Here is a 47,087-nt window from a genome sequence, read left to right as displayed (position 1 = left end):
GTTTGGCGGTAAACCGTTCCAAATGGAAAATTGCATATGCAGATAGTGAAGAGGTTTCGGTAGGAAATTATTCGGCTGAAAAAATATTCGACCAGCAGGAATCTACTTTTTGGTCAACTGCCTGGACGGTTTCAAAAACGCCACATCCGCATCAGCTAGTGGTAAATATGGATGATAATGTAAAAATAAAAGGTTTTAGATATTTACCCCGCACCGATAAAAGCACTAATGGTAATGTAAAATCCTATCGTTTTTATATTAAACCGAATTTGTTTTCTATTAAAAAATAAAATTATAATCTAATGAAAAAATACAGTTACGTCTGTTTACTTTTTGCAATCTTATTCTCTTTAAGCAGTTTTAATGCTAAGCCTAAGGATGAGGTGATTCATTTGGAAGGCAATTGGCATTTTGAAATTGACCGAAAAGATGAAGGAATTGCCCAAAAGTGGTACAATCGTAATCTTTCTGATAAGATTCATTTGCCAGGTTCTATGGCGGAATTCTTAAAGGGAGATGAAATCACTTTGAAAACCAAGTGGACAGGATCTATTTATGACAGTTCTTTTTATTTTATTCCAAGATTCGAAAAATACCGCCAACCGGGAAACATACATATTCCGTTTTGGCTGACTCCAGTCAAGCATTATGTGGGAGCAGCCTGGTATCAGAAAGGAGTGAATATTCCGGCGAATTGGAAAGGCAAGCGAATTTTACTTCATTTGGAAAGAGCACATATTGAAACCAGAGTTTGGGTAAACGACAGGGAAGTGGGTTTGCAAAATTCGTTGGTAGCACCGCATGTTTATGATTTGAGTCCGTATCTTTCTACAGGAAAACAGCGTATTTCTATTCGAATTGATAATAGTATTAAAAAAATAAATGTTGGACCCGATTCACACAGTATCACTGATCATACCCAGGGAAACTGGAATGGAATCATCGGCAAAATTGCGTTGGAAGCTATTTCTCCAGTTTATATAGACGATGTTCAGATTTATCCTGATGTAAAAAACAGAAAAGCCCGTGTGAAGATTACGGTCAATAATAGCACTGCAAATAATTTTAACGGAAAGATTACAATAGCTGCAAAAAGTTTCAACTCTAAGGTTTCAGACCAAACCCAGGAGGTTTCAACTACGCTTTCGGTATCTAAACAGGGAGACAAAACAATTCAACTCGAATTGCCTTTTGGAAAAGGAATGCTGACTTGGGACGAATTTGATCCTGCTTTGTATAATTTAGATGTACAATTGATTTCCAAAGGAATAAATGCTTCTAAAAAAGTTCAGTTTGGAATGCGTGAATTCAAAATAGTAGGAAACCGATTTTTGATCAATGGTAATCCAGTTTTCTTGAGAGGAACAGTTCATAATTGTGAATTTCCGTTAACGGGATATCCGGCAACCACTGTCGAGGCTTGGGAAATTATATTAAAAAAAATAAAGTCTTATGGTTTTAATCACGTACGTTTTCATTCGTGGTGTCCGCCAGAAGCGGCTTTTATTGCAGCCGATAAAGTAGGGCTTTATTTGCAACCCGAAGGTCCTAGCTGGCCTAATCATGGTCCAAAAATAGGATTGGGTCAGCCAGTAGATCAATTTTTGTATGACGAAACTACCCGAATGGCAAAGGAGTACGGTAATTATGCTTCGTTTACGATGTTGTCGGCAGGAAATGAACCGGCAGGAAATCAGGTGAAATACCTTAACGAATTTGTTGATTTCTGGAAAGCAAAGGATAATCGAAGAGTGTATACCGGAATGTCGGTAGGAGGAAGCTGGCCTGTAGTTCCAAATGTAGAATATCAGGCTCGTGGCGGTGTAAGAGGTTTGAAATGGGAAAAAATGCCGGAAACAGAATCTGACTTTAGCTCCGGAATTGAACCTTTTAAAGTTCCTTTTGTGTCTCACGAAATTGGTCAGTATTGTGTTTTTCCAAATTTCGAAGAGATTAAGAAATACAAAGGTGTTTACAGAGCCAAAAATTTTGAAATGTTCCGTCAGGATTTAGCAGATCACAATATGGGTGATCAAAGCAAAGACTTTTTGAATGCTTCCGGAAAATTACAGGTTTTATGCTATAAAAACGAAATCGAAAAAATGTTGAGAACACCCGGTTATGCAGGTTTTCAGGCATTAGGCTTACAGGATTTTCCTGGTCAGGGAACAGCTTTGGTAGGAGTGTTGGATGCTTTCTTTCAGGAAAAAGGATATGTAACATCACAAGAGTATTCTCGTTTTTGTAATTCAACGGTTCCTTTGGCAAAGATTTCAAAGTTTGTATACAATAACGGAGAAACTTTCAAAGCCGAAATAGCGCTGTTCCATTCAGGGAAAACGCCATTACAAAATGCGGTAATCAGTTGGACGATTAAAAACGAAAAAGAAGATGTACTTTCTTCGGGAAATTTTGATCCAAAAACATACGAAAACGGAAATGGCATTTTAGTTGGAAATCTTAGTTTTCCATTAGCTGATATTAAAATTGCTTCAAAATTGAATCTGGAAGTGAAAGTCAATGGTACTGCTTTTGCCAACGATTGGAATTTTTGGGTTTATCCAAATAGAAAACCTGAAATATCGTCTTCTATTTATTACACTACAGTGCTAGATGATAAGGCCAAAGAAGTACTAAATAATGGAGGTAAAGTATTCTTGAACGCTGCAGCGAAAGTGGTGAAAGGAAAAGAAGTAGAAATGCATTTTCTTCCTGTTTTCTGGAATACGTCCTGGTTTAAAATGCGTCCTCCTCATGTTACAGGAATGCTAATTCAGGATAAGAGTCCTGCTTTTGCAGATTTTCCAACGAGTTTTCACAGTGATTTACAGTGGTGGGATATTCAAAACCGTGCCCAGGTAATGAATTTGGAAGATTTCCCGGCTGATTTTCGTCCGCTAATTCAACCTATTGATACCTGGTTTATGAATCGCAGACTGGCTTTAGTATTTGAAGCACAAGTAGGAAAAGGAAAAATTATAGTAAGTAGTGCTAATTTAGGACCGGATGTTCAAGATAAACCTGCTTCGAGAGAATTGTTTTTCTCACTTCAGAATTATATGAATTCAAATCAATTCAATCCTAAAAACCAATTAAGTATTGATGTGATACAGGATATTTTTGTAAGTCCTTCAAAAGAACAATTTAAGACTTATACCAAAGACAGCCCTGATGAATTGAAACCCAATTCAAATCAGAATAAGGTGAAGTAAATAAAATTGTAGCTGTAGAATGAAATTTATTTAATCAAACAGTCTATAATTTTTAAAATAAGAAGGAGTTAAAATATTGTTTTTCGATATTTTAACTCCTTTTGTTTTATTAGCTATCAAATGGTTTCGTTAAGATTAAAGTTGATAATTGAATCTTACCATTTTTAATCGATGGAATAATACTAATTATAATTCAAGAATTTTTATATAATTTTACAACCTATGTATGAAATATTTCAAAAATATCTTGACGAAAAGACGATTCTGACAAAGGCAGAATCAGAACTTATACAATCATTTGCAATTATTAAAAAACTGCGTAAAAGACAATACTTGCTACAGGAGGGTGATATTTGGAAGTATGATGCTTTTATCACAAGCGGTTGCTTACGGACTTATTCTGTTGATGAAAAAGGGAGTGAACATGTGAATAGTTTTAGCATCGAAAAGTGGTGGACAGGGGACAGGGAAAGTTTAATGTTTCAACAGCCATCCCGATTTAATATAGATGCCATTGAAGACAGTGAATTAATATTATTTACACATGATAATTTTGAGTTTTTGTGCAGAGAGATTCCTGCCTTTAATAATATGGTTAATACAATTTTACAAAAAAGCTTTATAGCTGCACAAAACCGAATTCAGGCCTCGCTTAGTTTAACAGCGGAAGAAAAGTACCTTAATTTTATAACTAAATATCCCGGATTTGCTTCAAGAATTCCTCAGACTATGATTGCTTCTTATCTGGGGATGACACCAGAAACACTAAGTCGAATACGGAAACAAACAGCAAAAAAATAATTAATAATATCAAGGAGCTTTTAAGCTCCTTTTTTTATGCCATATTCAAAACACTTGATCTATATCAAGTTTTTACTTATTTCTAATCAATGCCCAGGTTTTGCATTCTGCGCAACTTTGTAATGTTCAAAAGAAACAATATAAACATTATAAAATTAGAAATCATGTCAAAAACAATTTTCATTACAGGTACAAGTACAGGCTTTGGTAAACTTACTGCTATTACATTAGCTAATGCAGGTCATTCGGTAATTGCAGGAATGCGCAATACAAAAGATAAAAATGCTGAAGTAGCCAAAGAACTCTCCCAACTTTCAAACATTGAAGTAGTAGATATTGACATTACAGATGATACTTCAGTTAATCAGGCCTTTGAAAAGGTAATTAGCAAATACGGTAAAATTGACGTATTAATCAATAATGCTGCCGTAAGTGGTTTTGGTTTATTAGAGGGATATTCAATCGATCAGGTTAGTAAAATGTTTGATGTAAATGTTTACGGTGTACTTCGTACTTATCAGGCTGTGCTTCCTTCAATGCGAAAAGAAAAAAATGGTCTTATCATCAACATCACTACTGGTGCAAGTGGTCATACACTTCCTTTTATGATTCCTTACATATCTTCAAAATTGGTAGTGGAAAGTATTACTGAAGGCTTACAAGACGAGCTTGCTGATTACGGAATTGAAAACGTAAGTATACAGCCTGGTGTATATCCTACAGAAATGAACAATGGTTCAAAAGCCGGTATCCATGCTGATAAACAGGAAATCATAGAACAATATGGTAATGCTGCTACAGAAAAATTTAATGCATTAGGAGCTTCACTTTTTGGTAAGATGGCTCAGTATGATATGAATCCTCAAACTATTGCTGATGGAATACTGGAATTGGTTACAATGAAAAAAGGAGAACGACCTCTTCGCTTTCCGCTTGATGCCATTGCTCAGGGAACAGATAAAGAATTTATTGAGGCACGTGCAACTATTAAAGCTAAATGGTTGGCAGCTTATAGTAATTAATTCTTTTTAACAATTTTAAAATAATATACAATATAATTAAGTCATGAAAACAAATAATAAATCAAATCAGAAATTACAAACCTCTGCAATTGCTTTACTGAATTTAGTTTTGTTCTTTTCAACTTCTGAAAAGACAGAGGCACAAAATAGAGCGAATATAGTAGGTATAGACCACATAGGGGTAAATGTCCCGGATATGAATCAGGCTATAGGATTTTTTACAGATGTACTGGGATTTTCTCCAGTGACCACATTAGGACCAATTCCGTTGGATGACAACTGGAAAAAGACAAATCATTTGCAGGCCGGAACAGGTCCGGTTACAATAAAAATGGTAAAAGCGGGTACAGGTGCCAACATTGAATTATTCGAATACAAAGAGAATAAAGGCAGTACTAAACATCCTGGTGGAGATGACATCGGAGCAAGTCATATCGCTTTTTATACTGATAATATTAAGCAAAGTGTTGAATATTTGAAAAGTAAAGGCGTTCAGTTTCTTGGCGAGCCGTTCTTGATGCCATCTGGAGATACAGAAGGCGAAAGTTGGGTGTATTTTTTAACACCTTGGGGCTCTAAAATGGAATTGGTATCCTATCCCAATGGTAAAGGCTACGAAAAAAACAAACCTGCTACACTTTTATGGTCGCCCAAAAATTCTCTTGGTGAATTCAATTTATCGAAAAACAATACGGAAACTATATCTGAATCAGCAATTCGTTCTTTAGTAGAAACACATCTTGCAATCTGGAATGAAAAAGATGTAAAAAAGCGCGAAGCTTTGATGAAAAAAGTCTATGCTGATACTATTGAAATGGTAGATAGTCACTTCATTGCAATAGGTCATACCGACATCAACGGATTTATTGAAGGATTACATAAAAAAAATCCAAATTCCAGATTTTCTCATATCAAGGCAATTGATGTCAATCATAATGTTGCGCGACTTTATTGGCAAAATGGCTCGTTTGAAGAGCCTGATGCTACAACAGGAATGGATCTTTTTATTTTTGAAAATGGAAAAGTTAACCGCTTATATGTTTTTGTTGACGATAAAAGATAAATCAAAACTATTCCTGGAATCTATCGGTTAATTTCCAAGTATGATTAAAGATTGATTAACAATAACAATAAATAGTATGAAAAATTTAATAAAAACAGGGACTTCAACAAATCATGATAAGACTCAAACGACAACTATTACAGTGAGTGCTTATTACCGGGTTCATCCCAATGACAGACAAACTTTTATTGATGCTGTTGTGCCGGAAATGATTGCCGCAAATAAATTAGAAGGCTGTATTTATTATGCCTTTTCACAGGATCTTACTGATGAAAATACTTTCCATCTTTTGGAAGGTTGGGCAGATGAGGAAGCATACGAACGTCACGAAAATTCAGAAACATTTTTAACGGCTTTAACTACAGTTGTAAAAAATGTACAGATACTCGACCGTCAAGGGGTACGTTATGATGTTTCTAAAATTCATATTGATGACCCACGAGGTAAGGTGTCTTAAAAAAGATATTTTGAAAGAAAGGTTTTTAAAGTGACTTGAAAATAGAATTAAGAGATTTTAAATTAATTCCCTTTTATTTCATTAAGTTTTTTAGATAAAAAAGAAAACCGAAAATCATTGATTTTCGGTTTTTGTGTATTTGATGGGATTACAATCGAACATCTTATTTCTTTTTTAGCTTTTTTGATAGTTTATAATTCAGTTAAAATAATCCATTATTTGTAAAATGTCCCCCCATACAATGTGAATTGCCCACGCTGTTGTTTGTTAAAGGTCTTTCTTTTGTAGTTTAATATATGACACGGGTTTCCTACCAAAGCAAATCAAAGTTTACCGTTTTTAGTCTAATTAAATATTTACTCAATTGAGAAAATAATTTAACAGCCATTTTAATGGCTTGAATTATTATAAAAATTATAAAAAACCAATAAATATTACATATGAAAACAATTTACAAATTTATTTTAATAGCAGTTATTGGGAGTTTAACTCCCTTATTAGTTTATGGTAATTCTAAAGACAGAATTGTTGTTGCTCTTGATGGAAGTGGGGATTATATAAGTATTCAAGAGGCTATTAATTCGGTTCCAGCTAATCAGAAAAAGCAAACAGTCATTTATATAAAAAATGGTTTATACAATACAGAGAAAATCTTAGTTCCGACTGATAAAGAAAACATTACTCTAAAAGGAGAGAACCGTGAAAAAACGATTATAAGTTATCATATCTACGATTGTAAAGAAGGATTAAATAATAAATGTCCTGCCGAAGATGTGGCAAAATGGACTGGACAAACAATTAGAACATCTGCAACTATTTCCATTCAAGGGGATGGTTTTAGAGCTGAAAATATAACATTTCAAAATACAGCGGGTGCGGTAGGACAAGCATTAGCAATTTTTGTCACTTCAGATAGAAATGTATTCGTTAGTTGTAATTTTTTAGGATACCAGGACACTATGTTATTAGGTAAAGATGGAACAAGAAGTTATTTTAAAAACTGTCTTGTTTTAGGAAGAACAGATTACATCTATGGTGGAGGAATTGGATATTTTGATTCTTGTGAAATCAAAAGTTTCGGCGGTGGGTGGATTACAGCACCTAGTACTCCCAAAGGGCAGGTTTATGGATTTGTTTTTTATAATTGTAAGCTTAGTTTTTCCACGAATAGTCCTAGAAATAATGACGATAATCAAACAGTTAGCTTAGGGCGTCCCTGGCATAATTACCCTAAAGTAGCATGGATAAATTGTTATATGGGAAAAGAAATAAATCCTTTAGGTTGGCCTACAATTTGGAATATGGATTATGCTTCTACAAGTAAAGATTTGCATTTGTATGAATATAAAAATAGAGGAGAGGGAGCAGATATTTCTAAACGTTCTAAATGGGCAGGTTTGAAAGAGATAACTTCATCTGAAGCAACTTTGTTTTCAGTAGAAAATGTATTAAAAGGAACAGATAATTGGAATCCAAAAGAGGATAAGATTTAGAAATAAGATTTATGAAAAAACAATTCTTAATAATTTTGAGCATTATGATTTTTGGAAATTCTTATGCCCAAAAAGATCTAACTTTATGGTATAATAAACCTTCAAAAGCATGGACAGATGCTATGCCATTGGGAAATGGAAGGCTTGGTGCCATGGTATATGGAGTTCCACAATCAGATACCATTCAAGTTAATGAAGATACTTTTTGGTCAGGAAGTCCGTATCAAAATACAAATCCTAACGCTAAAAAAAGTTTAAAAACCATTCAGGATTTTATTCAGAAAGGCAATTATATTGAAGCTCAAAAATTAGCTTTAAGTGATATTATAGCCGATCGGAAAATTACTTCTCATGGGCAAGTATATCAGTCTATTGGGAATCTGGTTTTAAATGTTCCGGGTCATGAAAAATTTGAAGACTTTTATAGAGAACTGGATTTGAAAACTGCTATTGCCACCACAAAATATAAAGTTGATGGTGTTCGTTTCCAACGAGAAGTGTTTACCTCTTTTCCTGATCAACTTATCATAATTCGTCTTACAGCCGATAAAAAGGGAGCCATTAGTTTTAATACATCATTTGCAGGACCATTAAAGACTAATATGGTAACAGTAACTTCTGTTGTACCTGATAACCAAAGTAAATTGCTTGTCGTAAACGGTAAATGTGCCAGAGATAAAGAAGAAAACATTCCAAATCTGTTAAATTTTAATGCCCAAATTAAGGTAGAAATTAAAGGAGGAATTCAGGAAAAAGAAGGAAACTCAATAACAGTTAAAAATGCTGATGAGGCTATAATTTATATTTCAGTTGCTACTAATTTTAAGAACTATAAAGACATTTCCGGAGATGCCGAAAAACGTGCCAAGGATTATTTATTTAAATTTTCGAAAACGTATCAAAAGGCTAAGGAAGATCATATTGTGGCTTATCAGAAGCAGTTTAATAGAGTACAATTAGATTTGGGAAAATCACCTCAAATGACTAAACCCACAGATCAAAGGATTTCAGAGTTCTCTAAAGCTGATGACCCTAATTTAGTGTCCACATATTTTCAGTTTGGTCGTTATTTATTAATTAGTTCTTCTCAGCCGGGTTCTCAACCAGCTAATTTACAAGGTATATGGAATCCTAATGCAGGGCAATATCCGGCTTGGGATAGTAAATATACAACCAATATTAATGTTGAGATGAATTATTGGCCTGCCGAAGTTACTAACTTAAGCGAATGTCATGATCCTTTTATTAAATTAATTAAGGAGGTAAGTGAAACAGGAAAACAATCAGCTTCAGAAATGTATGGTGCCAGAGGCTGGACATTGCATCATAATACTGATTTGTGGCGTTCTACTGGAGCTGTAGATGCAACTGCAGGTATATGGCCTACATGCAATGCGTGGTTTAGCTCCCATTTATGGGAAAAGTTTCTTTTCTCAGGAGATACAGCTTATTTACAAGAGGTATATCCAATAATGAAAAGTGCCTGCGAATTTTATCAGGATTTTTTAATAAAAGATAAAAAGACAGGATATCTGGTAGTTTCACCTTCAATTTCTCCAGAACATACTCCCGGACTTCAATCGTATGAAATAGTAAAGGCAGATGGAACAAAGGGGAGTGAACGTTGTAATGTGTTTTCGGGAGTTACCATGGATAATCAAATGGTTTTTGATTTACTTTCCAACACTATAGATGCTGCCGAGATTTTAAATACAGATAAGGAATTGGTAAAGGAACTAAAAAAAATCCGTGAACAATTACCTCCTATGCATATTGGGAAATATAGCCAATTACAAGAATGGCTTGAAGATTGGGATCGTAAAAATGATGCTCACCGCCATTTATCACATTTGTGGGGTATTTTTCCGGGAAGAGAGATTTCAGCCTTTAAAACACCTAAGCTTTTTGAAGCTTCGAGGAATTCTCTTATTGACAGAGGAGATGCAAGTCGTGGGTGGTCAATGGGATGGAAAGTTTGTTTATGGGCTCGTTATTTAGATGGAAATCATGCTTATAAATTAATAACCAATCAGCTTAATTTAAAACCGGCCAATACAACCATAAAAGATCCGGATGGTGGGACTTATACAAATATGTTTGATGCTCATCCTCCTTTTCAAATTGATGGAAATTTTGGTTGTACTGCAGGAATTGCCGAAATGTTATTGCAAAGTCATGATGGAGCAGTTAGCTTATTACCGGCATTACCGGATGTTTGGAAGAAAGGAATAGTAAAAGGCTTGAGAGCTCGCGGTGGTTTTGAAATTGAAAGTATGGAATGGAACAAAGGGAAAATTGTTGCCGTTACGATAAAGTCAAATTTAGGGGGAAATCTTCGATTGAGAAGCTATTCGAAATTAAAAGGTGAAGGATTGAATATTGCCAAAGGAGATAACAGCAATCGTTTTTTTAAGTATCAACCTGTTGAAAAACCTGTTATTTCTGATAGTGCTACTTTTTTAGGAACAGGTATTTTAAGTGTATTGGAATATGATGTAAAAACTTCGAAAGGGAGTACGTACACGTTTTATGCGGTTGAATAATTTGGGTTGAATATTTTAATTGTGGTTGGAACAAAAGAGCTATGAATTTAGGTTTATAGCTCTTTTTTTTTTTTTGCGGTATTTCTATCAGTAAAGCTAAAAGTTGATTGTAGCATGAAATTTAGTTTTACAGGAACTTTTTTTCGGTGTGTATTTTGAAAAGTGCCGAAAATAAAGGCTTTGTGTGATATGCCCCCCATCATTTTGTGTTTTGACCCTCTTGTCCGACTTCTTAAGAATTAGTTTTGTTTATCGAATTTGTTGTGATTTTTCTAAAATTATGACAGTTTTTTTATTGAATATAAAATTTTTGTTAAATGTTTTAATCAATGTATTATGCTCAAATAAATTATGAATTTATGATGAACTTTTTTCACAATCCCTCTTTTAGGAGTTGTGGAAAAAACCAAAGATCATTACGATCTAAACTATTATTAACTAACTAAACCAAAAAATGTATGAAAAATTATTTGTCAAGGAAAAACTTTGGCTCTGGCAATGCTTTTATTGAAAAGAAGCATTTTGCCTTATTAGTTATGGTAGCTTTTTCATTTTCACCTATTGTTTATGGGAAAACTACCAGCGAATTGAATAATGCTATTTCGGTAAGTCTTAAGAAAAAGAAAGTTGTTTTAGCTGTTCAGACCCAACAAACAAAAATTTCAGGAAAAGTTACTGATGATAAAGGAATTGGAATTCCGGGGGTGTCTGTTCTTGTTAAGGGCACTAAAAAAGGAACAGTAACTGATTTAGACGGGAATTTTCTACTCCCTGATGTTTCGTCAAATGCCGTTTTAGTCTTTACCTATATCGGAATGGAAACTCAGGAAGTTGAGGTTTCAGGAAAGAAAATAGTAAATGTACTCATGCGTGAAGCCTCTAGTAAACTGGATGAGGTTGTTGTAATTGGATATGGTACAGCCAAACGAAAAGATTTAACGGGCTCGGTAGCTTCAGTAAGTATGAAAGATTTAAAGGATATTCCGGCTACCAATGCTTTACAGGCTATTGCAGGTAGATTAGCCGGAGTGAATGTTACTATTACCGAAGGAGCCCCGGATGCCCGAATTAATGTACGTATAAGAGGTGGAAGTTCAATCACTCAGGATAATAACCCTTTGTTTATAGTCGATGGTTTTCAGGTAAACAATATTAATGATATTCCTCCTGGCGACATTGAAACTTTCGATGTACTTAAGGATGCTTCATCGGCAGCTATCTATGGTTCTCAGGGAGCTAATGGAGTAGTGCTTATAACAACCAAGTCAGGAAAAAAAGGAAAAGTTGAGATTACTGCAAATGCCTATACAGGTTTAAAAAAGACTTATAATCTGACAGATGTTTTATCTCCTTATGAATATGTATATTTTCAAAAAGAGATTGATCCGGGATCAAGTGTTTCCGGAACCAGTTTTTATTCTGCCTATGGTTTGTGGAGTGATGTTGATATTTACAAATCAAAAAAAGGATTCGACTGGCAGGAAAAACTATATGGTAATACAGGTTTTCAAACCCATACTGATTTAGGTTTGTCAGGAGGAGATCAAAAATTGCAGTATAAAGTTAATTATACTCATGATTTTGAAGATTTTATTATGATAAATTCTTCTTATAAAAGAGACTATCTGAGTTTTAAATTGAATAAAGAGATTAGTTCCAAATTTCGTTTAGATTTTAACTCCAGATTTTCAAATACAATCATTTCCGGACCTAGTGTTTCCAGTGGAAGTAAATTAAGAGACGGAATTAAATATGCTCCTGTTAGAAGTTTAACTTATCTGGATCCGGCTGCTCTATTGGGGAACACTGACAATATCACTTCTGCTGAGGCTTTAAGTAGCTTGAATGATCCTATTTATAATATTTCAAACGAGTATAAGGAGCAAAACAATCTTAATCTTACCATGAATGGAGGATTAACTTATAAACCATTTAAAGGAATAACTATTGTTTCTCAGGGTAGTTATGCTGTAAACAGAAATTTTACTGATAATATCTGGTTAAAAAATACAGGTGAAGCCAGTGCTAATGGAGGTCAGCCAGTTGCTAAACGTCAGGATGTGAAAGGTGTGGACTGGTCTATGCAAAATACAATAAGTTACGATGGAAGTTTTAGTAATTCGAATCATCGATTGAATGTTTTATTAGGACAGGAAGCACGTGATTCGCACACTAGTGAAACCTTAATACAGTCAAAATTTTTCCCTGGAGATTTTAATGCAAAAGATGTATTGGCCATGTGGAATTATGGTACTCCTTTACCAACTTATACCACTATCAATGAACCTTCAAGAACAGCCTCTTATTTTGGACGTATCAATTATACTTTATTGAATAAGTATATTTTTAGTGTTACTTCAAGATTAGATGGTAAAAATGTATTTGCTCCAAAAAACAGATGGGGTTTCTTTCCTGGAGCTGCTTTTGCCTGGCGATTATCGGATGAGAAATTTATGAGTAAAACTAAAGACTGGCTATCCAATGCAAAGTTCCGTTTAAGTTATGGAGAAGTTGGGAATGCCCGAGTAGGATCCTACTGGCGACAAGATTATACTTTTGAATCATCTGCTAACCGATTGATTTATATTGGTAATAATGCTCAGAGTACTTTAAAACCTTCGACCACTTTAAAAAATGAAAACCTGACCTGGGAAACTACAGTTTCAACTAACTTAGGTCTTGATTTAGGATTTTTTAATCAAAGATTGAATTTGACCATTGATGCTTATCAGATAGATACTAAGGATTTGATTCTGGCAGTGGCATTACCTGCTAATTCAGGATATACTTCACAATACCAAAATATAGGTAGCACTTCTAATAAAGGGCTTGAGTTTGCTTTGTCAGGAGATATTGTTGACGGTGATCAATTCAAATTGTCAGCTAATTTTAATATAGCATTCAATAAAAATATAGTAAAAAGTCTGGACAGTTCCAGTGAAATGATTGCGGCATCCAACTGGGCTCCAAACGTAGGCCGCGATGATTATAGAGCCAGAGTAGGGCAACCTGTGGGATTAATGTATGGCTATGTTTCGGATGGATTTTACAGTTTTGATGATTTTACCTATGATACTACGCAAAAGAAATGGATTTTAAATCCGGGAGTAGTAGATGCTTCTAAAGTTATTACCACTTCAGGGAATTATTTTGGACCGGGACATATGAAACTTAAAAAATTAAGTGGTACAGGTACAGTTATCAATCCGGATGAAGACCGTAGAGTTATTGGTAGAGCGCAACCAAAACATACAGGAGGGTTTTCAATTAATACTTCGTATAAAGGATTTGATTTGTCGGCAATGTTCAACTGGTCGTATGGCAATGATATTTACAATGCCAATAAAATTGACAATACTACTTTCAGCGGTTCTAAGCGCTATAATAATGCAAGTACGATTATGAGTTTAGAAAATCGTTTTACAACCATTGATCCGGCTACAGGAAACAATATTATGTTTGGTAATGATGCTAATCCGCAGTTGTTACAAGAGATTAATCAGAATGCTACAATATGGCATCCCTTATCTAATTCTACAATAATTACCGATTGGGCGATAGAAGACGGTTCTTTTTTAAGACTTGGGAATTTAACATTGGGTTACACGCTTCCTGAAAGTATTGCTAAGGGCAAATTTGTTCAAAAAATCCGATGCTATGTAACCGGAAATAATTTAAAAGTTTGGACAAAATATTCAGGTCAGGATCCTGAGGTAAGTACAGGCAGTTCTCCATTAACTCCGGGATTGGACTGGTCAGCCTATCCAAAAGCCAGAACATTTTTATTTGGAGCAAACGTAACATTTTAATTAATTAAGATTATGAAAAAAATAATATACTATTCTTTCATTATTGTTGCTTTGGGATTGTTCTCCTGTAGTGATGATTTTTTGGAAACAAGTTCACCTTCCAAATTAAGTTCTGAAACCGTTTTTAAAACACCATCTATGGCTAAAGCCGCCATTATGGGAATTTACGGAAAGATGACCGATACCTATATTTATGGTCAAAAGTTATCGGTAAACTGGCAGGGAGTTTCGGATATTGAAACCAATTCAGGTTTTTCTACCACAGGTTATAATTCGACCAGTAGTGATTCGGGTGCCGGTAATTTTTATGATGATCCTTATAATACGACTACAAAATGGCAAACCTTGTATGAGTTTGCTGAATTAGCCTCAACGGCTGTGGACGGAATCAGGAATTCACCAATATTTGAGACCAGAGCTGCTGAGATGAAACCCTTATTAGGAGAAGCATTGACTCTTAGAGCAATGGCTTATTCTGAATTAGTGAAATTCTGGGGAGATGTACCATTTAAGAGAGAAGCATCTAAATCGGATCTTACAAATGTGTATATGGGAAAAACCAGTAGAGATATTATTTATGCAGGTCTGGTAGAAGATTTGACTGAGGCTATAAATTATTTGCCATGGCTTAAATCGAATGCTGAATATTCAACCTCAGAGCGTATTTCTAAAGCTTTCGCAAAAGGACTTTTGGCAAAAGTTGCTCTTTATGCCGGAGGATGGTCTTTGCGTGACGGTAATTTATTTCCTAATGCTGATGTTGAGCATCATCCGACTATACAGGAAGAAAACGGTTATTATGTGGGTAGAGTTAAAAACTGGAGAGATTATTATCAAATAGCAGCTCAGCAAACAGCTGAAATTTTAGGAAGCTCGGCACATCCGCATGCGCTGGATCCTAGTTATGAAAATATATGGAAAACAGTATGTAATTTACAGCAGAATACTTACAACGAAAATCTTTTTGAAGTTGCCTTTGGTTTAGGGAATAATGGGGATATTGGTTCTCTGATGGGCTATGAAGTGGCAAGTAATACTAAATACGGTTCAAGAGGATTTGGAGGAAGTTATGTGGCTTCTCAGGCTTATTATTTTTATTCGTTTGACCGTGATGATAGTCGTCGTGATGTTACTTTAACCTGGACAAGTTACGGTAGTGCCAATAAAGAAACTATGAAAACAGATGCTTTAAATGTTAGTTTCGCAAAATGGCGTATTTACTGGATGTCACCTTCTTATTTGGCTTTGCATAAAACAGCTAATTCCCGTATAGCTACTGGGGTAAACTGGATTTTGATGCGCTATTCAGATATTTATTTAATGTTTGCCGAAGCTCAAAGTCAGTTGACTAGTCCGGATGCGGTAAATACTACAGCAGGAATGTCTCCTCGTCAGGCTTTAGAAAAAGTAAGAGAACGTGCTTTTGGTGCCGGTTCTGCAAAAATTAAACAATATGATCCTAATTTTTTCAATGCTATTGTTAACGAACGCGCTTGGGAATTTGGTTGCGAATCTATTCGTAAAGGTGATTTGTGCCGTTGGGGATTATTATATGAAAAAATTGAAACGATGAAGAAAACACTTTGTTTAATGCTTGATAATAAAGTGCCTGTAACCATTTTTGATAAAACCTATCAGCCTTCGGATTTCCCACAAACTATTTATTATAAGTTTAAAGATACCGAATATATTGACCAAAAGTCAATCAATTTTTATACTAATCTGGGAGCCAGTCCCGGAACGGAGTATCAGTCAGCTTCCTGGTTTACTAAGAGTATTGTAAAACCAACTAGTGGAACCAGCAGGACTTATTTAGATAATCCTACAAAAGTGTTATTGGCAGCTACCGGAATTAATAAGGCATACGACTATTCTAGTTTTCTTAGCTCTATGGCAAATGGAGGTGAGATTCAAGCTAATCTGGCTCAATATACCATGGGAAATAAGAACTGCAATTACAGACAATTTTTCTCTATCTATTATGAGGATATATTTGAGTCAAAAGGTTTCCTGACTAATTCATATGGCTATTAAACTTTTAAAATTAATTTAAATGAAAAACAGTATAATAATTTTTGTGGTTTCCATACTCTCCTGTTTTATGGTGAGTTGCGAAAAAGACTATAATAATTGGGAGGTTGAGTCAGGAAATGACAGGCTTTTTAGATCATTGATATTTGAAGTGTCAAAACTTCAATCTACTTCGGTTGAACTGAAGTTCACTAAATCCATTTCGGCAACTAAATATGTTTTTGAATTCAGTAAAGACAATTTGGAATTTAAGGAAATCGTAAAAACGGTTGAGCTTTCAGCAAGTAGTTTAGTTCCTTTTGCTCCTTCCTCTAATTTGACTAAGGTTGAATATAGAGAAATGTTCACTGATTTGGACGGAACTACCGGATATTCTGTCAGAATGAAAAGTGTTGATGAAACAACCGGTATGGAATCGGGTTATAGCCAGATTTATTTTGAAACTCCTCCGGAACAGATTTTTACTAATTATTTGCCAACAACAAATACTATAAAACTACAATGGACGGTTAATCCTCGTGTAACCAATATTGTTTTATATAACGCTGATATGCAGTTAATAAAAGATGTTACTTTAACAGATGCGCAAAAAACGTTAGGAGAGATTACTTTCGATAATTTAAGTATCGGAACCAAGTATATAGCTAAGATTTTTAATGGTACAAATAACCGTGGTACTCTGAATATAACAACAACAGGATTTGCAGGTAGCACGGTGTATAAAGTTTTACCAACGGATACTGCAACAAGTATCAATACAGCTTTAACTAATCTGGTGTCAGGTGGAGCTACTGATATTACAGTTGAGTTTGAAGTAGGGAAAACCTATGCAATAGGTGGTGAAATAGTAGTACCTACAGGGGTTAATAATATTGCTTTTACCGGATCTACAGGGGCAAACGGTGAATTGCCAGTTTTGAGTAATGCAAGATTTAATGTTAAAACTCAGGTAAAAGACATTATAATTCAATATTTGTCTACTACATCTTCAGGGAATTTCTTCATTGATCTTGCAGCAAAAATAGTGAACAATATTACTGTTGAAGGTTGTAATGTGTCTAATATCAATTCAATTGTCAGAGTTAGTGGAGCAGCTGTTATAAAGGATATTAATGTAAACAATACCTGGATTTCAAATACCGGAGGTTATGGAGTATTTAATGTGGGAGCAGGAGGTGTGGTTAATTCAATCAATGCTACCAATTGTACTTTTACAGAAATCAGTACCCGATTTGCTGATGTTCGTATCGCTACCAAAGTTAATTTCAAGAATATTACCTGTGTCAATATTACTACGGCAATGGGGCACCTTTGGTTGTTTGATAACGCCAAGCCATCTCAGGTTTCTATCCAAAATCTTATCATTGGAGGACCTAATGGAGGAGCCAAAATAAACGATACAAACGGAACTTACAGTAATATTCCTATTTCTTATGCAGGTAGCTATAAAACTAATGATTTGATTGTAGATGTAAGGCCTTTTGCCAGTATAGCTGTGGTGCCATTAAATATTTATGGTTTATTTGTAGATCCCGCTAATAAAAACTTCCATATTAAAGAAGGTGTTGGATTTGCCGGGACAGGTGTTGCCGGTGATAAAAGATGGTTTTAATTATTAATAATTTAGTCTATAGGAGAGGGGAATTTTTTAAGGATTCCCCTCTTTTTCAAAAATAGAATTAATTCAAAATTAGTATGAGATGTTTAGTATTAATTGTTGTATTTTACTCAGAAATAAATAGTACTAATGATAAATAAAAATAAAATAATGGTTTTAAATTTTTTAATGGCTGCTGTGTTTTTAATGAACAGTTTTTTTGTTGAAGCAGCTAATGATTTCCGAAAAGGTGAAATCCAAATAGAAAAAATTAAATACGATATAGTAGTCGCTCAAGACGGAAGTGGTGACTATAAAACGGTTCAGGAAGCTCTTAATTCGATAGTATCTCTTAAAACAAAGGAGACCAGAATTTTAATAAAGAATGGTGTTTATAAAGAGAAATTGGAAGTAATCAAGGATAAGAATAACATTAGCTTAATTGGAGAAAGTAAAGAAAATGTTATTCTTACTTATGATGATTATGCTTCCAAGAAAAATAGTTCAGGACAGGATATTGGAACATCCGGATCGGCTAGTTTTATTGTGACAGCAGATAATTTTAAAGCTAAAAACATCACTTTCGAAAACTCATCTGGACCCGTAGGTCAGGCAGTAGCTGTAAGGATTGATGGTGATAAGATAATTTTTGATAATTGTAAATTTCTAGGTTTTCAGGATACGCTTTACCCGCGTAGTACCACAAGTAGACAGTATTATAAAAATTGCTATATCGAAGGAGCAGTGGATTTTATTTTTGGAGCTTCAACGGCAGTTTTTGATCAATGTGAAATTTTTGCAAAACAAGGAGGTTCCTATCTAACAGCAGCAAGTACCAATGAAAAAAATCCTTATGGTCTTGTTTTTCTGAATTGTAAATTGACTACAAATTCAGGAAATAGCAGTTATTATTTAGGGCGACCATGGAGAAACGATGCTAAAACAGTTTTTATTCAATGCGAAATGGCTGGGCATATTAAAGCCGAAGGTTGGCATAATTGGGGAAAAGTAGACGCTCAGTCAACAACTTTTTATGGTGAATATTTATCGACAGGGGCAGGTGGAAATACCACCTCCCGTGTAAATTGGTCGCATTTATTGACACTAGAACAATTTACAAATCAGTATACTCTAAGTGCTATTTTTAAAGATTGGACTCCAGTTTTATAATTTAAAAAATAAAAGCATAATCATATAGTATTTATTTGTCTTTTACTTGCTGTGAGTAAAAGGCATTAAATAGAATCATAAATATAAAATTAAGAATGAATAGAATTAAAATTATTGCCAGTTGTTTATTGGTGTCCATAACTGTTTTTCAAGGGAATGCCCAACAGAAGTTAAAATTGCAATACGATAAACCATCAACTAATTGGAATGAAGCTTTGCCACTTGGTAATGGTCGTTTAGGAGCTATGGTTTTTGGGAATCCTCAAAAAGAAGAACTGCAATTAAATGAAGAAACCGTTTGGGCTGGTGAACCAGGGAATAATGTACCCAAAAATGTCTATTCGAATATTGAAGAAATAAGGAAATTACTTTTTGCAGGGAGAAATAAAGAAGCTCAGGATTTAGCCAATAAAACTTTCCCGAGACAGGCTCCAAAAGATTTGAATTACGGAATGCCTTATCAGACAGTTGGGAGTTTATGGATTGAATTTTCGGGGCATGAAAATTATACGGATTACAAAAGAGATTTGGATATAGAAAAAGCGGTTTCGTCTGTGAGTTATAAAGCAAACGGAATAACGTACAAACGAGAATTTTTTGCGTCTTTTTCAGATAATGTTATTATTGTGAAATTAACTGCTGATAAGAAAAAAAGTATTAGTTTTTCATTGTCAGCTACAAGTCCGCAAATAGTTAGCAATTTTAAAACTCAGGATGGTAAATTGTTTTTTGAAGGAACAACGGGAGATACAGATAATAAAACAGGGAAAGTAAAATTTGTTGGAGAAGCAGCCTGTACTTTAAAAGGCGGAAAATTAATAGCTGCAACCGATAAGCTTACCATCAACGATGCCGATGAGGTGATTATCCGTATTTCGATTGCGACTAATTTTAAAAATTATAAGGACCTTTCGGTAAATCCAACTGAAAAAGCCTCTGCAATTTTAGCTAAAGCTTCTAAGAAAAGTTATGCTGATTCATACCAAAATCACGTTGCTGCATACCAAAAGTATTTTAACAGTGTATCATTGTTTTTAGGAGATTCCCCTCAATCGAATAAAACTACTGATGTAAGGATTAAAGAATTTGCTAATTCCTATGATCCGCAATTGGTGGGGCTTTATTTTCAGTTTGGAAGGTATTTATTGATTTCGAGTTCGCAGCCAGGCAATCAGCCGGCGAATCTTCAGGGAATTTGGAATCATAAGTTGAATCCTGCATGGGACAGTAAATACACGGTAAATATTAATACCGAAATGAATTATTGGCCTGCCGAAATAACCAATCTGAGCGAAATGCACCAGCCGTTATTTAGTATGCTAAAAGATTTAGCCGAAACAGGAAAAGAGAGTGCTTCTGAAATGTATCACGCCCGAGGCTGGAATATGCATCATAATACCGATTTATGGCGTATGACAGGAGTGGTTGATGGCGGATTTTACGGACTTTGGCCAATGGGAGGAGCCTGGCTTACCCAACATTTGTGGCAACATTATCTCTACACTGGTGATAAAGCATTTTTAAAGGAATATTACCCGGTTTTAAAAGGTGCAGCCCAATTTTATTTGGATGTACTTCAGGAAGAACTGGAACATAAATGGTTAGTTGTTGCTCCATCAATGTCTCCTGAAAATACTTATGAGAGTAGTGTGGGTGTTTCTGCAGGAACAACAATGGACAATCAGTTGGTTTTTGATGTTTTCAACAACATTATCAATGCGTCTAAAATTTTAGAAACAGATAAAGTCTTTGCAGATTCGGTTGCAGTGGCACTAAAAAGATTGCCGCCAATGCAAGTAGGACAGTATTCGCAATTGCAGGAATGGCTTCATGATTTAGACAAACCAAATGATCATCATAGACATATTTCTCATTTGTACGGCTTGTTTCCATCTGGACAAATTTCACCATTCAGGACACCGCAATTAATTGAAGCTGCTAAAAATACTTTGATATCAAGAGGGGATGTTTCAACTGGATGGTCTATGGGCTGGAAAGTAAATTGGTGGGCTCGATTATTAGACGGAAACAGGGCTTTTAAACTGATAAAAGACCAATTAAGTCCGGCACCGCTGGAAAGTAAAGGAGAATCGGGAGGAACTTATCCAAATCTTTTTGATGCTCATCCACCTTTTCAAATTGATGGGAATTTTGGGTGCACAGCAGGAATTACTGATATGTTATTACAAAGTTATGATGGTGCTATTTATTTGCTTCCTGCTTTGCCGGACGATTTTAAAAGTGGAAAAGTTAGCGGTTTAAAAGCCAGAGGTGGTTTTGAAGTAGGTATGGAATGGGAAAAAGGTAAATTGAAACAATTAACCATAAAATCTGCTTTAGGAGGAAATTGCCGATTGCGTCTGGCATCAGATGTTAAGTTAGCGAGTGAGTTTAAATTGGCTGAAGCCAAAGGAGAAAATACGAATCCTTTTTACAAAGTAGAAAGCATAAAAGAACCGTTAATTTCAGGGAAAGCAGCTTTAAAAGGCTATACACTTCCTGAAACTAAGCTATATGATTTTAATACAGTTGCCGGAAAAACCTATGTTTTTAAAGCAAAATAGCCAAATAAAAAGACAAAAGAGTAACGATTGAGATTTATGAAAAGTAATTCTAAGAATTTTAAAATTATAGTAGCAATTTTGCTGGTTGTTTTATCGGCCAAAACTTCATTTGCCCAAGAACGTATTATACAGGATATATCAAATAATAATTGGCAACTTTGGTTAGATCCAGTGGCAAAATGGCAAAATGATGTTTTATTCACACCTCCTGTTGATGTAAAAAAAACACCAATTAATTTACCTACTGGCGGTTGGCAGGCATTGACAAAAGGAGGTAGTAAGACAGTGCATCTTCCGGCTACGGTGGAAGAATTTCATTGGGGTCTCAATAAAAATACTTTTGGAGTTTCAGGTAATTATCTTGGAGTTTCCTGGTTTTCGACCCAAATGAATGTACCTGCATCAATGAAAGGAAAGCGAATTGTTTTGCATTTCGAAAGTGTTCGTTTCAGGGCAGAAGTATTTGTAAACCAAAAGTTAGCAGGCTATGATTTGATTAACGGAACTCCTTTTGATGTTGATATTACCAATTATGTAACTGTTGGAAAATCAAATTCAATAGCGGTTAGAATTACCGATCCTAATGGAAATTTTGACTGGAGAGATAGTTCCAATTATATGTGGGGAAATTATCGTACTAACCCAACACATGGTTTTGGCGGAATTACCGGAAAAGTGAGTCTTGTGGCAACGGATAATGTTTTTGTAAATGATGTTTTTATCAAAAACAAACCATCTCTTAATGAAGTTGATGCTGATATTTCGTTGACTAACAATACATCGGCAACTTTTAAAGGGATTGTTTTGTTGGAAATAAGCGAAAGAAAAACGGGTACATCAGTTTGGTCAAAAAGCTATCCAATTGAAGCAGTTCGTGGAGATAATGCCTCGCAATCTTTTACTGTTAAAATCGATAATGCAAAACTTTGGGATGTTGATAATCCTAATCTGTATGTGCTGAAAGCTTCGCTTAAAAAGGATAATGTCGTAAAAGATGTAGTTGAGAAAAAGTTTGGTTTCCGTTGGTTTGAAGTCAAAGATATTGATGGGGACAAGCAGTTTTATCTAAACAACAAACGCATTGTTGTTAGAACAGCAATATCCTGGGGTTTCTGGCCGGTAAACGGAATTGCACCAAGCGATGAACTGGCCAAAAAACAAATCGCAGATGCCAAAGCTATTGGTCTGAATATGCTGAATTTCCACCGTACCATTGGTCAAACTAATGTTTTGGATTATGCTGACGAAATGGGTTTACTTTATTTTCAGGAGCCCGGAGGAAATCAGTTTCCTGCTAACCAATTCAATCCTAAAAATGAATTGGAAAAGAAACAGGCTGATTTTTATTTTGCAGCACGCGATGAAAAGTTCTTTAGAATGATAAAGCGTGACCGAAGCCATCCTTCATTGGTAATTTACAATATGCACAATGAAAGAGGGGCGGAGCCTCAACAAAAAGACAGCGTGCAAATGCAGACAGGACACAAACTAGATCCAACAAGGATAATGACTTACAATTCCAGTAACGGACCAATAAAAATGGGTGCAGATCCCCGTTTTAAACTACATCTGTTACCATATAACAATCAGTTTTATAGTTATGGTTGGTTTGATCAGCATCATGCCGGAGGGCCGGGTGTGTATCACGATAATTTATATAATAGTCCTAAAAGTTATGCGAAGTTGTTCACAGATCATAAAGATGAAATCATTTATTATGGAGAAGAGGGAGCAATAGGTACACCACCAAGATTGCAGTTAATAAGAGATGAGATTCTGAAAAGAGGCAAAGATATTGGATGGGAAAGTGACGATTATTTAAAATGGTATGATGCTTATGATAATTTCCTGAAGAAAAATGATTTCGAGAAATCATTTCCTAACGTAGATAGTCTGACGAGACAAATGGGCAACGTAGCTTTTTATTATCAGGGAAGAACCATTGAAAACGTACGAATCAGTAATACAATTGATGGTTATGCTGTAAATGGCTGGGAAAGCATGAAGCTGGAAAACCATTCCGGTATTGTGGATAATTATCGAAATCTAAAAGGCGATGCCGATTTGATTGCGCGTTATAACAAGCCTTTGTATGTGGCCGTAAAATTGAATCATAAGGTTTTGTCTGTAAAAGATACGACTACGATAGATTTTTTTATTGTGAACGAAAAAGACATTAAAGGAGTCTACAATTTAAAGGTTAAAGCAACAAATAATAAGAAACAAACGGTTTGGACAAAAACAATTCCTGTAACAGTAAGTGGTGGAATTAAGTATGGTGAATTGTTGTCTGCCGGAAATAATTTTTCGCCAGAAACGGAAGGTTATACAAAGATTTCTGCCGAATTAGTCTCGAAAGACAATACTGTTATTGCAACAGGAAGTGACGAATTGTTTGCGGTAAAATTGAACAAAGAAAAATTGGCTTCTAATATTATGGTGGCTGATACTACAGGTGTTATTGGTAAATATTTTGATTCTGAAAAAATTAATTTCAAAAATTATAAAAGTGGAACTCCATCAGGGAATTGTCTGGTAATTGGAGCTTTTAAACCGCAGCAAACAGGAAATCCATTGGTTACAGACCTTTTAGAATGGGTTAATAACGGAAATACAATTGTAGTTGTTAATGATACAGATACCTGGGCAACATATTTTGCTAAAAAAGAAGCTGCTGATTACAGAGGTTTCAAAGCATTAGGAACTTCCTGGTATGGTGGGAATTATTTTGTCAAAGAGACTAAATGGTTCGATAGTTTGCCGCAATCTTGCGTTTTCAATTGGGAATACCAATGTTTTGCAACTTATAACAAAAATAGATTAGGGCTTAGAATGTTTAATGGAGAGACAATTGTTGGATGTGTTTCTGATCACAAACAAGAGGTTTATTCTGCTCTAAGTGTAATCCCGCATGGAAGAGGGAAAATCATTCTTTGTGCGCTGGATATTTTTAGTTGTATAAAAGAAAATGAAGTAGTTAAAAAAGCTGAAGGAGATGGTGAAAATGCTTCTATGAAAACCTTTAACGTGTCGGCTAAGAATAAAGCAAATGTTGTAGGGCAACAGTTATTATTGAATTTATTGAAGTAATATGTTGCGTCTGAGTTTGATTATGGGAAAAAATTTTATAAAGAATCAGAATAAAAATTAAAATAGTATAAAAGTGAGAAAAATAAAAATTACATCCTTATTGATTATTTCCATTATTGGAAGTTTATATGCTCAAAACGATAAAAAAAATGTTTCAGAGGTTTGGGTTTCTGATTTAGGAAATGGGAATTATAAAAATCCTGTTCTGTATGCGGATTATTCAGATCCAGATGTTTGCAGAGTAGGTAAGGATTATTATATGACTGCTTCGTCTTTTAATTGTATTCCTGGTCTACCCATTTTACATTCTAATGATTTGGTGAATTGGTCATTGGTCAATTACGCTTTACCCAAACAACCTCCATTTGAAGTTTATGATAAAATCCAACATGGTAATGGTGTTTGGGCACCTTGTATTCGTTACCATAAAGGAGAATTTTATATATTTTATCCGGATCCGGATTTTGGGATTTACATGACAAAAACTAAAAATCCTCGAGGAAAATGGAGTGAGCCTGTTTTGGTTAAATCAAACAAAGGAATTATAGACCCGGCTCCATTTTGGGATGAAGATGGCAAAGCCTATTTGGGTTACGCACTAGCCGGTAGTAGGGCGGGTACAAAAAGTGTTCTGATGTTATGTTCTATGAATGCAGTAGCTACACAGGCAAATGATGATGATATTATACTATTTGATGGTCATGAAAAACATACAACAGTAGAAGGACCAAAATTTTATAAGCGAAATGGTTATTATTATGTGTTTGCACCTGCAGGTGGAGTATCAACTGGCTGGCAATTGATTTTGCGTTCCAAAAATATTTTGGGTCCCTATGAAGAAAAAGTGGTTTTAGAACAAGGTTCAACTTCCATTAACGGACCACATCAGGGGGCTTGGGTAGATACGGTAACAGGAGAAGACTGGTTTTTGCATTTTCAGGATCAGGGAGCGTACGGTCGTGTGGTGCATTTGAATCCAATGTCATGGAAAGAAAACTGGCCGGTTATGGGTGTAGATAATGATCATAATGGTATTGGTGAACCTGTTTCTGAATATAAAAAGCCCAATGTAGGAGCTACTTATTCAATAGCAACTCCTCCAGATTCAGATGAGTTTAATACACCTATTCAAGGACTACAGTGGCAATGGCATGCCAACAAGCAATTGGTATGGGGCTATCCTTCAGCAGGAATGGGATATTATAGATTTAATTGTATTCCTAAGCCTAATGATTTTAAAAGTTTATGGCAAGTGCCAAATATATTGGCTCAAAAATTTCCGGCAGAAGAGTTTACTGCGACAACTAAATTTGAATTTAAACCCAATTTTGATAATGAAGAATTTGGTTTTGTAGTTATGGGAAGAAGCTATAGCTCTTTAGCTGTTAAACAAATTAAAGGACAATTGAAGTTGCTACAGTTATCAGGGAATAAAGCTGATAAAGAAAATGCTGAAACAAGTACTGAATTAGCCGACTTGAAAAGTGGTACTCTTTATTTCAGGGTTAAAGTTCAAAAAGGAGGGAAGTGCCAGTTTTATTACAGTTATGATGATAAAACATACGTAAAAGCAGGTGTTGAGTTTACGGCTTCAGAAGGAACCTGGATTGGTTCAAAAATAGGTTATGTTGCTTTAAGGGAAGGTACTATTAATAATGCAGGTTATGTAAATGTAGATTGGTTTAGAATGACTAAAAATTAAATAAATATACTCTCAGAGTAAATACAAAAAAAGAAGTCATTTGACTTCTTTTTTTGTATAGTAAAACTAGGTTTTGCTTAGTTTTTATTCTTTTGACGGTATTCAGTTGGGGTTAAGTTATATTTGTTTTTAAAGGATTTTGTAAAATATTTGATATCCGAAAATCCGGTCATATAGGCGATTTCTTTAATTAATAATTGACTGCTTATTAATAATTGTGCTGCCCTTTTAATTCGTACATCACGAATAAATTCAACAGGAGAAAGTCCGGTGAGACTTTTTATTTTGTAAAAGAAGGTGGTGCGATTAAGTCCTGCAACAGCTCCTAAATCTTCAACAGAGAAATCATTGTTATCCATATTTTCCTCGATGCTAAGCATAATTTTTTGCATGATTTCTTCGTCTTGGTCAGTAATTAAATAAGGTTTAGGATCGTATTCTTTTGAATCGTTTTCCACGGCATTATTTTTTTGATACGAATCAAAAATGTTTTGCAATCTTTTTCGTTGCTCCAGAAGGTTTGTAATTCTTACTTTTAAGTAGGAAACACTAAACGGTTTGGTTATATAATCGTCAGCACCATATGAAAGTCCTTCCAGTTTACTTTCTATAGTGGTTTTAGCTGTTAATAATATTACTGGTACGTGACTTGTTTCGATATTATTTCTGATTTTTTTTAGAAGGTCGACACCATTGAGTTTAGGCATCATAATATCACTAATAATAAAGTCAGGAGTATTTTCCAGTATTTTTTGATAACCTATTTCTCCATCTTCGGCCTCGATTACTTTATATTCATCTTCCAGAACATTTTTGAGGAATGTTCGCAGCTTAAGATCATCTTCAACTACTAATACTTTTATCTTTTCGTCATTATTATTTAATTCTTCATTAGCTAAAGTATCAACTGGAGTTTTTATTGGTTTGTATTCGTTAGTTTCTGTAGTCTCATTTTTCACTATTTCTACATCGTTACCAAAATGACTATTGCCTAATTTAAAATAGATAGAAAAAGTACTGCCAACATTGGTTTTACTTATGAAATTAATTTCTCCATGATGTTTCTCAACAAGCTCTTTTACCATGGATAATCCAATTCCGGTACTGGGATTGTTATTGTTTTTGTTGAAAGAGGCAAAACGGTTAAATATACTGTTTTGATAATCTTCAGAGATTCCAATTCCTTCGTCAATTACCTGTAAAATAATTTGTTTATTGTTTTTAGTTACCCGAACCGTAATAGATTTTTCATCGGGAGTGTATTTAAAAGCATTGGATAAAAGGTTCATGATAATTTTTTCTAATGCATTTTTGTCTGCCCATAGTTTGATGTCTTCACGTATAATTTCTAAGTTATAGTTGATATTTCTTTCTTGTGAAGTATCAATAAAATTATTAAAAATATCACTGGTGAATTCCGTCAGATTGAGTTCAGATATTTGCAGTTTTTGATCCTGTATTTTTCTAAAGTCTAAAATCTGATTTACTAGTCTTTGTAAACGGGAGGTACTTTGGGATACATAGGACAGTTGTTTTTTTACAACTTCAGGAGTTCTGTTATCGTTTAATAAATATTCGATGGGGCCAGTTATTAAAGTCAATGGAGTACGTAATTCATGTGAAATATCAATAAAAAACTTTTGTTTCATATTGAAAATGTCTTTTTCTAATTGGGCATTTGTTTTTAGTCTGTAAATAGTAATTACGGCATAATTAATCAGCATTATGCAGCCTATAATTAACAGTGCGTAAAAGATATAGGCCAGAGTTGTATTCCATATTGAAGGATTGACCGTTATATTTAAAGTTCTTTCGTTTTCAACCCAATTTCCCTGACTGTTAGTCGATTTTACTTTAAAGGTGTAGCTTCCCTTTGGCACATTGGTATAAAAAGCAGTCCTTTGATTGTTTACGTAATTCCAATTTTCATCGAATCCATCTAATTTATAAGCATATTTAATATTCTCAGGACTTATATAATCTAAGGCTGCAAATTCTATATTAAAAAAGTTTTGATTATGATCTAATTCGAGAGTGTTATTGCTGTCAATAGATAAAGGAAATAACTTATGGTTGTTGTCGTTTTGATTAAAGAGTTGGAAATTTGTAAATGCAAGATAAGGTTTGAAATTGTTAGATTTGATTTGATCCGGGGAAAAATGTAAAAGTCCTTCTGAATAACCAAAAAATAATTCTCCGCTATCTAATTTTATTTTAGTGGCTTCTGTAAAATTACCATATGACATTACAGGTTTAACTTCTGAATATATTTCAAAATGTTCGTCATTTGGATTAAAACGGGTCAATATGTAATCTGTGGTAATCCAGATATTATTATCATTGTCTTCTACGATAGAAAGTATATTATTGGATGCTAATCCTTCTTTTGGGGTATAATTTTTAAAGGTTTCCGGAAATCCATTTTTATCTTTTGTGAGAACTTTACTTATTCCGCCGTCTGCAGTTGCAATAAAAACACCTCTGTTTTTAGTTATGCAAAAATCAATGATATCATTACTATTTAAGCAATTAGGATTTTGATTAGTTATTTCATAAATCCTGGAGTTCTCAAGATTTTTTTTTGGATTAAAAACTACCAGACCAGAAGTGGTTCCTATGTACATTAATCCATTTGAATCCTGATTAATGCACCTTATTTTATTGTGTTTTTTTATAAGTAATTTTTTCCATTTATTATTATGATTAATAAATTTCAAATTTTGGTTTTGACTCGAAATTAAGTTTAAACCATTTAGGGTTCCTATCCATATTTTATTGAATTGATCTTCAAAAATGGAGTATATATTATTGTCACTGATACTGTAAGGATTAGAAACTTCATTTTTGTAATGAGTTACACTGTAAGTGTATGGCTGGGTTTGTGGTACGAATTTATAAAGACCATCCCCACGGGTTCCTATCCAAATATTAGATTGTGAATCCTGAATAATGCTGTAGACAGGTTTATTCCATGTAGCATTGTTTTGTAATTGTCCGTTTGGAGACAAATAACCAATCTTATTTAGATTTTTATCCAGGATTGTAATTTGGTTTTGTTTGTTGGCTACCCAAATGTTTTTGCGACTATCTTGGAAGATGGACCTTACGTCTTTAGTTTCTGAAGAAAATGAGGGGTTGTTTACTTTTAATAATTTGAAATTATTTTTATTAAAAACTACTTTTACAATTCCTGATGTTTGAACATTATACCACAAGTTTCCTTGTTTATCAAACATTGCAGTGTGAAAATTATTACTGAAATTTCCTTTTGGAAATAATGAAGTAGTATTAAAAGGAATTAATCGATTATTAATTTCATCGTATTTTGAGAAGCCACCTCCATTTGGTTGTACCCAAATTTCACCTTTTGCATCAGTTAAAACAATAGGTTTTACAAAAAATTGTGAAGATGATGCTTTAGTATTAGATGCCGGGAAATATTTTAATTTTTGGGTTTTAAAATTAAATAAATTAATTCCTGAATCATTATCATTAACAAACCAAAGCATATTTTTTTTAATCAGGCTTAATACATTTAAACCTTTAGTTTTTAGACCAGGTAAATTAGATGAGTCATATTTTGTAATCTGTCCTGTAAAAATATTAATAGTACAAAATCCTTTTTGTTCGGTTACTACAAGTACCAATTCATTATCCAATTTTTCAATTTTTACAATGTTGGCGTCAAGTTCCAGTTTTTGAGTTCTGTAATTTTTAGTTCCCTTGGTATATTTAATCAGAGTTCCGTTTGATCCCCCAAACCAAATTTCATCTTTAAATTCTATTGCCGAATAAAAGGAAGTTGTTTTTTCGTTTTGTCTTGTCAAATATTGTGGTTTTTGATTGATTTTATTTAGGGGTACACATGCAACGCCTTTATCAGTCAATAACCATGAGTTTTTTTGTGTATCTTCAAAAACGTTATTGACAACATTTGTGTTTAAATTACGATTTTTAGTATTGTAAATTTTACTTGAATAAGCACTATTGGTTATAACAATACAGCCATCTTTATTAGAAAGTAACCAAACTAATCCTGATTTATGGGGTTTGATTTGGGTAATATCAAAATTGTTTTCAGAAAAATTTGGAATTAATTCAGTTCCCCAAAAAGATTCTGTTATAGGATCAAAACAATAGGCTTTGTTATTATAAGCAAGAGCTTTCATCCATATTCTTCCACGGCTATCTTCTGTAATCCAATCTATTCGGTTGTTTTTCATTAACACCTTATCGGTTAGCTGTGTTTTGTAATTTTGAAAACTATAACCGTTGTATTTACTTAGACCGTTGGTTGTAGCAAACCATATAAAACCTTTTTTATCTTGTATGATATGGTTAATAATATTGTGAGGAAGCCCATTTTCAACCAAAAAATGTTCGAACTTATAATTTTCCTGACTACAGCAAATAAAATAACAGAACAGTCCTAAAATAGAGTATAATATAGTTTGATAATTTTGTTTCATAAAAGTTTATAAATTACGTAAAAAGAGCTTTTTAGCCTTTTTTAAAGTTTTACGAAAATATGAAATACTATTAGAATGAGGTGCTTTAAAAAGAGTTTAAAAATGATTGGAAGTTAATATTTTCAAAGAGAGCTATTTGAAATTGATTGAAGATGAAAATAGGAGATTCTAACTCAATTTTCTTTTATTTCATTGAGTTTTTTTAGATAAAAAAGCCTGTAAATATTGATTTTATAGGCTTTTCTGTGGAGTGGAAGGGATTACAATCGAACATCGTCATTTTTATGTATAATTGTTTCTAAGTTGGTATGATATCGAAAGAATAGTTTTTGAGAAAGAGGGAATTGGAGAATAGGGAGTGCTGTTGAATAGGGAGATCACCTTCTTGAAATTGTGAATGGATATTTGGTTACATCGCAGTTGGTTTAGATTTGAAAAACTAAAACAGAGTAGTCTCAAAGGTTGCAAAATTTCATTCATTTTAAAGCATTTTATAAAAAACAGTAACTCTATAGTTTTAGTATATAATTAATCTTTATATTTGATGATTAAATTAATAAAATGAGCGAAAAAACTAAACCGTTTGCCTTAATTACCGGCGCCAGCAAAGGCATTGGAAAATCTATTGCTTATGAATTGGCTAAACAGGGTTATCCACTATTGCTTGTTGCAAGAAGTGATGAGGAATTAAAAGCACTATCTGATGATATTCAGGTTAAATACGGCATCAGTGCTGCTATTTTATCGATTGATCTTTCGACAAATGGAGCATCGCTAAAAGTAATAGATTGGATAAAAATGAATAACTATCCAGTTGGCTTTTTAGTTAACAATGCTGGTTATGGTGTGTGGGGCGATTTTAGTCAGTCTTCTCTAACCGATCAGCTTGGCATGATGCAACTTAACATGAATGTAGTGGTTGAACTTTCCCATTTATTAGTACCCATACTTTCACAAGAAAAACAAGCCTACATTTTAAACATATCCAGTACTGCTGCATATCAGGCTGTACCTACCCTGGCTGTTTATTCAGCTACGAAAGCTTTTGTTTTATTGTTTACGCGTGCCTTGCGTTTCGAACTTGCCCAAACTTCAATTTCAGTAAGCTGTTTTAGTCCAGGCCCGGTTGATACTGGTTTTGCTGCAAGAGCTGGTTTAAATGCTTTTAGCAAAATGGCTGAAAAGTTTAATATGCAGCCTGATGAAGTTGCAAAAATGGCAGTGAAAGCCATGTTTAGCAAAAAATCAGAAGTTATTCCAGGTTTTACAAATATCATTTCGGTTTATGCCAACCGTATATTACCAAAGGCATTTATCGAAAAAACTGCAGCTGGGATTTATAAAATTTAATTTTTTCAAAAAAAAAAATAAAAAAAATATTCTTTGCAAAAGAGAAATTATATTACATTTGTATAAATATCTACTAATTCTATAGAATATGTCTAATAAAAGAAATATGTTTAATTTTCCTAAAGGTCGAATGCACGCAAACATGCTAATGTGTTGTTGCTGTTGTTGCTGTCTTTTAGATAAAATTACAAACTCTATTATTTCATTTATTAAATATATATTATCATGGTATCTTCTTATAAAACCTTTACCCTTACTGAGCAATTAACTGCTGAGCAAATTGACTTTTTTAACGAATATGGCTTTATCCATTTCAAAAAATTTATAAATCCGGAAACTGTTTCATCCATCATTGATGCCTCGAAACAAGTACAGCAAAAATGGATTGACAATGACCTTCAAAAAGTAAACGGTGTTCCAATTAAATATGGAAAAGATTTAGATGGCTCTTCCATTGTACAACGTTTTGCTTTTATCAATCAACATCATCAAACCTTAAGCGGTCTTCTGCTTGATCCAAGATTTAATGGTTTATTACCATTGGCAGGCGATGGCGCAAGATTAGGCACTGAAGAAAAAGATGGAATGGTTTTCAATCATTATATCAATGGGCCTGAAAGTAAGTTTACTAAAATGGGCTGGCACACAGATGGTTTAAGAGATATTTTTTATGGTGCAAAATTAAATCCGATGCTAAATGTGGGTATCCACTTAAGTACTTTAAAACCCGAAAACGGCGGGCTTAAAATCATTCCGGGTACTCACAAGCAAAGTATTTATCAAATGCTTTTCCGTAAAAAGTACTTTTTAGATAATAAACCCGATCCGGAGGAAGTTTCCATCATTCCAGAAGCTGGAGATTTAACCGTTCACGATGGCCGTTTGTGGCACAGAGTTGCAGAATCATCTATTCGTGGCGAAGAAAGCAGAAGGAGAGTTATTTATATTCCAATTATAGCAGGAAAATATGCTCCTAAAGATGAGAATAGTCCAACGGTTTTCTATCAGCGTTTTGCTGGAATTGTTAAGTAATCATGCTGTTTATCATCGCATATAGTTATCTGGTTAGATCAGGTAAACTAAAAAGTACCACAGATTTTCTTAAAAATATTCGAAGAAAAATAAAGTTGAAAATTATAAAACTAGAATTGGGCTATTAATGGGAACAGAAACACAGACAGCAGGTTATAGTGCAATTGTACAAAGGACATTTTCAGATCGTAAGCGAACTAATATTTTAAAAAGAGCAGAACAGTTAACGATTGTATTTTTGCTTCCAAAAGTGCCTAAATTCATTTCGCCAAACTTACTTACTTTAATTGGTACACTTGGTTCGGGATTAGTTTTTTTTGCTTTTTTTTTAGGTACTTATTTAACAAATTGGTATTTGCTTTTGGGTATTATCGGATTGGCTATAAATTGGTTAGGCGATTCGTTAGATGGAAGACTGGCTTATTATAGAAATATTCCACGCCGTTGGTATGGTTTTGCACTCGATATTATTGCTGATTGGATTGGTATTGTACTTATAGGCTTTGGCTACTACATTTATGCTAAAAATGGCACACAAATAGTAGCCTTTGCTTTTGTCGCATTGTATGGCTGGTCTATTATTATCAGTCAGCTGCGCTACAAAATTACAAATGAATACAGTATAGATTCTGGATTTGTTGGTCCAACAGAACTTCGATTTATTATTGCTTTAATTTTAATTTTAGAAGTTTTATTTCATGGATCAATTACCTATTTGGCTGGCTTAATCACTATCGTGTTATTTATAATCAATATTATAGATAGCTTAAAACTTTTAAAGTTAGGCGATTTAAAAGATAAAAGCCAAGAATGATATGTTCAAAAAGAAATCTATTTTCACTTTTCTACAAGCACAAGTTGCAGCATTTTTAGGAGGCATTACCGATTATGGCTTAATGATTCTATTGACAGAAGTATTTAAATTGCATTTTACCTTTTCTATTCTAATCTCTGGAACCGTTGGGGCTATTATCAATTTCAGTATCAATAGATTTTGGGTATTTAAAAATCAATCGGATTATAGCAGCCACATCAATAGTCAGCTTTTTAAATTTGCGTTGGTAGTACTAGGAAGTATTTCCTTAAAATCATCTGGTACGCTTATTTTTCAAAAATTCTTTCAAATTGATTATAGAATCGGAAGATTAATCACAGACTTGTTTGTTTCTTATGGATTTAATTATCCATTGATTAAATATTGGGTTTTTAGAGTAAACAAAAAACCAGATGTAATCGAATCAAATTAGTCTATAAAATATTTAGTTATGAATAAATTACTATTTAAAAATTTTACAAGATCACTAATTTTTACAACGATCTTAGTAAATATAATTTCACAAAATTTATTGGCGCAATCTAAAAATCCATCGCCATTACATTTTCCAACGCCTAAAAATGTAGATAATATGCTGTTTTACATTCAGCGTGACCCAAATACAAACACGGCTATTTATGCCATAAACTACCAGGAAAATGGAAAAATAAACAAAAGCAATCCTATAAAAGCCTATTGGATTCGATATGCTGAGAAAGGAGAAAAAAAAGATTTTAGTTATGTACAACGCAAATTTGCATACGGAATAGAAAGTAAAACGGTAAATAATGAGGAGTTTGAGCTTCAATTTGTATCGTATAAAAAGTTACCCTTAACCTTGAAAAAGATAGATTCAGATCAAAAATATCATGTTTTTGTAAATGTAAATCAGAAAAAAATCCAGGTAGAAAAAATATTTGTGCGCATTGAAGGAGGTTCTTTTTGGTTACCAAATGTAAAGTATGCTGAAGTTACCGGAATTGAAACTTCCTCAAATAAAACAATTACTGAAAGAATGTTATTGTAATAAGATGCCTATATACTTAGATGTACCAAAGGTTGACCTTTCAAATTTAATACTTTTACAAACCGGCAGAGTAAAATCAGCTGGTTTTTATTTGTAAAAACTTTCTTTTATAAATAATGTTTTATAAGCATTTTTCATAGTTTTGAACGTAATTCAAAACTATGAAAAATGCTTATCTCATTGCAAAAGGATCTGCTTAAAAGTGTGTTAATAAAAAACGCGATAAATAAACGACTTAATCACCGCATTTTTTTAACCTAGATTACTTGAATATTTGCGTTTTGGTTTCCAATAAATTCAAATACTTTCCTTTCATATCCTCTGACAGAAAAGAGATTTCAAGTAGTTCTTTCCATTTTGGAATTGCTTGCCACATTTCTTGCAAAATTATTTCAACTATTTTTTCATTGAGTTGCAATCTATCTTTTGCATAGTAATCTATAAAATCAGAAGCTTTCAAATTACTTTTCTTTCCTTTTAAAGTAAGTGCTATTTCTTCTTCAGGATTTTTAATTGCTATGGTAGAATTTAAGAAATCATATACAGGAGTAAGCGTTGTTTTGCTATTTTTGGTAATCAAGGAAAAATTTTTCAAATGCATGTCCTCGTTTCCTGTAACGTAACAAAAAAGTATCCTTTTGAAAAAGTCTGCTTTTTCAATAGCTGGAAAAGAACAAAATTCATCAATTACAGGAATGAGCTTTTCCATCGTAAAACGATATTTTGTATCTCTTGTATTTCCTGTTAATTGAGCAAAATCTTCTGTTGCTAACTTATTTCCTTTGCCGTAACGATCAAAACGCTTAATGAAATAAGATAAACTACCATCCTTAGCATATACCATCCCATGAAAAGGAACTTCTAAACCAAAAACCTTGGCCATTCGCATAGTTACATCTTCATTTTCTGGTAATTCTGGAAATAAGTCATTTTGTGGTTTTATAATGTACGTTCCAAATTGATCCACAATTTTAAATTCTTGATCCACTATTGATATAGCCGCACTAAGCTTTGGTTGCACTCCCTGAATAGATAGCTTTTTGGCTCTATTAGCGGCTTCCTGACGAAGTTCAGCTGCGGTATAGGGTAAATCATTTAAGTGAGTCAATTTAGGAGCTATCATTCGAAGTCCTTTTTTACTGTACTTATCTGTTCCACATAATTCATAAGTGATAGGACATCTATTCATCTTCCATCAATTTAACCGTTATTGCTCCCACTAGATCATTTCCTGTTGCTATTAGTTGAGAGAAATAATCTTTTTTGTCAATTTTCACAATCCGCAACAATCCTTCTAACATTACACCTTCAGGTAATAAACCTTCAAAAAATGGAGGAAATGATTTGTATCGATATTTTTTTTGACTTATTGGCATCGTTAGTGAAACTGCATCACCTTCATAATTTTCATCATACTCAAAATGATAGTCGTTTGCTGCAATTTCTGTTAAAATTCCAGCTCTTTTTCCGTGTACCAATATGATTGCTCTTCTCATGATTATTTAGTTAGAGGACTTTTGAATTCTATTTTAATATTCAGCACTCGGAGTACAGCAAATAGATTGTTTAAACGAACTGTTTCTTTATTTTTTTCAATATCAAAAACAGTTGTTTTACCTACACCTGCCAAGTTGGCTAACTCAAGTTGAGTAAGTCCGGCTTTTTTTCGATGGTCTTTAATTAAAGCACCTAAGTTTAAATTATTCACTTTTTACTGTTTAAGCAGTAAAAATAAGTAATTTAATGATATCTAAAGAGTAAAAAGGGGAAAACTTTATTATTTTACTGTTATAGCGGTAAAATTAATTATAAAACCTAATTTATTGATTATTTTTCGAATAAAAAACTAGTATTTACTGTTAAGGCGGTAAAAATAAATAACTGTGTTTTATATTTGAAATCATTATTTCTGTATCATCATAACTAATAAGCAAATAGAAAAGCTTAAATTGACAATTTGAAATTAAAAATTAGAACCGATTGGTACGTAAAATTGCTTCTATTGGGTGTTTTAATTTTAGGAATAACTGTAGATTTAAAATAAAAACATTGTCAACTGAATTGTCAACTGAAAATAAAAAGCCTTGTGAGTCAATTGATTACAAGGCTTTCTGTGGAGTCGCCGGGAATCGAACCCGGGTCCAAACAAGCAACTAAAGAGCTTTCTACACGCTTATTTCCTGATTGAATTTTCGATAGGATGCTAGGCCAGAAACAGCCACATACTACTTATCTTCTTAATTTTCGAAAACCACCCGAAGCTCATGGAAATCTAGGTTTATTTTTACGGTTCCCCTGAACTGAACGCCACAAACCAAGGCTTTCAAGGAGAATCCAGCTTCCCTACCTTGTAGGGACGTGGCGTAATCGTACTATAATTCGGATTATGCAGCTAAAGCGTAAGTATTTTCGCCGTGTAAAAGTTCGAGATCTTATATTTACGAGCAAGGTCTCAATGCTCGACGTGCTTACTGTTCAATTCGACTTGCTGTCAAAACCAGTCGACCCCAGTTTTATAATGTCCCTCAAACATTTTTGAGTGCGCGAATATACAATTTTCTGTTTTAATATTTGTGTTCGAATACTATTGTTAAAGCAAAAATTATTCCTCTTTTTCGTCTTTGCCCAATTTGAATGGGTAATCTCCAAACAAAGGAGCCAGTTTTCTAACCTGATAAGTCTTTGTAGTAAATTTATTCGATAAGGCAATAATTGTGACATGCTCTTTTAATAATGTCACATAAGAAGAGGTGTTACCATGCCACCATCCGTTGTGAAAATAGAAATTTTGTCCTGTTTCCCAATTGATCATTCTTATTCCAAGACCGTAATTCTTTTCGCCTTTACGTTCGTTACTAAAAGGAGTATATACCAGTTTTAATAAATTAGGACTTAAAAAACCAGGTGCATTTCGGGCAAGGTCAAACTTTAATAAATCTCGAGGTGTCGAATAGATGTTTTTGTCTCCATAAATGGCATCTAGATAATCTTTGCCTATTTCGACCTTGTTGCCTTTATAAGAAGGAACTATTGTATCCTTATTTTTTTCGTAGTCAAAAACAAAAGTATGATTCATGCCCAATGGTTTAAAAATCATGCGTTCCATCGCTTTCTTGTAGCTAAGACCAGTTGCTTTTTCGATAACAAGTGCCAAAACGGCATAATTAGTATTGCAATAGGCAAAACGGGTATTGGTTCTGGCTTCAAGACCAATGTCTTTTGTAGCCATCAAATTTATAATGTCTTTGTTAGACAAAATATTATGACGATCCCAAACACCATCTTTTTTATCTGTGAAATAAGCATAATTGCGCATTCCGCTGCGGTGATTTAAAAGCATTTTAACGGTTACTTCAGGAAAAGGGAAAGTACGTAAAATGCTATTTACTTTTTGATCTAAACCAATTTTCTTAGCGTCGATTAATTTTAAAACAGCCGTTGCAGTTAATACCTTACTTACCGATGCCAAATGCAGTGGGGTAGTAGCAGTAATAGGTCTTTCGTCTCTAAAATTAGCCATACCTTCGTATTTTTCAAAGATAATTTGGCCATTTTGAGCCACAAGAAAACTACCGTTCATACTATTGTTAGGCCAGTTTCTATTGTAAAAATGCTCGATGGCATTTTTTTTAGAGTTGATGTATTGTGTTGTTAATCGGGGTAACTTCTTAGTTGCAGGTTCCATGTGTGGCAGGGTATCCTTCGGTAATTTGCTGTCAGAAAGTATTCCTTCTTTATTCTTTAGATTACAAGAACCCAAAACTAAAGTAAGCGTGAGTAATTGTAGTATATTTGTCTTTTTTATAAAAATCATCTTCATTGGGCTATATTGGCAAATATATAGAATCAAACGCTTTTGTTTCTCGTTTTTTTTAACGTTAACAGATTTTTTTGAAAGTTTTTAAGAGAGTTTTTTCTATGTTTTTGTCTTTCAGCTTTTAATGATTTCGATGGAGTAATGTTTTAAAAACTACAACGAAGAAATAATTAAAATTCTTGTTTTTTATGTAGTAAAATACTGTTTTAATCGCTTGAAATTAAAGGAATATCAAAATATGAAATTTGGAATATTAAAAGAACGAAAAAGCCCAGCCGATAGAAGGGTGGTGTTTTCGCCTAATGAATTAGTAAAATTAAAAACACTTTATCCTGAAGTTAGCGTTAAAGTTGAAAGTTCAGACGTTAGAGTGTTTAGTGATGCGGAATATCAAAATTTAGGGATCGAGGTAGTTGATGATATTAGCGATTGCGATGTGTTGTTTGGGGTGAAAGAAGTTCCGGTGGAAAATTTAATTCCTGATAAGTCTTATTTCTTTTTTTCGCATACAATAAAAAAGCAACCGCATAACAGAGCTTTATTGCAGGGGTTATTAGCCAAAAGTGTTAATTTCTATGATCATGAAACCATTGTGAATGGGAATAACCATCGTCTCATTGGTTTTGGATACTATGCAGGAATGGTTGGCGCTTATAGCAGTATTCGCGCATTCGGAATAAAATTCGAATTGTTTAAATTGCCCAAAGCCGAAACGTTATCGGGAAAAGAGGAATTAATCCGTCATTTAAAAAGAATCGTTTTGCCTCCTATAAAATTTGTAGTTACTGGTACAGGAAAAGTAGGTAGCGGCGTAAAAGAAATATTGGACGCGATTAAAGTAAAGTCGGTTACGGTGGATAATTATTTGACTAAGAATTATACTCAGCCTGTTTACACTCAAATAGATGTTTTAGAATATAATAAAAGAAAAGATGGAGCTGTTTTGGAAATAGCCGACTTTTTCAAGAATCCGCAGGAATATGAAAGCAATTTTGAGCGTTTTACCAAAGTATCGGATATTGTAATTACAGCGCATTTTCATGCTAATGAAGCACCTCAAATTCTGACTAGGGAAATGTTGCAATCTAAAGACTGCAAAATAAAAGTGGTTGCCGATATTTCTTGTGATATCAATGGACCAATAGCCTGTACATTGCGTTCTTCTACTATCGAGGAGCCCTTATATGGTTATTTGCCAATAGAAAATAAGGAAGTAGATGTTTTTCATCCTGCTGCTATTGTAGTGATGGCGGTTGATAATTTGCCTTGCGAATTACCAAAAGATGCCAGCGAAGGTTTTGGGGAAATGTTTCTTGAAAATGTGATTCCAGCTTTTTTTAATGGTGATAAAGATGGAATTTTACAAAGAGCAAAAATTACCGAAAAAGGAAAGTTAACTTCCAGATTTAGTTATCTGCAAGATTATGTAGAAGGAAAATAGTCTTTTTAATGGGGAATTTTGTTTGACTATAAAATTCATTGAAATGATATTGATTCGTTTCTAATGTGCTTGATAAGAAAAGTTTAGAGAGAGTTGTTTGGCTTTTGAGAATTCAATTGTAATTTATTTAGCTTTGAGTAACCAAGGAGAATGACAAATTTTTTATTTAACAGTTGTATGATTTATATCTACTTAAAACGTCAAAAAGAGTCTAATTGAATATAAAAACCTAACAAAATATCTCATTTTTTAAACTTTAAACAAAAGTTAATTCCCTATTTTTGCTCTTCGAGATTTTAAAAAAAATAATAAAAACAATATACTATGAATTCATTTGACGTAGTCGTTATAGGTTCTGGACCTGGAGGATATGTATCAGCGATTCGTTGTGCGCAACTAGGCTTCAAAACAGCTATTATCGAAAAATATTCCACACTTGGAGGAACTTGTCTTAATGTAGGATGTATTCCTTCAAAAGCATTATTGTCTTCTTCTCATCATTATGCTGAAATTGCTCATTTTGCAGATCACGGAATCGAGGTTTCTGGAGAGGTAAAAGTTAATTTAGAAAAAATGATTGCTCGTAAAACGGCGGTTGTAGATCAAACTTCTGGTGGAATCAACTACTTGATGGATAAAAATAATATTACTGTTTTTAATGGTTTAGGTTCTTTTGTTGATGCTACTCATGTTGCTGTTGCAAAAGCTGATGGAACTTCTGAAACTATCGAAGCTAAACATACTATTATAGCAACAGGTTCTAAGCCATCTTCTTTGCCTTTTATCTCAATTGATAAAGAAAGAATCATCACTTCTACTGAAGCTTTAAGTTTAAAAGAAGTGCCAAAACACCTTGTAATCATTGGTGGTGGAGTTATCGGAATCGAATTAGGTCAGGTGTATTTACGTCTTGGTGCTCAGGTTTCGGTTGTAGAATTCATGGACAGAATTATTCCGGGAATGGATGGTGCTTTGTCTAAAGAATTGACAAAAGTCTTGAAAAAACAAGGAATGAAATTCTATACTTCTCACAAAGTACAATCAGTGGAAAGAGCTGGTGATGTGGTTACTGTGAAAGCAGAAAATGCAAAAGGTGAAGTAATTACTTTGGAAGGAGATTATTCATTAGTTTCTGTTGGTCGTCGTCCTTACACAGATGGATTGAACGCTGAAAATGCAGGAGTTAAAATTTCTGAAAGAGGACAAGTTGAAGTAAACGATCATTTACAAACTTCGGCTTCTAATATTTACGCAATTGGTGACGTAGTACGTGGTGCAATGTTAGCTCATAAAGCGGAAGAAGAAGGAACTATGGTTGCTGAAATATTAGCGGGTCAAAAACCACATATTGATTATAACTTAATTCCTGGAGTGGTTTATACCTGGCCAGAAGTTGCGGCTGTTGGACAAACAGAAGAGCAATTGAAAGCGGCTGGAGTAGCTTACAAATCAGGAAGTTTCCCATTTAAAGCTTTAGGACGTGCAAGAGCAAGTGCTGATTTAGATGGTTTTGTGAAAATCTTGGCTGATGCTAAAACGGATGAAGTTCTTGGTGTTCATATGATTGGTGCAAGAACAGCTGATTTAATTGCCGAAGCTGTAGTAGCAATGGAATACAAAGCTTCTGCTGAAGATATTTCAAGAATGTCTCATGCGCATCCTACATTTGCGGAAGCGGTAAAAGAAGCAGCATTAGCAGCAACTGAAAACAGAGCGATACACGTTTAAAAATCAGTTCGCATTTTATATAAAAAAAACCCGTTTCAAAACTGAAACGGGTTTTTTGTGCTTTGTTTTTAACCATTCATTTTAAATAATCCTTCATAATTATGCCAGTGGCTATAAATTAAAAATACGTTGCCTGCAAAAACAGCAATAGCTATAGGTAGGTCGTGTGGGTTTAAAAAATAATTGATTAATAGAATATTGATAATTACAGGGAAAATGATAATATTGGCCAAGGTGGTGAATTTTCCTGACACAAAGGATAAACCACATAAAAATTCCACTGTTTTAGCTAATGGCATCAAATAAGTTGAAGCAATAAGTCCTACTTGAAATGCTTTGAAATCACCTGTTGAAACGGGTTCCGGATTTGAGAGAACAAAATAGCTTATAGAAGTACAAAGGAATATAGCTCCCATTAAAGTACGAATAATTAGAGTCGCGATTTTCATGATATATAGGTTTTATTGGTTAACAAATCACAAAATTCTGTTGCGGTTCAGCACTTTCATTCGTAGTAAAAACTCCCTCTAGATAACCGTCTAAATCAGAAAAACAATTATTTTTTAAACTATACAACGCTTAATAATCGCTGTATGTTTTTGTATCTTATAGTAAATTTACAAAAAAAAGAACTGATTTTTCTGATATAGGATAATTATTATTTGATAAATTGTTAATTTAATAGTCAATTAATCGGTTGTTATAGCAAATGGAGTGAAATTAGGTTGTTTTAGCCTTTATTTTCTTATCTAAATTGGATTATAAGTATTAGTTTAGAAGGGGAGATTATAGTTGTAAGCTATTCTGTTTTATAATACTTTTTATAAAGAAAGAATCCACCAAAGCCTATTAATAGTAACCACCAAATTTGAAATACAAATACAATAATATCAAGTAAAACATTCCAACCTGTTTTTAGAGAATCGAGTAGGCGTATTCCAATGTTGGGTTTGTAATGATTGTAATCTTTGGTATTGGCAATCATTTCTTGTTTTATCGATTCGCGTTGGTAGATTTGGATGGTCAGCGTACTAAAATTAACTTGATCCTGCATAGACAGGTTTTCTAATTTGGCTGCGTCTTTTTGTTCTTTTTGGTTTGCCAAATTATTTTCAGCATCCATAACGTCGTTAATTTTTTTGCCTTTGGTATCAATCGCTTTTTCGACTCTTTTTTCTTTGTTAGCGCTTCTTTCTTGTGCGAGTTGGTTCGAAAGCATTTTTAGTGAAACATCATCCGCTTTTATGACGCGATAATTTAGAAAATCTATTTGTTTAGCGATGCATTTTATAATCGTATCTAAACGTTTGTTAGGTACTCGAATAGTGATGTTGTTTTCTATATTGTATCGAATGGATTCCAGCGTACTGTCTTGGCTTATTTTTGTTTCAAATTGATCGATAATATTACTTTGTAAGTTGGTGTAAGTAACAAATCCATCAAATTTATTGGTGATGTTTTCAATAGCGTAGGTAGTTTGGGTAACATTTTTCACTTTGAATTTTAAGTCGGCTTTACGCACGAATTTCCGAGTACTGTCTTTTTTTTCTACTGCGGCAGAAGAAGAAACAGCTGCTTCTGTTGCAATATCATTTGTTACTTGTTCTTCTGGTGCCTCACTTTTTTTACAGCTAACTAATAATGTCGTAAAAGTAAATAGCAGGAAGCTACTTTTTACAATTTTGTTCATAGTTCTTTCTTTTAGAATGGATGATTTTTTGATTGATTGTTCTCGAAATTTCAGGCCTGAATTCCATATCAAATATAAGAGGTTTTGGTAAGAAAAATCTTTTTTAATATTTATTTAACTATGAGCTGGTTTTGTGAAATTTCTACTAGAGAAGCTATTTTTTTTATTGTAATTTTACCTTTTAAAATTTTACTTTGAGAACATCCTTTAAACAAGACATAACGCATCTGGTCGATATCAAAAAGCAGCTTTTATTGTGGTCACAACAATTTCGAGAAGTAGCTTTTATGGATGGTAACCAATACCAACAAGAGTATTCCAGTTACGATTGGATTCTGGCTGTTGATGCTTTTACTTCGATAAAAACCGATTATTTTAATGCTTTTGAAGATTTAAAACAATACCAGCAATCCATACAGGATTGGATTTTTGGTTATTTGTCTTATGATTTAAAAAATGATACCGAGGCTTTGGTATCTAATAATTTTGATGGATTGGAATTTCCTGATTTGTTTTTCTTTCAGCCTAAAAAGCTTTTTTTAGCCAAAGGAAACGAAATCGAAATTCGCTATTTGAATTTCTGTGATGATGAATTTGAAGCCGATTGGGAAGAAATAAAATCCATTGTAACCGATTTTGAAATTTTGGAAACCAATGTGCAAATTCAACAACGAATTTCAGCAGAAGCTTATCAGGAGAAAGTGTCAAAAATGCTGGAACACATTCATCATGGAGATTTGTATGAGGCTAATTTTTGCATGGAATTCTATGCCGAAAATGCTCTGATAGATCCTCTGGAGACTTTTTTAAAGCTGAATGAAATTTCGAAACCGCCTTTTGCCGTTTTTTTTAAGAATTACAAGCAATTTTTATTGTCGGCATCGCCAGAACGCTATTTAAAAAAAGAAGGGGAGTTGCTCATTTCTCAGCCTATAAAAGGAACGGCCAAACGATTTCTAGACCCAATTGAAGATGAAGAATCGAAAAATAAATTAGCTGCCGACGCTAAAGAACGTGCCGAAAATATTATGATAACCGATTTGGTTCGGAATGATTTATCGCATACGGCTCAAAAAGGTTCGGTTCAGGTAACAGAATTGTGTGGGATTTATTCCTTTTTACAAGTGCATCAAATGATTTCAACTATCACTTCAAAACTAGATCCGCAATACACTGTGGTTGATGCTTTAAAATATACTTTTCCTATGGGAAGTATGACGGGTGCGCCTAAGATTTCGGTAATGAAAATTATTGAAGAACTCGAAGAAACCAAAAGAGGTTTGTATAGCGGTGCCGTGGGGTATTTTACTCCTGAAGGTGATTTTGATTTTAATGTTGTTATTCGAAGTATTTTGTACAATCAGCAAAATCAATATTTGTCTTTTTCGGTAGGAAGTGCTATCACTTCGCTATCGGTTCCTGAAAAAGAATACGAAGAATGTTTATTGAAAGCCAAGGCAATGTTTGAAGTTTTAAAATAAATTCTAATTTTTAGTTTATGCTTAATAAGTTCAAAAAACATATCGATCAAAACTTTCCTTTTCTGGAAAACAGCAAATTGCTTCTGGCTACAAGTGGCGGAATTGACAGTATGGTTTTAGCTCATTTATTTAGTGAATTAAAGTATTCTATTGTTTTGGCACACTGTAACTTTCAATTGCGTGGATTGGAAAGTTTTGGTGATCAGAATTTTGTTCAGGAATACGCTAATGCTAATGGAATTCCGTTTTTTTTGACCCAGTTTGATACCGAAGCTTTTGCAAATGATTACAAGCTTTCGACCCAAATTGCGGCTCGTGAATTGCGCTACAATTGGTTTTATGAACTTTTAGAAACAGAGAATTACGATTACATTTTAACAGCACATCATGCCGATGATAATATTGAAACTTTTTTAATTAACCTGAGTCGAGGGACTGGTTTGGAAGGATTGGTTGGTATTCCGGCTCAAAATGATAAAGTTGTACGTCCGCTTTTGTCTTTTACAAGGGAAGAAATTGTTGAATATGCCAAGGAAAACAGTATTCAGTGGCGGGAGGATAGCAGCAATGCTTCGGATAAATATTTACGCAATAAAATCAGGCATCATCTGGTTCCTTTGTTGAAAGAATTGAATCCGCAGTTTATGGAATCCTTTCAGAAAACACAATCGTATCTAAACGAATCTCAGGAATTGGTTGAAGATGCTGCTGTTATGGTGTACCAGCAAGTGGTGAGGGAAGAAGGTGAAACGATTATTTTTGACTTGAATCAATTGCTAAGATTGCCCAATTATAAATCGTATTTGTACCAATGGTTGCATGAATTTGGTTTTACGGCCTGGGACGATGTTTATGGTTTAGTGGAAAGTCAATCGGGCAAGCAGGTTTTCTCCGCTGATTATCGATTGTTGAAAGATCGAAAGGTGTTGATTTTGAGTCCGATTTTTCAGGAAGTTGATGATGAGGTGTATTTTATTGAAAAAAATACTCCGGCTGTTAATATTCCCTTAAATCTTACTTTTTGCGAAGCAGCCGACATTTCAGATGCTTCAAATTCAATTATATTTGTTGACGAAGATAAATTGGCCTATCCTTTGATATTAAAAAAATGGAAAGAAGGCGATTCTTTTCAACCTTTTGGGATGAATGGGAAGTCTAAAAAGTTAAGTAAGCTTTTTAAAGACGAAAAATTATCTTTATTAGAAAAAGAAAATTGTTGGGTTTTATGGTCGGCAGATCAAATTGTCTGGGTGGTTGGCATTCGACAAGATGAACGATTTAGAATCGATAATTCCACAAAAAACATATTAAAAATAGCATTGCAATAATGAAGAAACTATTATTTATCCTTACCGCTTTTTTGGTTTTCACCAATGTAAAATCTCAAATTTTAGATCCTGTTAAATGGACAACCAAGATAGAACAAAAGTCAGAAGGTATTTTTGTACTGACTTTTAACGCGGTGATTGAAAAAGAGTGGCACATGTATTCTCAGTTTACTCCAGATGGAGGTCCGTTGCCAATGCAGCTTGTTTTTAAAAATCAGTCAGGAAATTATAGTTTAATTGGCAAAGCCAAAGAAAGTAAAACTAAGACGGCTTACAATGATATTTTTGAGGTAAACGAAACCTTTTTTGAAGGGAAAGCACAGATACAGCAAGAGATTAAACTTATAAATCTAAAG

Annotated in this window: 32 protein-coding genes and 1 other RNA gene (1 of these 33 only partly in view); 25 read left to right on the top strand and 8 right to left on the bottom strand. The window is 33.8% G+C overall.

From position 1 onward, the window contains the following. The 15 genes from EOD40_RS16915 to EOD40_RS16845 all read left to right on the top strand — a co-directional run. Positions 1-290 (top strand): discoidin domain-containing protein (locus tag EOD40_RS16915; RefSeq protein ID WP_164905501.1); only part of this gene is annotated, 290 nt, incomplete at its 5' end. A 12-nt stretch (positions 291-302) separates the two neighbouring features. Further along, complete coding sequence (locus tag EOD40_RS16910) at positions 303-3,212, top strand: exo-beta-1,4-galactosidase (RefSeq protein ID WP_128197561.1); 2,910 nt, start codon at positions 303-305, stop codon at positions 3,210-3,212. A 222-nt stretch (positions 3,213-3,434) separates the two neighbouring features. Then, positions 3,435-4,013, top strand: coding sequence for a Crp/Fnr family transcriptional regulator (locus EOD40_RS16905; RefSeq protein ID WP_128197560.1), 579 nt, complete (start codon positions 3,435-3,437; stop codon positions 4,011-4,013). A gap of 164 nt (positions 4,014-4,177) precedes the next feature. After that, positions 4,178-5,035, top strand: a complete 858-nt coding sequence (locus EOD40_RS16900) for an SDR family oxidoreductase (protein WP_128197558.1) — start codon at positions 4,178-4,180, stop codon at positions 5,033-5,035. 43 nt (positions 5,036-5,078) lie between these two features. Next, positions 5,079-6,098, top strand: a complete 1,020-nt coding sequence (locus EOD40_RS16895) for a VOC family protein (RefSeq protein WP_128197556.1) — start codon at positions 5,079-5,081, stop codon at positions 6,096-6,098. Positions 6,099-6,240: 142 nt separating this feature from the next. Beyond that, entirely contained in the window at positions 6,241-6,555 is a 315-nt protein-coding gene (locus tag EOD40_RS16890; protein WP_231129652.1) for a putative quinol monooxygenase, read from the top strand. 440 nt (positions 6,556-6,995) lie between these two features. After that, positions 6,996-8,048 (top strand): pectinesterase family protein, encoded by a 1,053-nt coding sequence (locus EOD40_RS16885; RefSeq protein ID WP_128197552.1) that lies wholly within the window; start codon positions 6,996-6,998, stop codon positions 8,046-8,048. 11 nt (positions 8,049-8,059) lie between these two features. Then, positions 8,060-10,591: a glycoside hydrolase family 95 protein gene (locus EOD40_RS16880; protein ID WP_128197550.1), complete on the top strand. Its 2,532-nt coding sequence runs from the start codon at positions 8,060-8,062 to the stop codon at positions 10,589-10,591. Positions 10,592-11,049: 458 nt separating this feature from the next. Further along, positions 11,050-14,400, top strand: coding sequence for a SusC/RagA family TonB-linked outer membrane protein (locus tag EOD40_RS16875; protein WP_196781467.1), 3,351 nt, complete (start codon positions 11,050-11,052; stop codon positions 14,398-14,400). 12 nt (positions 14,401-14,412) lie between these two features. Beyond that, the gene (locus EOD40_RS16870; protein WP_128197548.1) at positions 14,413-16,434 is read left to right on the top strand and encodes a RagB/SusD family nutrient uptake outer membrane protein; all 2,022 of its coding nucleotides are present in this window, start codon (positions 14,413-14,415) and stop codon (positions 16,432-16,434) included. A gap of 19 nt (positions 16,435-16,453) precedes the next feature. Then, the gene (locus EOD40_RS16865) at positions 16,454-18,043 is read left to right on the top strand and encodes a DUF4957 domain-containing protein (RefSeq protein WP_128197547.1); all 1,590 of its coding nucleotides are present in this window, start codon (positions 16,454-16,456) and stop codon (positions 18,041-18,043) included. Positions 18,044-18,199: 156 nt separating this feature from the next. After that, positions 18,200-19,198 (top strand): pectinesterase family protein, encoded by a 999-nt coding sequence (locus tag EOD40_RS16860; protein WP_128197545.1) that lies wholly within the window; start codon positions 18,200-18,202, stop codon positions 19,196-19,198. 95 nt (positions 19,199-19,293) lie between these two features. Next, positions 19,294-21,762: a glycoside hydrolase family 95 protein gene (locus EOD40_RS16855; protein WP_128197543.1), complete on the top strand. Its 2,469-nt coding sequence runs from the start codon at positions 19,294-19,296 to the stop codon at positions 21,760-21,762. 36 nt (positions 21,763-21,798) lie between these two features. Beyond that, on the top strand, positions 21,799-24,852 hold the full coding sequence (locus EOD40_RS16850) for a glycoside hydrolase family 2 protein (protein ID WP_128197542.1): 3,054 nt from the start codon (positions 21,799-21,801) through the stop codon (positions 24,850-24,852). Between the two features lie 73 nt (positions 24,853-24,925). Beyond that, complete coding sequence (locus EOD40_RS16845) at positions 24,926-26,554, top strand: glycoside hydrolase family 43 protein (protein ID WP_128197540.1); 1,629 nt, start codon at positions 24,926-24,928, stop codon at positions 26,552-26,554. Between the two features lie 77 nt (positions 26,555-26,631). Here the strand turns inward: EOD40_RS16845 and EOD40_RS16840 are convergent, their stop codons facing one another. Continuing rightward, on the bottom strand, positions 26,632-31,023 hold the full coding sequence (locus EOD40_RS16840; RefSeq protein ID WP_128197538.1) for a hybrid sensor histidine kinase/response regulator transcription factor: 4,392 nt from the start codon (positions 31,021-31,023) through the stop codon (positions 26,632-26,634). 561 nt (positions 31,024-31,584) lie between these two features. On the opposite strand from EOD40_RS16840, the gene EOD40_RS16835 reads away from it, so the two are divergent. From EOD40_RS16835 to EOD40_RS16815, 5 genes are all read left to right on the top strand, one after another. After that, positions 31,585-32,373, top strand: coding sequence for an SDR family NAD(P)-dependent oxidoreductase (locus EOD40_RS16835; protein ID WP_128197537.1), 789 nt, complete (start codon positions 31,585-31,587; stop codon positions 32,371-32,373). A 225-nt stretch (positions 32,374-32,598) separates the two neighbouring features. Continuing rightward, positions 32,599-33,405 (top strand): phytanoyl-CoA dioxygenase family protein, encoded by an 807-nt coding sequence (locus tag EOD40_RS16830; RefSeq protein WP_128197535.1) that lies wholly within the window; start codon positions 32,599-32,601, stop codon positions 33,403-33,405. Between the two features lie 127 nt (positions 33,406-33,532). Next, positions 33,533-34,219, top strand: a complete 687-nt coding sequence (locus tag EOD40_RS16825; RefSeq protein ID WP_128197533.1) for a CDP-alcohol phosphatidyltransferase family protein — start codon at positions 33,533-33,535, stop codon at positions 34,217-34,219. Between the two features lies 1 nt (position 34,220). Continuing rightward, complete coding sequence (locus tag EOD40_RS16820; RefSeq protein ID WP_128197531.1) at positions 34,221-34,652, top strand: GtrA family protein; 432 nt, start codon at positions 34,221-34,223, stop codon at positions 34,650-34,652. Positions 34,653-34,670: 18 nt separating this feature from the next. Further along, positions 34,671-35,246, top strand: a complete 576-nt coding sequence (locus tag EOD40_RS16815; RefSeq protein ID WP_128197530.1) for a DUF4833 domain-containing protein — start codon at positions 34,671-34,673, stop codon at positions 35,244-35,246. Positions 35,247-35,508: 262 nt separating this feature from the next. Here the strand turns inward: EOD40_RS16815 and EOD40_RS16810 are convergent, their stop codons facing one another. The 5 genes from EOD40_RS16810 to EOD40_RS16790 form a co-directional block, all read right to left on the bottom strand. After that, entirely contained in the window at positions 35,509-36,435 is a 927-nt protein-coding gene (locus EOD40_RS16810) for a HipA domain-containing protein (protein ID WP_128197528.1), read from the bottom strand. Then, a complete protein-coding gene (locus EOD40_RS16805) occupies positions 36,428-36,742 on the bottom strand; it encodes a HipA N-terminal domain-containing protein (RefSeq protein ID WP_128197527.1) in 315 nt (104 codons plus the stop codon). Before EOD40_RS16805 ends, EOD40_RS16810 begins: the two co-directional genes overlap by 8 nt. A gap of 2 nt (positions 36,743-36,744) precedes the next feature. Further along, positions 36,745-36,954: a type II toxin-antitoxin system Y4mF family antitoxin gene (locus tag EOD40_RS16800; RefSeq protein WP_128197525.1), complete on the bottom strand. Its 210-nt coding sequence runs from the start codon at positions 36,952-36,954 to the stop codon at positions 36,745-36,747. Positions 36,955-37,357: 403 nt separating this feature from the next. Continuing rightward, positions 37,358-37,755, bottom strand: a transfer-messenger RNA (tmRNA) gene (gene ssrA / locus EOD40_RS16795). A gap of 93 nt (positions 37,756-37,848) precedes the next feature. Next, positions 37,849-39,066: a serine hydrolase domain-containing protein gene (locus EOD40_RS16790; RefSeq protein ID WP_128197523.1), complete on the bottom strand. Its 1,218-nt coding sequence runs from the start codon at positions 39,064-39,066 to the stop codon at positions 37,849-37,851. 235 nt (positions 39,067-39,301) lie between these two features. On the opposite strand from EOD40_RS16790, the gene EOD40_RS16785 reads away from it, so the two are divergent. Continuing rightward, positions 39,302-40,504 carry an NAD(P)-dependent oxidoreductase gene (locus tag EOD40_RS16785; RefSeq protein ID WP_128197521.1) on the top strand — a complete coding sequence of 401 codons (1,203 nt, stop codon included), beginning with the start codon at positions 39,302-39,304 and terminating at the stop codon, positions 40,502-40,504. A 324-nt stretch (positions 40,505-40,828) separates the two neighbouring features. Further along, a complete protein-coding gene (gene lpdA, locus EOD40_RS16780; protein ID WP_128197520.1) occupies positions 40,829-42,232 on the top strand; it encodes a dihydrolipoyl dehydrogenase in 1,404 nt (467 codons plus the stop codon). 68 nt (positions 42,233-42,300) lie between these two features. On the opposite strand, the gene EOD40_RS16775 is transcribed toward lpdA, so the two are convergent. Next, positions 42,301-42,681, bottom strand: a complete 381-nt coding sequence (locus EOD40_RS16775) for a DoxX family membrane protein (RefSeq protein WP_128197518.1) — start codon at positions 42,679-42,681, stop codon at positions 42,301-42,303. Between the two features lie 350 nt (positions 42,682-43,031). Further along, positions 43,032-43,922 (bottom strand): DUF4349 domain-containing protein, encoded by an 891-nt coding sequence (locus tag EOD40_RS16770; protein ID WP_128197516.1) that lies wholly within the window; start codon positions 43,920-43,922, stop codon positions 43,032-43,034. Between the two features lie 194 nt (positions 43,923-44,116). On the opposite strand from EOD40_RS16770, the gene EOD40_RS16765 reads away from it, so the two are divergent. The 3 genes in view from EOD40_RS16765 to EOD40_RS16755 are tightly spaced (at most 17 nt apart) and all read left to right on the top strand, a layout consistent with a single transcriptional unit that may run on beyond the window. Further along, on the top strand, positions 44,117-45,403 hold the full coding sequence (locus tag EOD40_RS16765) for an anthranilate synthase component I family protein (RefSeq protein WP_128197514.1): 1,287 nt from the start codon (positions 44,117-44,119) through the stop codon (positions 45,401-45,403). Positions 45,404-45,420: 17 nt separating this feature from the next. Next, the gene (gene tilS / locus EOD40_RS16760) at positions 45,421-46,731 is read left to right on the top strand and encodes a tRNA lysidine(34) synthetase TilS (RefSeq protein ID WP_128197512.1); all 1,311 of its coding nucleotides are present in this window, start codon (positions 45,421-45,423) and stop codon (positions 46,729-46,731) included. Then, positions 46,731-47,087, top strand: the beginning of a protein-coding gene (locus EOD40_RS16755) for a protein-disulfide reductase DsbD family protein (protein ID WP_128197511.1). Its footprint extends 1,686 nt past the window's final position; only the first 357 of its 2,043 coding nucleotides appear in the window; it begins with the start codon at positions 46,731-46,733; the stop codon falls past the right edge of the window. The genes tilS and EOD40_RS16755 overlap by 1 nt, the downstream gene beginning before the upstream one ends.

It is taken from the genome of Flavobacterium sufflavum, from assembly GCF_004016525.1.
GTDB classification, from domain to species: Bacteria; Bacteroidota; Bacteroidia; order Flavobacteriales; family Flavobacteriaceae; genus Flavobacterium; species Flavobacterium sufflavum.
The sequence above is the reverse complement of the archived record's forward strand: the minus strand, read 5'-3'. Positions and strand labels throughout refer to the sequence as shown.

Excerpts from the sequence above, each read along its gene's own strand:
- EOD40_RS16805 (WP_128197527.1), bottom strand. The coding sequence starts at position 36,742 with ATGAGAAGAGCAATCATATTGGTACACGGAAAAAGAGCTGGAATTTTA.
- EOD40_RS16840 (WP_128197538.1), bottom strand. The coding sequence starts at position 31,023 with ATGAAACAAAATTATCAAACTATATTATACTCTATTTTAGGACTGTTC.
- EOD40_RS16785 (WP_128197521.1), top strand. The coding sequence starts at position 39,302 with ATGAAATTTGGAATATTAAAAGAACGAAAAAGCCCAGCCGATAGAAGG.
- EOD40_RS16850 (WP_128197542.1), top strand. The coding sequence starts at position 21,799 with ATGAAAAGTAATTCTAAGAATTTTAAAATTATAGTAGCAATTTTGCTG.
- EOD40_RS16770 (WP_128197516.1), bottom strand. The coding sequence starts at position 43,922 with ATGAACAAAATTGTAAAAAGTAGCTTCCTGCTATTTACTTTTACGACA.
- EOD40_RS16870 (WP_128197548.1), top strand. The coding sequence starts at position 14,413 with ATGAAAAAAATAATATACTATTCTTTCATTATTGTTGCTTTGGGATTG.
- EOD40_RS16895 (WP_128197556.1), top strand. The coding sequence starts at position 5,079 with ATGAAAACAAATAATAAATCAAATCAGAAATTACAAACCTCTGCAATT.
- EOD40_RS16880 (WP_128197550.1), top strand. The coding sequence starts at position 8,060 with ATGAAAAAACAATTCTTAATAATTTTGAGCATTATGATTTTTGGAAAT.
- EOD40_RS16825 (WP_128197533.1), top strand. The coding sequence starts at position 33,533 with ATGGGAACAGAAACACAGACAGCAGGTTATAGTGCAATTGTACAAAGG.
- EOD40_RS16855 (WP_128197543.1), top strand. The coding sequence starts at position 19,294 with ATGAATAGAATTAAAATTATTGCCAGTTGTTTATTGGTGTCCATAACT.
- EOD40_RS16810 (WP_128197528.1), bottom strand. The coding sequence starts at position 36,435 with ATGAATAGATGTCCTATCACTTATGAATTATGTGGAACAGATAAGTAC.
- EOD40_RS16860 (WP_128197545.1), top strand. The coding sequence starts at position 18,200 with ATGGTTTTAAATTTTTTAATGGCTGCTGTGTTTTTAATGAACAGTTTT.
- EOD40_RS16910 (WP_128197561.1), top strand. The coding sequence starts at position 303 with ATGAAAAAATACAGTTACGTCTGTTTACTTTTTGCAATCTTATTCTCT.
- tilS (WP_128197512.1), top strand. The coding sequence starts at position 45,421 with ATGCTTAATAAGTTCAAAAAACATATCGATCAAAACTTTCCTTTTCTG.
- EOD40_RS16905 (WP_128197560.1), top strand. The coding sequence starts at position 3,435 with ATGTATGAAATATTTCAAAAATATCTTGACGAAAAGACGATTCTGACA.
- EOD40_RS16775 (WP_128197518.1), bottom strand. The coding sequence starts at position 42,681 with ATGAAAATCGCGACTCTAATTATTCGTACTTTAATGGGAGCTATATTC.
- lpdA (WP_128197520.1), top strand. The coding sequence starts at position 40,829 with ATGAATTCATTTGACGTAGTCGTTATAGGTTCTGGACCTGGAGGATAT.
- EOD40_RS16830 (WP_128197535.1), top strand. The coding sequence starts at position 32,599 with ATGGTATCTTCTTATAAAACCTTTACCCTTACTGAGCAATTAACTGCT.
- EOD40_RS16885 (WP_128197552.1), top strand. The coding sequence starts at position 6,996 with ATGAAAACAATTTACAAATTTATTTTAATAGCAGTTATTGGGAGTTTA.
- EOD40_RS16900 (WP_128197558.1), top strand. The coding sequence starts at position 4,178 with ATGTCAAAAACAATTTTCATTACAGGTACAAGTACAGGCTTTGGTAAA.
- EOD40_RS16875 (WP_196781467.1), top strand. The coding sequence starts at position 11,050 with ATGAAAAATTATTTGTCAAGGAAAAACTTTGGCTCTGGCAATGCTTTT.
- EOD40_RS16820 (WP_128197531.1), top strand. The coding sequence starts at position 34,221 with ATGTTCAAAAAGAAATCTATTTTCACTTTTCTACAAGCACAAGTTGCA.
- EOD40_RS16790 (WP_128197523.1), bottom strand. The coding sequence starts at position 39,066 with ATGAAGATGATTTTTATAAAAAAGACAAATATACTACAATTACTCACG.
- EOD40_RS16865 (WP_128197547.1), top strand. The coding sequence starts at position 16,454 with ATGAAAAACAGTATAATAATTTTTGTGGTTTCCATACTCTCCTGTTTT.
- EOD40_RS16835 (WP_128197537.1), top strand. The coding sequence starts at position 31,585 with ATGAGCGAAAAAACTAAACCGTTTGCCTTAATTACCGGCGCCAGCAAA.
- EOD40_RS16815 (WP_128197530.1), top strand. The coding sequence starts at position 34,671 with ATGAATAAATTACTATTTAAAAATTTTACAAGATCACTAATTTTTACA.